This is a genomic window from Arenibacterium sp. CAU 1754 (assembly GCF_054482635.1).
Genome location: NZ_JBTLRG010000001.1, coordinates 506,968 through 563,199 on the forward strand (window position 1 = coordinate 506,968; position 56,232 = coordinate 563,199).

Consider the following 56,232-nt stretch of genomic DNA (forward strand, 5'->3'; position numbering starts at 1 on the left):
GTTTCCTTGTTGGCGAGGGCCAGGGTGGCCCCCTGCTCCAGCGCGGCCAGTCCGGGGGCCAGCCCTGCGGCGCCGACGATGGCCGACATGACCCAGTCGGCCGGACGCGTGGCCGCCTCGATCAGGGCCGCCTGCCCCGCCTGCACCTCGATCCCGGAACCGGTAAGCGCATCCCGCAAGGCAGGCAGCGCATCATCAAAGGCTGTCACGGCCACATCCGCGCGCAGCGCGATGGCATCCCTGGCCAGTTGTTCGATATTGCGCCCACCTGTCAGGGCAACGACGTCATAGTCGTCCGTCGCCCGCGCAATCAGATCAATCGTGTTCTGCCCCACCGACCCGGTGGCGCCGAAAATCGAAACCTTCCGCATCACACCGTCCCGAATGGCAGCGCTATGAACACACCGGCGACAAAAACGAAAACCGCAGCACCCAGCATGCCGTCGAACCGATCCAGCAGACCGCCGTGCCCTGGGATCAGGTTGCTGGAATCCTTGACACCAACCCGCCGCTTTACCGCGCTTTCGCCGATGTCACCCATCTGGGCGGCAAAGGCCACCAGGACCGAGGACAAAACAAGGCTGAGCGAGGCGTTTTGCGACAGCGCGAACACCAGCCCGATCACCCCGGCGCCGATCCAACCGGCGATTGTGCCGGACCAGGTTTTCTTGGGGCTGACCCGCGGCCAGAATTTCGGCCCGCCAATGACCCGGCCTGCGAAATACCCGGCCACGTCGGACATGATCACGATCAGAACCAGCCACAACAGCCAGATCAGGCCGAAACTGTCACGCAACACCATCATTTCAAAGCCGGCTATCGAAATCAGCACGATGAACAGGGCGCATATGATCCGGTGTTTCTCCAGTTGCCCTGCGCCCACCAATGCGGGTGCCAGAAGGATCGGCAGAACCGTCATGGGTGGCAGATAGGATGAGGCGAGCACCGCGAGACCGCCCAGCAGGGCGATCTGCCAGCCCAGTGCGCGACGCTCGGGCGCCAGCATGCCGAACAATTCCCAGATCATTCCCGCACACAAAACCGCAACGAGGACATGAAACACATGTCCCCCCAGAACCATGCCGCCCAGCCCGACGGCCACCATGACAACGGCCGATCCGACGCGCGCGCCCAAATCCGACCAACGCTCGGACCTGCTCATGTTGCGACAGCCCCGTAACGGCGCTCGCGGCTGCCATAGCTTTTGCACAGCCGATCCAGTTCCTCGGCGGTGAAGTCCGGCCACAGCGTGTCGATGAATTCATACTCCGCATAGGCGGACTGCCACAGAAGAAAGTTTGAAATCCGCGCTTCGCCGCTGGTGCGGATCACCAGATCCGGATCCGGCAGAACATAAGTGTCCAGATAGCGGGGCAAGGTATCTTCATCGACGTCTTCGGGTTTCAGCTGCCCGGCGGCGACATCCTCGGCCAGCCGTTTGGTGGCGCGCGCGACCTCGTCCCGGCCGCCGTAGTTCAGAGCGATGGTGAGGTGCACACGGTCGTTCTTTTGTGTCTGTGTCTCAAGCTGGTCCATCAATTCGATCAGCTTGGCATCCAGCCGCACCCGATCCCCGATGAAACGCACCCGCACACCGCGCGCATCCAATGCGCGGGTTTCCTTGGCGATGTAGCGGCGAAACAGGCTCATCAGCCCGGCGACTTCGACCTGGGTGCGTTTCCAGTTCTCGGTGGAAAAGGCAAAGATCGTCAGGTATTTGATGCCCAGATCCGGGCAGGCTTCGACCACTTCGCGGACCCGTCGGGCCCCGGCATGATGCCCGAACAGCCGCGGACGTCCCCGTGCCTGGGCCCAGCGTCCGTTGCCATCCATGATGATGGCTACGTGACGCGGACCGCCCGATTGCGGGGTATCAGGATCCTTGGGCATAAATCCGCGTCAGACCTGCATGATTTCGGCTTGTTTGTTTTCCAGCGCATCGTCAACCGCCGAAATCATCTTGTCGGTCAGGTCCTGAACTTCGGTTTCCCAGAATTTCTGATCGTCTTCGGACATGCCGTCGGCCTTGGCCTTCTTGATCTGGTCCATGCCATCGCGGCGCACGTTGCGAATGGCGACGCGGGCATGTTCGGCATATTGGCCGGCCACCTTGGTCAACTCGCGGCGGCGCTCTTCGTTCAGTTCGGGGATCGGCAACATGATGATGGTGCCGTTCAACTGCGGATTGATGCCGAGCCCGCTTTCGCGGATTGCCTTTTCGGCGGCGCCCACCATCGACTTGTCCCAGATGTTGACCGTGACCATTCGGGGTTCCGGCACGTTCACGGTGCCCAACTGGTTGATCGGTGTCTTCTGGCCATAGGCTTCGACCATGACAGGTTCCAGCATCGATGCACTGGCCCGTCCGGTTCGCAGTGATGCGAATTCGGTCCGCAATGCGGCCATCGCACCATCCATACGTCGCTGCAAATCGTCTGTATCCAGCATGAATTCGTCTGACACGGGCGCGCTCCCTCTGATTTGTTCGTTTTTCGCTCTATAGCCTTAGCCATGGACCTTTGTATAGGTGCCGCGACCTGCCAGAATTCCCCTGAAGCCGCCCGGCTCGTCCAGCGAAAACACGATGATGGGCAGATTGTTGTCCCGCGCAAGCGCGATTGCGCTGGCGTCCATCACCCCAAGACGTTTGGCCAGAACGTCGTCATAGCTGACATCGTCATAGCGTTTGGCATCGTCATGCTTGGCCGGGTCCTTATCATAGACGCCATCCACCTTGGTGCCCTTGAAAATCGCCTCACAGCTCATTTCGTTGGCGCGCAGGGTCGCGGCCGTATCCGTCGTGAAATAGGGGTTCCCGGTGCCGGCGGCAAAGATGCAGACCCGTTTCTTTTCCAGATGGCGCACCGCGCGACGGCGGATATAGGGTTCGGCAACCTCGTCCATGCGGATCGCGCTGATCACGCGGGTATGCACCTTCAGCGCCTCAAGCGCGGATTGCATGGCCAGCGCGTTCATGACCGTCGCCAGCATGCCCATGTAATCGGCTGTCGTGCGTTCCATCCCCTGTGCCGAGCCTTGCAGCCCGCGAAAAATGTTGCCGCCCCCGATGACCATGCAGATTTCAACGCCCAGATCGTGCACAGATTTGACCTCGTTCGCGATGCGCTGAACGGTGGGCGGGTGCAGGCCAAATCCCAGATCGCCCATCAGCGCCTCACCGGATATTTTCAGCATGACCCGCTTGTAAGTCGTGTCGGGTTCACCAGATTCTGTTGTCGAGGAAGAGGTCATGTTGCGCTCCGCTGTGCCACGGGGTTATTTTCCCGGCAAAATGACTGAAATCGCTGGCAGGTTCAATGCGCCTCGCGGCAGTTAAGTGCGATAGGCAAGCAGGGACCTGAAAATGCGGATGGATGGGTTTGAAAATCTCCCCGAGATTCCGGCGGATAAACCGGTCCTGATCGCGGGCCCCACCGCGTCGGGGAAATCGGCGCTGGCGCTGCGGATTGCCAATGAAACAGGCGGCGTCATCGTGAATGCGGATGCCAGCCAGGTCTATGGCTGCTGGCAAATCATCACGGCCCGCCCCAGCCCCGAGGAAACCGCCCAGGCGCCCCATGCGCTCTATGGTCACGTCCATTGGGAGGCCGACTATTCCGCCGGTCACTGGCTGCGCGAGGTGCGCGAGGTGCTGTCGCGCAACCAACGCCCGATTATCGTCGGGGGCACGGGGCTCTATTTTTCGGCGCTGACCACGGGGATGGCCGACATTCCCCCAACCCCTCCGCATATCCGCGCCGCGGCCGACGACATGGCCTTGGCGGAGCTTCTGGCAGACCTCGACACAGCGACGGCGGCCCGCATCGACGTTCTGAACCGCGCCCGGGTGCAACGGGCCTGGGAGGTGCAGAAAGCGACCGGGCGATCGCTCGCCTCATGGCAGTCGGATACGCCACCCCCTGCCCTTGCCATCGCGGATACCGTGCCGCTGGTGTTCGATGTCGACAAGAACTGGCTGCAAGCGCGGATAGAGCGGCGCTTTGACCAGATGCTGAAACTGGGCGCCCTGGACGAGGTGCGCGCGATGCTGGAGTCCTATGATCCGACCAAGCCTGCCTTTCGCGCCATCGGCGTGCCGGAACTGGTCGCCTATCTCAAAGGCGAAATGACGCTGGACCAGGCGCGCGCGCAGGCCACGATTTCCACCCGCCAGTTTGCCAAGCGACAGCGCACCTGGTTCCGGTCGAAAATGGGTCTCTGGCAGAAAATTCGCCCCTCCCGGTGACCGGGTCGCCGCAGGTTTTTACTTTCGCGCCGATTTTTTGTTTAATCGCGGTCAGTTACTTTACTGATGCGAACCTTTGGCCGTGAAAGATCATATGGACCCCCATGTCGAACTCATGTCCCTGGCCCAGTTGGGGCGTCTGGGCGGTTGGCAGCTTGAATTGCTGCATGACAATCCGTTCGACCTTTTAATCTGGATCACCAAGGGACAGGGTCTGGCCCTGCTGGACGGGTCCCGTCGGGGGGTCGGAACGCACAATGCCCTGTTCGTGCCCGCAGGAAACCTGATGTCGCTTGAGCTGGGGCGACAGGGGTTCGGTCAGGCGCTGATCCTGCCGCAAGGGTTGGACATCACCTTGCCGGAACGGGTGCTGCACCTGCGGATCCGGGATGTCGCCGCACAGAACGAACTCACGGCCATCTTCGAAGCCATCGGGCGGGAACAGAATGCCGCCCGCCCGCTGTTTCACAGTGCGGTCAAGGCGCATGCGGACCTGGCAAGCATCTGGCTGCGCCGTCACTGGCACGTGGAGCGCCACGACGAAACCGCGGCGCGGCGATTGACGCGGGCCTATTTCGACAGGGTGGCGCGTTATTTCGCCGACGGGTCAAGCATGGCCGATCACGCATCGGCACTGGGCGTCACGCCAACCCATCTGACCCGGGTGTGCCGATCGGAAACCGGCAAGACCGCCGCCGCGCTGCTGACGGAACGGATCCTGCATCGCGCCCGCGAATTGCTGGTCTCAACGGATGTCCCGGTGCAGGATATCGCAAGCAGTCTGGGATTTGGGAGTGCCGCCTATTTCACCCGGTTCATCAAGCATCACAGCGGACATTCCCCGATGGCCTTGCGCCGGATGGCGTCGCGGTGAGGCGCGCTTCGTTTGCGAAGGGACCAGCCGGGCATGTCGTTTTCCGTCAGCAACTATGTCGCTTTTTCAACATGAAGTGACGAAACCAAACATTGACGGATGGGGCAAACTTGTGCCGAATGGCGCTGTGGGGAAGCAGTGCAAATGAATTCACGGATATTCGATGAGGTGGAAGGTACAGGCCCGGGCCTGTGCGTGACCACGTTCGACCCGCGTTCATCTGGGCGCGCTCCATGACCAATCCTGCTGTCCCGGTGACGTCATACCGATCCGGGACAGGCGCAAACCCTGCGCATCACAAAACAAGGTCCGAAAAAACGGATCCGCCCGCAGCCTGACCAACAGGGGAAGAAATGGGACTGTTTATTTTACGAAGAACGGCTGTGATGATTTTGACGGCTTTGTGCCTGACGCTCATCGTGTTCTTTCTGACGAACCTCTATCCAAACCTGGAAAAGCTGGCCAAGACCCAAGGCAACATGCGCATGTCCGACGAGGCGGTTGCCAGCTGGCTGGATCGTCAAGGGTACGCGCAGCCCCTTCTGGTCAAATACGGTCAGTGGCTGGGTGTTCTGCCGGGGTGGCAAAAGGAAACCGACACCGGCATCACCGGTCGCTGCATCACGGGAACCGTAGCACCCGAGGAGGCCGCGAACGCCCCCCAACGGTGCGGGATCATTCAGGGCGACTGGGGGTATTCAACGGTTTTCAAGGACGAGGTGTCGAGTATCATCGCCACCCGTCTTGGGTTGACCGGGAAACTGATGTTCTGGGTGTTGCTGCTTATGGTGCCCTCGGCGCTGATCATCGGCGTGCTGGCGGGGATGCGCGAAGGATCGGCAACCGACCGCAGCCTGTCCACGGTGTCGATCATGACAACGGCCACGCCCGAATACGTGTCGGGCGTCATATTCATTGCGGTTTTCACGTCCTCCGCCGTTGGATTGAAGTGGTTCAAGGGCACGGCGACAAGCGCGATGGAAAACGCCAATTTCGACAACTTCTTTTTGCCGGTTCTGACCATTTCGCTTTATGGCATGGGCTATATCGCGCGAATGACGCGGGCCTCGATGACCGAGGTGATGACCGCGCAATACATCCGCACGGCCCGCCTGAAGGGTGTGAAGTTTTCCAACATCGTTCTGAAACACGCCCTGCGCAACGCGCTGATCGCACCGTTCACGGTGATCCTGTTGCAGATCCCGTGGTTGTTGAACGGCGTGGTCATCGTCGAGACCCTGTTCAACTACAAGGGGTTCGGATGGGTGCTGGTGCAGGCCGCCGGCAATAACGATATCGAACTGCTTCTGGCGGTCTCGGTGGTTTCGGTCATCGTGGTTCTGGTAACACAGCTGATTTCGGATATCGGCTATGTCTATCTGAACCCGCGCATTCGAATTACATAAGGGAGGAGACGGATTATGGAACCTCTCACGTGGACAGGTCAAGTCGGCGAGTACCTGAATCCAGCGCTTGCAACGACGGTTGGGTTTGTCGTTTTCTTTGTGATTTGCGGAGCAATAATTTCTCTGATTTATGAGACTCCTGCTCATGCTCAGAATGGAACCATTTCTTTAGGGAGTCGGTTCGCTGCATTTCTGCCAATGCTCGTGGGCAGCATTTTATATGCCGCGTACACTTGGGCACTTCTCGCAAGTTTCTGGACTGTTCTTGCAAGTTTCTTTCCCGATACATGGCAATACGTCGCCACTCTCTTCGCAGACAGTCCCGATGTCACCAAGAACATAGCTTTTTTGGGGATGCTTTTGCTTGTTGGGGCGGTCCTCTCCTTCGTTGCTCTGATGATACCCAGCAGTGTTCAGAAAACAGCCTTGATGTTCGGTTTGCTCGCTCTGTTGGTCGTCGTTGTGTGCTATATCATTTCAGGTATCTTCACGTCGCATCAGACAAGCGGGATTATTGGATCCATGGCATTTCAATTCCTGCCGGTCTGGATCGCGCTGATCGTTCTGTTCGCGGTGTCCATCCGGTACAAGCGCCGGCTTGGCCTGTATGGCAAGTTGTTTGACAGCGTCATCGGCATGATCGGCTTTGGGCTGGTGATGTTCTGGGTCTTCACCGGCATTCTCGGGAATCTGGACCTGATCGTCACCCATGACGCCTTGGCCCAGGCATCGGGAATGAAGAACAAGGTTCCCGGCACGCCTCTGCGCGGCGCCGAAGAGGCGGAATACGCCTGGTATCTTCTGGGCGGGGACAATCTGGCCCGGGATGTGTTCAGTCGTGTGATCAAAGGTGCCTGGGTGGTTGTCCAGATTGCCCCGCTGGCTACTCTGTTCGCTTTCATGGTGGGAATCACGCTTGGCCTGCCGGCGGGCTATTACGGCGGACGGCTGGATACGCTCCTGTCCTTCTTGGCCAACCTCATCCTGGCCTTTCCGGTCATCCTGCTTTTCTATCTGTTGGTCACGCCGGAAATCATCGACACGGGCGTGCCCAATTTCATGGCGGCCGTGCTGTTCGTGTTCCCGATCATCTTCCTCGCGGTGCTGTTGAATTCGCGCTATTACACCAAGCCGCGGTTCAGAACCTTTCTGCTGATCGGGGTTCTGGGCGTTGCGCTGTGGCTTTACCTGTCGCTGATTTCGACCGACGGGTATCTGGTCAACACGAAAACGATGTCCATTCCGCTGTTGCCCGGGTTCATTGACCTGTTCGATATTTCGAGCGGCATTCTGGTGGTGTTCGTTTCGGTCGTGTTCGTGAATTCGCCCACCGTGTTCCGTATCGTGCGCGGGTTGGCGATGGATATCAAAACCCGCGACTATGTGGCCGCCGCCCAGACCCGTGGAGAGGGTCCGTGGTACATCATGCTGTGGGAAATCCTGCCCAATGCGCGCGGCCCGCTGATCGTCGATTTCTGCCTGCGGATCGGGTACACCACGATCCTTTTGGGGACATTGGGGTTCTTTGGTCTGGGACTACCGCCGGAAAGCCCGGACTGGGGCAGCACGATCAACGAGGGGCGCAAACTGTTGTCGATCTATCTGCACCCCGCCCTGCCCCCGGCGATTGCGCTTCTGAGCCTTGTTCTGGGTCTGAACCTGTTGGCGGACGGTTTGCGCGAAGAAAGTCTGAAGGACTGAGTTGAGACTGCGGGACCGGGGGCCAGCCCCCGGACCCCCGGAGTTTATTTGGCAAGATGAAGACAGGGATTGCCCCTGCAACCGACAAGGACAAGAGAATGGAAAAATGGGATTATGACGGTCCGATCCTGGAAATCGACAAATTGTCGATCTCGTTCTTTACGCGGTTGCGGGAAATCCCGGCGGTGATGGATTTCTCGGTTGCCGTGCGACCGGGCGAAGCGGTTGGTCTGGTCGGTGAATCCGGATGCGGGAAATCAACCGTGGCGCTGGGCGTGATGCAGGATCTGGGCAAGAACGGTCGTGTGGTGGGTGGCTCGATCAAGTTCAAGGGCCGCGATCTGAGCGAGATGAGCGAAGAAGAACTGCGCGATATTCGCGGCAGCGAGATCGCGATGATCTATCAGGAGCCGATGGCCAGCCTGAACCCGGCGATGAAGATCGGCAAGCAACTGATGGAAGTGCCGATGATCCACCAGGGCATGTCGGAATCCGAGGCCTATGACCGGGCGTTGCAGGTGGTGACGGACGTCAAGCTGCCCGACCCGAAACGCATTTTGAACAGTTTTCCTCACCAGTTGTCCGGTGGGCAGCAACAGCGGATCGTCATTGCCATGGCGCTTATGAGCGAACCGGCCCTGCTGATCCTGGATGAGCCGACCACGGCGCTGGATGTGACGGTCGAGGCGGCGATTGTCGAGCTGGTCAAGGACCTGGGCCGCAAATACGGAACGTCGATGCTGTTCATCAGCCATAACCTGGGGCTAGTCCTGGAAACCTGTGACCGGATCTGTGTGATGTATTCCGGAGAAGCGGTCGAACGCGGCAGCATCACCGATGTGTTCGACGAGATGCAGCACCCCTATACACAGGCCCTGTTCCGCTCGATCCCCCTGCCCGGCGCGGACAAGAACGCGCGCCCGCTGGTTGCGATTCCGGGCAACTTTCCCTTGCCGCATGAACGTCCGCCCGGCTGCAACTTTGGCCCCCGCTGCGATTATTTTGAGGCGGGCCGGTGCGACGCCGGCGATATCGCCATGGAGCCGGTTCCCGGTAACGACCGACATCATACCCGCTGTTTGAGATACCAGGAAATCGACTGGTCCGCGCCAATGGAACTGGCCGAGGTAAAACAAAAGGGTGAGATCGGCGAGGTCGTTCTGAAAATGGACAACCTCAAGAAATACTACGAGGTGGCGGCCAATGCCCTGTTTGGCGGCGGCGAACGAAAGGTCGTCAAGGCCAACGAAACCCTGTCGTTCGAAGCCCGCGAATCTGAAACGCTGGCCATTGTTGGTGAATCCGGCTGCGGGAAATCGACCTTTGCCAAGGTTTTGATGGGGCTGGAAACGGCGACCGATGGCCAAATCCTGCTGGATGGTCGCAACATTGAGCAGATCCCGATCGAAGAGCGTGACACCAAGACCATCGCGGATGTGCAGATGGTGTTTCAGAACCCGTTCGACACCCTGAACCCGTCGATGACCGTGGGGCGCCAGATCATTCGGGCGCTTGAAATTTTTGGGATCGGGTCGTCCGATGCGGAGCGCAAGCAACGCATGCTGGAACTACTGGATCTGGTCAAGCTGCCTCGTGCCTTTGCCGATCGCATGCCGCGCCAGCTGTCTGGCGGGCAAAAGCAGCGCGTCGGCATTGCGCGGGCCTTTTCAGGTGGCGCCCGCATCGTCGTCGCCGACGAACCTGTTTCGGCGCTGGATGTGTCCGTTCAGGCGGCTGTCACGGATCTGTTGATGGAAATCCAGCGCGAAGAAAAAACCACGCTATTGTTCATCAGTCACGACCTGTCCATCGTGCGCTATCTCAGCGACCGCGTGATGGTGATGTACCTGGGCCATGTGGTGGAACTGGGCAGCACCGAACAGGTGTTCAGCCCGCCCTATCATCCCTATACCGAGGCGCTGTTGTCGGCCGTTCCGATTGCGGACACCAGTGTGGAAAAGCAACATATCGTGCTGGAAGGCGACATCCCGTCGGCCATGAACCCGCCGCCGGGGTGTCCGTTTCAAACCCGGTGCCGGTGGAAATCCCATGTGGCAGGCGGGTTGTGCGAAAAAGAAGTTCCGCCGGTCAAACTTCGCGATGGCGACCATCAGATCAAATGCCATATGAGCGAAGAACAGTTGGCGCAGATGGAACCCGTGATCAAAATCGCGGCGGAATGACGCCTTGGCCCGGTGCCTAGGACTGCAACGGGCCAATTTTTCAGGGCGCGCCCCGTGGGCTGGACCTTGGTATGATCAAAAGATTATTGCCGATTTTGCATTAATCGCAAAACCTCGCGTTTTCCGATAATTCCGGCAATTTTTTGCGTCAAACCGAAACCTGCTAGCGCAAAACCGCTCAAAGCAAGCGGACACACTCATTTTTGTTTCCGAATCTGAAACAGTAAGCCTAGCAGGCTGAAGTAAATGGTTTCCGGAGCAGGTCGCAGTGATGTCAGTATACGCTTTCTTACGCAAGATGATGATCAAATATATTGCCCCGGACCCCGTTTCCCCGACATGGCCGTCAACCTATCGGTTCCGGCAATTTCATAACGCGCCCCATCGATCCTGGACCTTTGAAAGCGGGGTCTGCAAAACACTGGATGGGTGGTCAAAATCCGCCAAAGTCACATTCGTTGACGACATGGATTGGGGCCCAGAGCCGCGGTGCGGACGCCGGAGACAGATTGCGCGCCACCTGACATATACAGGCGCTGACGTTTCAAGGATTGCTGTCACCGATACCGTTGCCAAAACAAAACCAGCGCCCACCCACAGGTCTGCCTCGGCGCAGCGCTATGAGCGGCGAAATCCTGTGGCCGGGCACCGGTATACCTCGCCCCCGCAGTCCACAGAAGACCAGACTACGCCGGGACCACAAAATGGAAACAAGCCCTATGTGCTTCGGTCTCCGAAACCGGGTGTTGAAACCACCCCCGGAAGGCAAACACCGGATGCGCGCCGGGCAGATTTCGAAGCGGATTTTTTCATTTTCTGACGATGTGGTCGCGGTGCTGCCGTCTGTCGGCCCGTGCCCGCACAGTGCCATGCTCCGGGAAAAAGGTCAGCTGCCCCAGATGATGCGCACGTAATTCTTGGTTTCGCGATAGGGCGGAACCCCGCGATGTTTCTTCACCGCATCCGGCCCCGCGTTATAGGCCGCCAAGGCCAGGCGCCAGGACCCGAATTCACGATACTGACGGGCCAGATAGCGCGCGCCCCCTTCGAGATTCTGATAGGGATCCGACGGATCAACCCCAAGCGCGCGCGCCGTGCCCGGCATCAACTGTGCCAGACCAAAGGCCCCCTTGTGGGATTTGGCCTTGGGGTTCCATCCCGATTCCTGCTGGATCAACCGTGCAAACAGGTCCTCGGGCACGTTGTGACGGCGGGCCGCGGCCCGGGCCATGTCAAGGTAACGGCCCTTGTATTTGCCCCTGTATTTCAAAGCGCCGTGTTTTGTAGGCGTGTGAATGGTCGGCGGCTGCAGGCGGATCGAGTTCGAATATTGCTGGGATGCGCGCGTGTCCAATACGCGGGTCTGCGATTTGAACAGCTTGCGCTGGTTCTTTGTCGAGAACATGTCGGCCTGCACAGGCAGTGCAAGTCCAAGCGCCAAAACCGTGGCGACCAAAACAATGATACCGCGCATTGAGCAACGTCCCCTGTCCCATTTTCCCGGACGCATGATAACGGATGCGATACAAATTGCCAGAGCACGCTGTCAGGGACTGCTTAACCGTGTTTAAACCTCTGCTTGGGACGTATAGGCTTGCCCAAACCGGATCGCAGATTCGGCAGTAACCATAGAAATCGAGAAGCGGAGAGCGCCATGGCCGGCTCAGTCAACAAAGTCATCATCATCGGAAACCTGGGCCGTGATCCCGAAGTGCGCACATTCCAGAATGGCGGCAAGGTCTGCAACCTGCGGATCGCAACCTCTGAAAACTGGAAAGACCGCAACACCGGTGAGCGTCGCGAACGGACCGAGTGGCACTCGGTCGCGATTTTCTCGGAGCCTCTGGTCCGCGTGGCCGAACAATACCTGCGCAAGGGATCGAAGGTCTATATCGAGGGCCAGCTTGAAACCCGCAAATGGCAGGATCAATCCGGTCAGGACCGCTATACGACCGAGATCGTTTTGCGTCCCTATCGCTCGGAACTGACCATGCTGGATGGGCGCGGTGAAGGCGGTGGCGGTGGTGGTGGCACCTACGGTGGTGGCCAGCAGCCCGGCGGGTATGACAATGGTCCGCAGGACGACCCCTATGGCGGTGGCGGCGGCAGCAGTGCCCCCTCGTCGCGCGACATGGACGACGAAATTCCGTTCTGATGGCACAAGGGCCCCGGGCGTTGTCCGGGGCCGCTTGATCCTTCCTCGGGTGAAAGGTGTATTCGGTGGGCTGGTCCTTTTCACTAGGTCGATTGTTCGGATCCGAAATTCGGGTTCACATCACCTTCTTCCTTTTGCTGGCATGGGTCGGCTATGCCGCCTATTCCCAACTGGGTCCCGAGGCGGCGCTTTGGAACGTTTTGTTCATCATGGCGCTGTTCGGCTGTGTCGTGGCGCATGAATTCGGCCATGCCCTGATGGCGCGCCGGTATGGGATCAAGACGCCTGACATCACGCTTTTGCCCATCGGCGGGCTGGCCCGGCTGGAAAGGATGCCGGAAAACCCGGTTCACGAAATTCTGGTCGCCCTGGCAGGACCGGCAGTAAATATCGTCATCTGGCTTATTCTGGCCGTGGGTTTCGGGATCAAAATTGATATCGAGGCGCTGGCCGATCCGCAAATGACCGCGCGAGAGTTTTTGAGCCAGCTTGCGCTGGTCAACCTGGTGCTGGCCGTGTTCAACATGATTCCGGCCTTTCCCATGGATGGCGGCCGTGTGTTCCGGGCGGTCCTGTCGCTGTGGATGGACCGGGTGAAAGCAACCCGAATCGCAGGACAGGCCGGTCAGATCGTTGCGATTCTGCTGGCCTTTGCCGGGCTGAGCGGCGGCAACCCGATGCTGGTTCTGGTGGCGTTGTTCGTGTTCATGGCGGCAGCGGCGGAATCGAAAGACGTGGCCATGCGCTCGGTCGCGCGGCAGCTGGTGGCGCGGGATGCGCTGATCACCAGTTTCGACAGCCTGACACCGGATGACAGTATCGACACCGCCGCAGCGGCCCTGATCCGCACGACGCAGCACGAATTCCCGATACTGGACATGGCCGGCACCCTGCTGGGGTTTGTGACCCGCGACGCCCTGTTTCAGGCCAAGATCACCGAAACACCGGGTATGCAGCCCGTGTCCACGATCATGACGACGGATATCCCCCAGATCAGGCTGGCAACGGGATTGGAGACCGTTCTGGACACGTTGCACAAGGGCCACCCTGCCGTTGCGGTGACATCGCCGGAGGGGCGAATGATCGGCTATATCACACGGGAAAACATCGGCGAACTGATGGTGATCAAGGGTCGGTAAACCACATGATTTCAGCGTGTTGCGAGGGCATCCTCAAGAACGCCCATGACCATGTCGCGCGGCACGTCCCCTGTCACGAAGGCATCGCCAATGTCGCGCGCCAGGATGAATCGCAACTGGCCATCCACGACCTTTTTGTCCTGCCCCATCAATTCCAGCAGCGCGGAGGCATCAGGCAGATCGCCCGGAATGTCCGCCAGATCGGTTTTCATGCCCATCGTTCGCAAGTGCGCGCGCACGCGGCTTGGGCTTTCCTGACTGCACAGCCCCAGACGGGCCGACAATTCAAAGGCCAGCGCACAGCCGATGGCGACCCCTTCGCCATGCAACAGACGGTCTGAATACCCAGTAGCCGCCTCAAGCGCATGACAGAACGTGTGCCCCAGATTCAACAGCGCCCGGTCGCCTTGTTCGGTTTCGTCCCGCGCGACGATGTCGGCCTTCATCTGCACCGACTGGGTCACTGCGCGAACGCGGGTTTCCATGTCCCCCCCGGACAGGGCCGGTCCATTCTGCTCAAGCCAGGCAAAGAACGCGCTATCCCCCAACAGCCCGTATTTCACGACTTCACCATAGCCAGCCAGAAAATCCCGCGCCGTCAGCGTACCCAGAACAGCCGTATCTGCCAGAACCAGCGAGGGTTGATGAAAGGCGCCGATCAGGTTCTTGCCCTGCGGTGCGTTGATCCCGGTCTTGCCCCCGACGGAACTGTCCACCTGGGCCAGCAAGGACGTCGGGATCTGAACAAACCGCACGCCACGGCGCAGGATCGCAGCCGCAAAACCGGCCAGATCACCGATCACACCGCCGCCAAAGGCGATGACGATGTCGCGTCTTTCCACCTTTTGATCCAGCAGCCATTCGACAGACCTGGTCAGGTGCGGCCAGCTTTTCGTGGATTCACCCGGCGGCAGGGCAAGCGCCTGCATGTCGATCCCGGCCTTGGCCAACCCGGCGCGTAACGTCTCAAGATGCAGACCGGCGACGGTTTCGTCGGTCAGGACGCATACCTGCGTGCGGTTGAGCAAGGGCGCGATATACTGCCCGGCCTGGCCCAACAGATCGGGGCCGACTTCCACATCATAGCTGCGCTCGCCCAGCGGGACATGAACGGTGTTCTTCATTCTACTTCTTCCAGAACGTCGGGGCGTGTTTTCAGGGACTGCAGAACCCGACCGACCATGTCGTCGATCGATGTCTGGCCATCGGATATCACAACCAGATCAGCCTTTTCATAGAGAGGAACCCGCGCCTCATATATTTCCTGCAGGGTGGCGCGCGGATTGCCGGTGCGCAACAGGGGGCGCGTGTCCTTGTGTTTGACGCGGTTCCACAGGACATCGGAATCCGCCTTGAGCCAGACGGACACCCCGCGCTCGGATATCATGTCGCGGTTTTCCTGGCTCATGAACGCGCCGCCTCCGGTGGACAGGACACAGCGTTCCTCGTCCAGCAGGCGGCTGATGACCTGGCTTTCCTTCTTGCGGAAAAACCGTTCGCCATCGCGCACGAAAATCTCGGGGACCGTCATATTCGCGGCGGCCTCGATTTCGGCATCGCTGTCCAGGAAAGGAACACCCAGACGCTGCGCTAGCGCACGCCCCACGGCTGTCTTGCCGGCGCCCATCATGCCAACCAGAACGATCGTCTTTTTCAACTGCCAGCACATCTGTTTGGTCTGAGGTTTTGTCTTTATTCGCTCAATTCCGCTCATTCTTATGTGAATGACGTGATCTTGCCAAAAAGGCCATATATAACTTGAGCAAAACAACATTCGAGGCAGTGATTACGCTATGGGAAAACTTATCAAATTTCTGGTATACGTCCTGGGTTTGGCGTTCCTGGCTGTTGTAGGGTATGCATATCTGGGGCCATGGTTCGGATCTGACTTTTCGGCGCCGCAAAGTGAAATACGCAAACCGGTAACGCTGAATGCTGATTAGGACCCTGGCTTTTGTCGCTTTGCTGCCCACCGTGGCAGCAGCACAAGAGCCTTTGTCTGTTATTGACTGGCTGGGGGACAGCGCCCCGCCGATACGGTCTGGCCCCGTTCTGATTGAACCGCCGGTGACCGAAACAGCCCTGCGCCCTGAGGTGGATGTTCGCCCGCTTGAACAGCAGGCCGCGCCGGTTGGCCTCGTCCCGGCCAATGTCACCGGTTTGCCGCAGGACCTGTGGTATCGCAGCGACGCTAAAGTTCTGGCGCGTCTGATCCGGGAGGTTTCCGTATCTCGCAGCCCGGCGATGCAGACCCTTTTGTACACTCTGCTGCTGTCTGAAACGACGCCGCCCCAGGGGTCCGAAGCGGGCGAAACCCTGTTGCTGGCACGTCTGGATCGCCTGATCGCGCTTGGTGCGGTTGATCCGGCCAAATCCCTGGTTGAATCGGCCGGGCCAACGCTCAGCACAGCGCGCTTTTTGCGGTGGTTCGATGCCGCCCTGCTGACCGGAGACGAAGACAGCAGCTGCGCCGCGCTGGCCGCGTCGCCGCATCTCTCGCCGGGTTATGACGAATTGATCTTCTGCCACGCCCGCCGCGGCGACTGGCAAACCGCCGCGCTGACGTTGGAGGCGGCCCATGCCCTGGAGGTCGTGCCCGAGTTCGAACTTGCCCTGCTGGATCGATTTCTGAGCCCCGACCTGTTCGAAGGCGAACCGCCCCTGACGGTTTCCGGCACGCCCTCCCCGCTGGCGTTCCGGCTGCTCGAAGCGATCGGGGAACGTATTCCAACGCCCTCTCTGCCGCGCGCCTATGCCAATGCGGATCTGCGCGACGTCGCCGGATGGAAAGCGCAGCTTGAGGCAGCTGAACGGCTGACCCGCATGGGCGCCCTCCCCCCGAACCGTTTGTTGGGACTCTATACCGAGCGTCAGCCCGCAGCTTCGGGCGGTATCTGGGATCGGGTGCGCGCCTTGCAAAGGTTCGAAACGGCGCTGGATCACAACAGCGTGGACGCGGTCGCAAAAACCCTGCTCCCAGTCTGGGCGGCGATGAAATCTGCCCGGTTGGAAGTTCCCTTTGCCGTGCTTTTCGCCGATAGTCTGGCCGAGCTCCCGCTGACGGACCCGGCTGCGCAACGGGTTGTATGGCTGCTCCTGCTCTTGTCGCCCGATTATGAACGCGCGGCGCAATCCCCTGTTTCAGAATCGACCCAAGACAGGTTTCTGGCGGAACTGGCAATGGGAACGCCACAATCGGCCCGCGCGCCGTCGCCAATGGCGCAGGCGATTGCCGAAGGTTTCGCCACCACGGACGGCCCCCCGGGCCAGTTGGGTGCGACACTGGCAGACGGCAAACTGGGCGAGGCTATCCTGCGGGCGATGCAGACATTCGATCGCGGCGCGCAGGGCAATCCGGATGATCTGACAACTGCGATTATCGCCCTGCGGCATGTCGGATTGGAAGATACCGCGCGCCGCGCGGCCCTGCAGCTAATGATCCTGGATCGCAACGGACAATGACGGCCCCCGCAACCCCATCGCAATGGATCTCTACCTTTCTCGAGGCGCAGGCGGCCGAACTTGGCGCGTCGACGAATACGCAGTTGGCCTATGGGCGCGATCTCAAGGATTATGCCGACTGGCTCAGCCGTAAAAACCTGGCCTTTGAGACGACCGATCAATCCGGGATCGAGGCCTATCTGATCGATTGCGACGCCCAGGGCCTGGCCAAGACGACGCGCGCGCGGCGTCTTTCGGCGATTAAGCAGATTTACCGCTTTGCCTTTGAAGAAGGCTGGCGCGACACGAATCCGGCCCTTCAGATCAAGGGACCGGGGCGCGACAAACGCCTTCCCAAAACCCTGGACGTGGCCGAGGTTGACCGGCTGCTTGAGGCCGCCCGAGTGACCGGGCGTGCAGATCAGGATCGGGTGCGAAACACCTGCCTGATGGAGCTTCTCTATGCGACCGGTATGCGGGTCACCGAACTTGTGTCACTGCCGGTGTCGGCGGCGCGAGGCGATCCGCGCATGCTGCTGGTTCTGGGCAAGGGCGGAAAGGAACGGATGGTGCCGCTGTCCCCCCCGGCCCGCGCGGCATTGGCCGAGTGGCTCATCATCTGGGACGACATTCAGAAGGATCGCGCCGGCAAGGGACTGACCGTCTCGAAATTTCTGTTCCCCTCACGCGGCAAGGCGGGGCATCTGACCCGTCACCGGTTCTATCTGCTGATCAAGGAACTGGCCGTCGCGGGCGGTGTGTCGCCCACCAAGGTGACACCTCACACGCTGCGCCATGCCTTTGCCACGCATCTTCTGGCAAACGGGGCCGATCTGCGGTCGATCCAGACCCTGTTGGGCCATGCCGATGTCGCCACGACAGAAATCTATACCCATGTTTTGGACGAACGACTCGCCGAACTGGTCAACGATCACCACCCGCTTGCGCGCAACACCAAGCGGGACTAGGCGGCCCCAAAGCAACAGCACCACTTGATTGCGCCGCACCCGCAGCCCATAACCTTTGCAAAATCAAGGATTGACCGGTTCACCATGGAAACAAGCTTGTCCGCGCTGGACAGCGCATTCTGGATCACTTGCGGCGCGATTGTGCTGTTGCTTTTGCTGTCCGCCTTCTTTTCAGGCTCGGAAACCGCGCTGACGGCGGCGTCACGCGGCAAGTTGCGCGCACAGGCCGACAAGGGGTCCAAGGGGGCGCAGGCCGCGCTGCGCATCACCGAAGACAATGAACGGCTGATCGGATCGGTCCTGTTGGGCAACAACCTGGTCAACATTCTGGCCGCGTCGCTGGCGACGGCCCTGTTCACCCGCGCCTTTGGCGAAAGCGGCGTCGCGCTGGCCACGCTGGTGATGACCTTTCTGGTGCTGATCTTTGCCGAAGTGCTGCCCAAGACCTATGCCATCATCTATTCGGAATCCGCGGCGGCGGCCGTTGCGCCGGTGATTGGCGTCATCGTCACGGTTTTTGCGCCGATCGTGTCGGCGGTTCGGTTGCTGGTGCGGGGCGTTCTGCGCCTGTTCGGCGTGACGGTCGACCCCGATAGCCACATCCTGGCCGTGCGCGAGGAAATCGCCGGGGCACTACAGTTGGGCCATTCCGAAGGCGTGGTCGAAAAGGAAGACCGCGACCGCATCCTTGGCGCGCTCGACCTTGGCGACCGCGCTGTGGAAGAGATCATGTTGCACCGTTCCGGGATCGAGATGATCGATGCCGACAGCGCGCCCGAGTCGATCCTGCAACAATGCCTGGACAGTCCGCACACGCGCCTTCCGGTGTTCCGAAACGAACAGGAAAACATCATCGGCGTCGTTCACGCCAAGGATTTGCTGCGTGCGATGTATAAACAGGTCAGCGGCCCGGATGGCGACCCCACCGCGTTGAACAGGTTTCGCATCACCGATGTGGCGATGCCGCCCTATTTCGTGCCCGAAACAACGACGCTGGACGACCAGATGCGCCAGTTTCTCAAGATGCGCACCCACTTTGCGCTGGTCGTGGATGAATACGGCAGCCTTCAGGGTTTGATCACCCTCGAAGACATTCTGGAAGAGATCGTTGGTGAAATCACCGATGAATTCGACCCGGATGCCGAGCATCCCGTGAAACGCACGGACGATGGGCAATATGTCGTCGATGGCGCCATGACCATCCGCGACCTGAACCGCGCCACCGACTGGTCCCTGCCCGATGACGAGGCCAATACCGTCGCCGGGCTGGTCATTCACGAGGCGCAGATGATTCCGAACATGGGGCAGGTGTTTTCGTTCCACGGATTCCGGTTCGAAGTGGTGGCGCGCGAAGGAAACCGCGTGACGCAGCTAAAGATTCGCCCTCTGTAACCGGCCGATCGCAGATCAGGCACGCAGCCTTTGACCGTCAGGGTCAAAAGGCGGCGCGTCCAGAATGGTGGCGCGATGCGGCTGACCCAAGACCATGACCTCGACCTGATCGCCGGGCTGGGCGTTTTTCACAAACCCCAGGGCTAGGGACTGTCCGACCGAATAGCCATAGGCGCCCGATGTCACGCGCCCAATGCCCTGGCCGTCCTTGAAAATCGGCTCGCCCCCCGTGGCATCGGCGTCTGATGCGTCAGTGTCGGCCGCGTCCAGGGCCAGAATGACCATCCGTTCGCGGGCGGGCTGTGCCATGACCCGCGCCGCCGCGTCTTTGTTCAGAAAGGGTTTGTCCATTTTGCACAGCCGATCCAGACCAACCTCTTGTGGCCAGTATTCCGGCGAATATTCCCGCGACCAGCTGCCGTATCCCTTTTCGATGCGCAAACTCATCAGGGCGCGTGCGCCGGCCGGCCCGGCCCCGCAACCCGCACCCGCCGCGATCAACGCGGTGTAAAGTGTGACCTGATCGCTCTGGGCACAATGCAGCTCCCATCCCAGATCACCGGTGAACGACACCCGGAGCGCGACACATTCCACCCCGGCCAGTTCGATGCGTCGGCTGGTCATGAACGGGAAATCCGCGGTGGCTAGCGAGGTGTTGGTCATGCGTTGCAGCATCTCACGCGATTTGGGTCCGGCCACGTTGAACCCGCAAACCGCCTCGGTCCGGCTTTCAAAGCTCGTGCCGTCGGGCAAAGGCACCTGCTTGAAGAACCGCTGATGATAGCGTTCGGCCATGCCGGACCCGATGATCCAGAATTCCTCGTCCCCGAGCCGGGTCACTGTGAAATCGCCGGCGATGCCGCCGCGCGTGCCGATCAGGGGGGTCAGACAGGACCGCCCGACCGATTTGGGCATCCGGTTGGCGAACACCGCATTCAGCCAGTCCTCGGCGCCCGGCCCCGAACAGACATATTTTGCAAAGTTCGAGATATCGATGATGCCCGCAGAGTCGCGCAGCATCCGGCATTCGTTGCCGACCGCCCCCCACCAGTTCTGCCGCGTGAACCCGTTGGTATCGACCGCGCCGGGCTGATCGGCAAACCACTGTGGATGTTCCCATCCGTAATTCAGGCCAAAGACGGCCCCCATCGTTTCTTGCCGCTCATACACCGGGCGCGTGCGCACGGGGCGTCCGGCCGGGCGTTCCTCGTTCGGGAAATGGATGGCAAAGCGGTGGGTATAGACCTCTTCCACCTTGGCCTTGGTAAAGGCCTTGTCCGCCCAGTCGCCAAACCGGGCCATGTCCCAGGCGAACATGTCGTACTGGCTTTCGCCGTCTACGATCCACTGGGCTGCCATCAGGCCCATCCCCCCCGATTGGGAAAAGCCGGGGATGATCCCGTTGCAGCAAAAGTAATTCGACAGCTCCGGCACGGGGCCGAACAAGACGTTGGAATCGGGCGACCAGATCATCGGCCCGTTGATGACCCGTTTGATCCCCGCCTCGCCCACGACCGGCACGCGATCGATTGCGCGCATGATGTTGGGTTCGATCCGCTCCAGATCATCGGCGAACAGTTCGTGGCCAAAGCCCTGTGGCGTGCCATCCTCGGCCCAAAACCGCATGTCCCGCTCATAGGCGCCGACCAACAGGCCCTGCCCCTCCTGGCGCAGGTAATATTCCCCGTCCCTGTCCGCCACTGACGGCAATCGACGATCCATCCCGGCAACCTCGGGGATGGTTTCAGTTACGAAATACTGATGCTCGGTCGGTTGCAGCGGCAGGGTGATCCCGGCCATGGCGGCCACCTCGCGGCCCCACAAACCGGCGGCATTGATGACCCACCCGGTGGCAATATCGCCCTTGGGGGTGCGCACGATCCATGTGCCGTCCGGTTGCTGTTCCGTCGCGGTGACCGGGGTGAACCGATTGATTTCCGCCCCCCGTTGCCGCGCCCCGATCGCATAGGCATTGGTCACACCCGAGGGGTCGACATTGCCGCCATCGGGCTCCCACATGATGCAGCGGATCCCGTCGAAATTGACCAGCGGGTGCAGGCGCTCGGCCTCATCGCGGGACACCTCGTGAAAATTCATGCCATAAAGGCGGGCCTTTGCGGCCTGCAGGCGCAACTGGTGTTCCCGGTTTTCCGTTTGCGCAAGGTACAGCGAGCCCGGCTGAAACACACCACAACTTTGGCCGGTTTCCTGTTCCAGTTCCTTGTAGAGGCCCATGGTGTAATGCTGGATGCGCGAAATGTTCGTGCTGTCGTGTAACCCGTGGATATTCGCCGCCGCATGCCAGGTAGAGCCCGAGGTCAGTTCGTCCCGTTCCAGCAGGACAACATCGGTCCAACCCAGCTTGGTCAGGTGATAGAGGATCGAGCATCCGATAACGCCGCCCCCGATGACAACGGCTTGTGCCTCGCTTCGCATGGGCTCACTCCTTCTGGCATGTTTGATCGCACCATGTCGCCAAACATGCCGTCAGGATCGCTCTTTCACGACACATCCCGTCGCGAAGTTACAACTGCCGACGCGTTGTCTGCGCCGGGTTTCGCCACGGTGATGCGCCTGTCCCCTGGACACATGCGTCACCGATCAAGCAGCCGCCTACGGCGTTCCTCCTCTTCCTCCTGGCGCTTGCGGCGGATCCGCTCCTCGTTCTGTTTTTGTTTGGACGGTTGCGCTGCTGTGCTTGGGGATGGTCGACGCTCGGGCGGACGGGTTCCGGGCGTTTGCCGTTGCGGCGTGCTTGTCGTCCGCGGCGGTGTACTTGTCGTCCTCGGCGGTGTGCTAGGACTGCGCGGTGGCGTGCTGGTACTGCGCGGTGGCGTGCTGGTACTGCGCGGTGGCGTGCTGCGGGGGGCGGGATCGACGGATCGTTCGATCCGCGCAGGGCCTGTATCACTCCCCACATCGGATCTGGCATAGCGCTGCCGATGCCGGAGATTGTTCCTATAGGGCATCCCGTCGCGATTGATGATCCGAACGCGGAATGCCGGGTTGGGCACGAAATAGGGCGGCGGCCTTTTGGTGCGAACCCAGCGGCCGTTGATGATGTAGATATAAATTTGAGAATACGGGTGATAATAAATGTTTCGGTCCCAATAGTAGTAGTAAAGATACACACCATAGACGGTCCTTGTCGGGTATTCCTCGCACCCTGCGAGCCCCAGACCGGCTACCCCCAGCATACCGCTGCTTGCAAGCCTGACGAAATCACGTCTTTTCATCGATTTACTCCCCGATACCCCCATCACTCCGGCGTTCGAAATCCGGAAAACTGACGTAAATGGTACCCCGGGGGCCTGCCCGCCTCATTGATTTGGAACAAGTTGACTGGCTTTCCTGCAGATCGCCGGGGGCGGGACTCGGGACCGACATATCGTGTCGTTTCCGGACTTGCCCGTTCATGGCCCTGCCCGCACAAATTGGCATGGACAAACCAGGAGGCCCCCATGAAAACCACCACGCGTGTTGCCGTGATCGGCGGCGGTGTTGTCGGCTGTTCGGTTCTTTATCATCTGACCAAACTGGGCTGGTCCGATGTCACTTTGCTGGAACGCTCGGAACTGACCAGCGGGTCGACATGGCATGCCGCCGGTGGGTTTCACACGCTGAATGGCGACACCAACATGGCAGCACTTCAGGGCTATACGATCCGCCTTTACAAAGAGTTGGAAGAGATCACCGGCATGTCCTGCGGTCTGCACCATGTGGGCGGCGTGACACTGGCCGACAATCAGGACCGGTTCGACATGCTTCTGGCCGAAAGGGCCAAGCATCGGTTCATGGGGCTGGAAACCGAAATCGTCGGCCCGGACGAGATCCGCAAGATCGCGCCGATCACCAATACCGATGGCATCCTTGGCGCGCTTTATGATCCCTTGGATGGACACCTTGACCCTTCCGGCACCACGCACGCCTATGCCAAGGCCGCGCGCATGGGCGGAGCAACCATCGAAACCCACCGCATGGTGCGCGAAACCAACCAGCGCCCGGATGGCACATGGGACGTGGTGACCGACAAGGGGGTGATCCACGCCGAACATCTGGTCAATGCCGGTGGACTTTGGGCCCGCGAAGTTGCGGCCATGGCGGGCGTCTACCTGCCACTGCACCCGATGGAACACCAATATATCGTGACCGATGACATTCCCGAAATTTATGAACGGGGCACGGAACACCCGCATGTGATGGACCCGGCCGGAGAAAGCTATCTCCGGCAGGAAGGGCGCGGGCTGTGCATCGGGTTTTATGAACAACCCTGCAAGCCCTGGGCCGTCGATGGCACGCCTTGGGATTTTGGCCATGAATTGCTGCCTGACAACTTTGATAAGATCACCGAAAGCATTGAATTCGCGTATAAACGCTTTCCCGTGCTGGAAACGGCTGGCGTCAAATCCGTGATCCACGGCCCCTTCACTTTTGCCCCGGACGGCAACCCCCTTGTGGGGCCGGTGCCGGGCTTGTGCAATTACTGGTCGGCCTGTGGCGTCATGGCCGGGTTCAGCCAGGGCGGCGGCGTCGGGCTGATGCTGGCCCAATGGATGATCGAGGGCGAACCCGAGCGCGATGTCACGGCCATGGACGTGGCCCGGTTCGGCGATTGGATCAGCCCCGGTTACACCCGTCTCAAGGTTACCGAAAACTATCAGAAACGGTTTTCGGTCTCCTACCCGAACGAGGAACTGCCCGCCGCGCGCCCCAATCGGACAACCCCGATGTATGACATCTTTTCGGGAATGGGGGCTGTCTGGGGCCAGCAATTCGGTCTTGAGGTGGTCAACTACTTTGCCAAAGGAAGCGAGCCGACCTTTGAAACCCCATCCTTCCGTCGCTCGGACGCCTTTGATGCAACCGGGCGCGAGGTGCGCGCCGTGCGCGGCGCTGTGGGGATCAACGAAGTTCACAATTTCGGAAAATATCGTGTGACGGGCGCCAAAGCGCGGGCCTGGCTGGACCGGATCATGGCCGGGCGCGTGCCTGCACCGGGCCGGGTCAGCCTGTCGCCGATGCTGTCGCCAAAAGGCCGGCTTCTCGGGGATTTCACCATATCCTGCCTAAGCGACGATACGTTTCAACTGACGGCCTCCTACGGCAGCCAATCCATCCACGAACGCTGGCTGCGAAAACATCAGGAAAGTGGCGTAAATATAGAAAATATAAGCGATAAACTGAACGGATTTCAGATCGCAGGGCCGAAGTCGCGCGATGTTCTCGCCGTCTGCGCGCGCGACGATGTTGCGGCCATGCGCTTTCTCGACGTTCGCCGGATGACCGTCGGAATGACCGACTGTATCGTTCAGCGCGTCAGCTATACCGGCGATCTTGGGTTTGAAATCTATTGCGATCCGATGGCGCAACGACAGCTGTGGGCCACCCTTTGGGATGCTGGCCAACCACTTGGCATGGTCCCGTTTGGCATGCGGGCCATGATGTCCCTGCGGTTGGACAAGTTCTTTGGCAGCTGGCTGTCAGAATTCTCGCCTGATTACACGGCTGCCGAAACTGGCCTTGATCGGTTCATTTCTTTCCGGAAAGACACTGATTTCATTGGATGTTCCGCAGCCGCGGCCGAGCGGGAAACTGGCCCGACACGACGCTTGGTCGCATTTCTTGTCGAAGCGGAGGACGCGGATGTTCAGGGATATGAACCAATCTGGCTGGATGGAAAGGTTCAGGGTTTTTGCACATCGGGCGGGTATTCGCATTTTGCCGATGTCTCGGTCGCCATGGGGTTCCTGCCCAGCGACCGGATCGAAGACGGATTGCATGTCGAGATCGAAATCCTGGGTCAGATGCGCCCGGCCCGCGTGGACAATACGCCGTTGTTCGATCCAGACGGGGCCCGCATGCGAGGGTGATTGCCTCTGCGCGCCGCTCGCCTAAAGTGGCGCAATGACAGACGCAATTTCAGACCTGCCGATCATTCTGCTGGCCGCTGGTCAGTCCAGCCGCATGCGCGGGGCCGACAAACTGTTGGAACCGGTGGACAGGCAGCCCCTGATCCGGCGGCAGGCCAAACTTGCGCGCGCGGCCACGACCGGCCCGGTGATCGTGGCCTTGCCCGCGCCGCCGCACGCGCGATACGAAGCGCTCGACGGGATCGATGTGCAAATCGTGCCTGTGCCGGACGCCTCCGAAGGGATGAACGCGTCGTTGCGCCGGGCCTTTGCCGCGCTGCCACAGGATACACCGGCGGCCATGCTTTTGTTGGGCGACCTGCCCGAACTGGATTTAAATGACCTAAAGATCATCCTGCAAGCTGTTGATTTACAATCATCTACTCTGATCTGGCGCGGCACCACCGAAACCGGCGCCCCCGGACATCCCATCGTATTCGCGGCGCCCTTGTTCGATGAATTTGCAAAGCTATCCGGCGACACCGGCGGACGCGACGTGATCAAGGCGGCCCAGGGGCACATCGAACTGATTCCGCTGCAGGGAAACCATGCGCGCATGGATCTGGACACGCCGGAAGACTGGACCGCATGGCGTAAAAAGAACGTATAGATCGGCAAGGAATAAAGGCCGATACCCGCCTTATTGCAGCAACATCAGGGCTTCGTATCTGTCCAGCGTCCGGCGGGCCGGCGGATAGGATGTCAGACCCGCTTGGGTCTTGAGCATGGGAAACAATTCGAAAATCTCGTTGCGCTGTGCGTTCCCGATCCCTTTGAGCGATTGGTTGCACGGCTGGAAACTTTCGGTCCAGGCGCCGTCCGACAAAACCATTTCGTGCTGGTCGAACATAAAGTGGACATAGGTCACAGAACTGACATCCACCATGTCCACCCCGTCCAGCCCGGTCAGGTGTTTGGCCGCAACCAGCACTTCGCGCTCCTCGAAATAAAGGGCCGTCTTGTCGCTGGAGACAAGAATGCGGTGGTTCGGGCTGACCATCATGTCGCGTTCGGGCAGGTTCACGCCCAGGGCGCCTGCCCGGATCAGGATCGGGCGCAGGTGATCTTCCCGCGCGAGTTGCGCGCCTGTCAGCAGCTTTCGTCCGACCCAACGGATCTCGCGGATGCCATTGTCACGGGTAATCACGCGGTCCCCGATCTCAAGCTCTTCGACCTTGCGTTCGCCTTTGGGCGTGGCGATCAGCGTGCCGGGCGTAAAACAAGGCGTCATCGTTTCATATTGGGGGACCGATGTCGCATCGAGGTCGATCCAGACTGCGTCGAAATCAGCATCATCGCCAGAATCGCCAGCCGCCATTTCATAGGTATCGGCCAACGGCGCATCTTTAACATTTTCGACGGTCACGGCCCCGTCCATCAGAACCGGTTTGTCCAGAATGGCAACATAATCGATCCGGCGATCGGGATGCAATCCGTGCATCCCTTCGTCGTTTTTCTGTGCTGCGCGGACAAAGGTTTCGCTGTTGGAAATCTCAAAGGTCATCCCGATTAAATCACTGGAAATCTTACACTTTTGTCCGTCCGTCATGTTGTCGACACGCATCTCCGCTCCGCAGGTGGAAGACCAGGAGTAGGTTACTTTGATGACATCATAGCAGTCGGCAAACCCGCCCTGCGTCGACAGGATCATCCGCTGACCACTGTCGCGATGAACGATCTGAACCGCGCCATCCCTGAGGATACGAAGCTCAAACATCCCATCCCGCTCGAAGCCCGCCGCCTGACCACGGCTGAAAATGGTCAAATGATCGCCGCCCTGCGCAGGATTCTCCATCAATTCGAACTGAACGAGAAGCGTTCCCTGGTCCAGCTGAACCGGCGCGCCATCCGCACGAAGGTTTGTGCCGGTTGCATTGAACCAACCGCCACCAAAACCGCCATGTCCGAATTTCAATCCGTTCGGGGAAGCACCGCCGCCGCGGCTCTCAACCTGGGGGTCCCGAACATAAAGAAAATCCCACAGGCCGATCACGTCGGCATCATAGGGATTATCAAAACTGCAACTCGTCATTGGCGTCTCCTGCGTGGCGCTGGCAGCACCTCCCGCGCCTGCACGGGCGTAAAAACAATGTTCGTGCCAGATCGTGAAGGCACGACAGGACCCAAACGCGACAGGAATGGAAGAAAAGTCCGCTCAACACACAAGAACAGACCGACCTATCCTGTCGGTAGTAATTTCAATTTTCGAACCATCGGTGACTTTGATCGCCGTGCGATCGCGCATGTCTACGACATCAGTGTGATGCAGCGTCCTGCGCCCGCCCCCGTTGGTCCTTTCGGACATCGCCCCCCAGTGGGCATCTTCATTTCTATCCCAGAGGACGTTCTGCGGAAAGATAAAAGTCGCGGTTTAGCCATGCGGACCGTAACGGTGCTCATTCTCATTGCAGTGTGCCGTTTGGACGGCATTCCCTGTCAGGTTGTGCCGTGGCCCAGGTTGCGCCGATGAACCGCAGAAAATGCGGAGATTGGCGATGGAACTCCCCTGCGTACGACAGCATTGGCGCGGCACCGATATTGATGTGAACACGCATACGTTGCGCAGCTGACCTTGCGGGACATCCATGCCATGCCGGGCCGGATGACCGATTTCCCCCACAAACGGAAACAGTGGTCTGGAAAATCCGCCGTTCCACAGGCTTTGAAAACAAAGCCCGAGAGCTTGATCCGAATCACAAAGCGGTTGAATCAGGAGCGCCGTCATAACCGGTGCAATTTGGATGAGGCTGGTACCCAAGGCCGGACTCGAACCGGCACGCCCGCAAAGGCGGGGGATTTTGAATCCCCTGCGTCTACCATTCCGCCACTTGGGCCTCACGCGAGGATGTAACGTCGGCGCGGCTCAAGGTCCAGAGCGAAAAAGCACCTTACCCCCCTGGTGACGGTTGACCTGACCCACGGCGCATGGTTTTCCGTTTCGGAAATTCGCCCGTTTCCGGGGATAGGAAAAAGCCGCCATGCTGCGACGCACCTATGACAAGACAATGCAACTGGCCGATCATCCCCATGCTCTCTGGTGGCTGGCGCTGGTTTCCTTTGTCGAAAGTTCGGTCTTTCCCATCCCGCCCGATGTGTTGATGATCCCGATGATCCTGGCGCGCCCGTCACGGGCCTGGCTGATCGCCTTTGTCGCGCTGGTTGCGTCGGTTCTGGGGGGCATGTTGGGATACGCCATCGGGGCGCTTGCCTATGAAGGGATCGGCCAACCGATCCTGTCGGCGATGGGCAAGGCCGATGCGATGGCCGAATTCAACACGCGGTTCAACGATTTCGGGTTTTGGGCGGTTCTGGTCGCGGGCATCACGCCATTTCCCTACAAGGTGATCACCATCATGTCCGGCTGGACGGGCATGCCCATTGCCACCTTCGTCGCGACATCCATTCTGGCCCGCGCGCTTCGTTTTTTTATCGTGGCTGGCCTGTTGTGGGGCTTTGGGGCGCCGATGCGCGACTTTATCGAAAAGCGGCTTGGTCTGGTTTTCACGGCGTTTGTGGCGTTGTTGATCGGCGGGTTTGTTCTGGTGAAATACATATGACGCGCAACACCTTGATCTTTGCGGCGATGGGCGGCTCGGCCGCATTGCTTCTGGGGGCCTTTGCCTTTCAGCATCTGGGCGGCCTGCCCCCGTGCAAATTGTGCCTCTGGCAGCGCTGGCCCCATGCCGCCGCGATTCTGATCGGGCTGATCGCCATGGGCGTCCCTGGGCGGCTTCTGCCGACGCTGGGGGCGCTGGCCGCGCTGAGCACGGCGGCGATCGGTCTCTATCATACCGGCGTCGAGCGGGATTGGTGGGAGGGTCCGACAACCTGCACATCGGGTTCCGTGGGCGGCATCAGCGCGCAGGATCTCCTGGATCAGATCATGGCAGCGCCGCTTGTGCGCTGTGACGAGGTCCCTTGGGAGATGCTGGGCCTGTCGATGGCCAGCTGGAATGCCGTTTTGTCGCTGGGTTTTACCCTGCTCTGGGTCAAGGCCTTTACCGCGTCGCGTTAAACACCGCTGAAACCGACCTGGTCGCTTAACGCTGCACGGATTTCCGGGTCGACAGCAAAAGGCTGGTTTCACTGGTTGTCACACCGTCCAGTTTTCTGATCTTGCTCAGCGCCGCGTCAAGTTCCTCAAGGGTTTCGGTGCCCAATTCGGCGATCACATCCCATCGTCCGTTGGTCGAGTGAATGGCGCGCACCTCACTCAGGCCCTGTAGCTGGCGCAAGATACGGTCGGTTCCGCGCCCCTCGATGCCGATCATCATCAGCCCCCGAACCGGATCGCGCAGCACATCCTCTTTCAGAACGACGGTGAAACCGAGAATATCACCCCGACGCTGCAACCGTTCCAGCCGTGACCGAACCGTTGTCCGCGACAGGCTCAGCCCCGCGGCAAGATCCGACAGGGAGGCCCGCGCATCCTGACGCAAAGCGGCGATCAGCCGTTCGTCCGTTTTGTCCATAAATATATTCCGTTCTGTTAATATTGGTGAATTATTGACCCAAAATATACCTGTTTTGCACCGCATTTTGGAACATACTCAATCTATCAGTTTTTTTGCCGAGGCGTAAATGACCCCTATAACCTGTATTCTGATCGGAGCCCCTGTCGACAGCGGCAAGCGGCGGACCGGCTGCCTAATGGGGCCTGACGCCTACCGGACTGCCGGTCTGGATCGCGCCTTGCGCGACCTTGGACACGAGGTGCGCGACCTTGGCAATGTTGCACCCGACAGCCATGTGCCCGACACGAACGACGGGCGCGTGCATGCCCCAAACCAGACCGTCGGTTGGACCACGTCGTTGATCCAGTCCGCCGAAGACGCAATGCGCGATGGCGTCCCGATCTTTCTTGGCGGCGATCACAGCCTGTCCCTGGGCAGCGTGGCGGGCGTGGCCAACCATGCGGCCGCGCAGGGGCGCCCTCAGTTCGTATTGTGGCTGGACGCGCACAGCGATTTCCACACGCCCAAGACCACATCTTCGGGCAACATGCATGGCACGCCGCTGGCCTATGTCACCGGGCGCGACGGGTTTGACGGGTTTCCCGAGGTCAAGAGCCCGGTCCCGCAAGAAAACATCTGTATTCTCGGGCTGCGATCGGTCGATCCCGAAGAACGCGCCGCGCTTGAGCAAACCGATATCCACCTGCACGACATGCGCGAAATCGATGAGACCGGTATCGGCCGGCCGCTGGCGGCCTTTCTGGCGCGCGTTGCCGATGCCAACGGGATGCTGCACGTGTCCCTTGATGTGGATTTCCTCGATCCCATGGTCGCCCCGGCCGTCGGAACCTGCGTTCCCGGCGGCGCGACCATCCGCGAGGCCCACCTGGTCATGGAGATGCTGCATGACTCAGGGCTGATGACCTCGCTCGACCTGGTTGAACTGAACCCGTTTCTGGATGAACGCGGGCGCACGGCACAGGTGATGGTCGACCTTGCGGCCTCGGCCCTGGGCCGCCGCGTGTTCGACCGCCCGACCCGCGCCCACAGCTGAGGGACCTCGAAAATGACCCCATCCGACAAGGCCCTTGTGCCCTTTGTGTCCGTCGATCACATGATGCAACTGGTCCATCACATCGGGATCGAACCGATGCTGAAAGGGTTGGCGCGTTATATCGAAGAGGATTTCAAACGGTGGGAGCTGTTTGACAAGACCCCGCGCATCGCCTCGCATTCCGCCGAGGGGGTGATCGAGCTGATGCCCACGTCGGACGGCGAAGTCTACGGGTTCAAATACGTCAACGGACACCCGAAGAACACCCAAGACGGGCTTCAGACCGTGACCGCCTTTGGTCTGCTGGCCGATGTGGCAACCGGCTATCCGGTTCTGCTGTCCGAAATGACGCTGCTGACGGCGTTGCGCACGGCGGCGACCTCGGCCATGGTTGCGCGCCATCTTACGCCCAAGGGGGCCACGACGATGGCCATGATCGGCAACGGGGCCCAGTCCGAATTTCAGTCGCTGGCGATGAAAGCGATCTGCGGTGTGACCACGGTCCGCCTGTATGACACTGACCCGGCCGCAACCGAAAAATGCGCGGCCAACCTGCGCGGTCACGGGCTGTCCGTTGTGGCCTGTACCAGCCCCGAACAGGCGATCGAGGGCGCGCAGATTCTGACCACCTGTACGGCGGACAAGCAATACGCAACGATCCTGACCGACAACATGGTCGGCAGCGGCGTGCACATCAACGCCATCGGCGGGGATTGTCCGGGCAAGACCGAATTGGCCCCGGCCATTCTGCACCGGTCCGACATCTTCGTGGAATATCCGCCCCAGACCCGGATCGAGGGCGAGATCCAGCAATTGGATCCGGACCATCCGGTCACCGAATTATGGAAGGTCGTGACGGGCGCGGCACCGGGGCGGACCTCGGACCGGCAGATCACCCTGTTCGACAGTGTGGGCTTCGCGATCGAGGATTTCAGCGCCCTGCGTTTTGTCCGCGATCAGGTTGAGCAGACCGGGCTTTATCACTCGCTGGACATGCTGGCCGACCCGGATGATCCGCGCGACCTGTTCGGTATGCTGATGCGGGCCAAGGACTAGCCCCGGAAATGTGGGCGTCCTTTACGTCCGGTTTGCGGGACCAAAGCCGTTGTTCCTGTTTGCTTTTGCCAATTTCAACTCGCCTCTCCGGCGAGAACACATCCTAGACCTGCATCACCGCCTATCGGACAAGCCCAAGTTCGACGAAAGATTGGGAAATTGCGCGCCTCAAGGCGGATTGACAGTATGCCAGAACCGTCGATCTTTCAGACGGTGTAAGTTGTTGCCAAGAGTGCCCCGAAAGCCTGCCGGGCAACTTTTCAACGCCCATCAACGATCTTCCTTGCTTTAGCAATTCGCCTGTTTTCGCGTTCGACAACGCAGGCGTTATACCAACTGCGCAGTGGTTGGGTCCGCTCCCGTCACTCTTTCTTATCTCAAGGATTGATCGCGGTCGGTAGCGTCGCTCATCATCGATTATGATATAGGCTATGCCGCCTGCTGACGCGGCAGCTGCGATACTGATCACATTGAGCATCAAGTCCTGTTCCGGGTTGTACCTCTGGGCGAACTGATCCAAAGGCGTTTGCCGCAGAATGACCACTGCATCGGCAGCTTTGGCCGAACCGCTGTGTTGATCGCGCGTGACCGTTACCGACGCGCCAGCGCGGCCCAAAATTTCTTTGGCAATCTGACCTGCGCCCGAGTTTGCGTCCCACCCCATTCTCGCTTCAGTGACCCAGGGCTGCGAAAACTCATTCTTACGGTACACTGAAAGAAGATTGTCATTCACGTGCGGGACCACTGCGATTGCTTGATATCTTGATTTTGCCCCGCTTTGGACGCCGACTTGTGTTTCCGCGCAGGCCGCCAGTATCAGCGCCATGCTAAGAATGAGTGATTTGGAACGGCGTGTAATCGAGTTTGAGCGTTTTTTATCACAAGGCATTGGCGATACTCCTGTCAGAACCGAAACGCTTGGCAATTCGGCTTACGCACGCACTGGCAAGGGACGCGATCATCGTGTCAGACGGCCAAACATATGTCCGAGAAACGCAGAGGTCCGAGTATCTGCGTGTCGTCTTGCCTACAGACACTTTGAGAGCTGCATCTATTCTGACATCCCAATAAATGGCAGTTGCGGGCGTGCTGATTTCGAACCGTTCGACAACTCCAGATACGTTTGTTTGCCCGCCTGCGACGCTATGGCCAGCAGCAGACAGCTCGGACTTGATCGCTTCCGCAAAAAGGGCCTCAGGCGGGGGATTCAGCGTGACATAGCCCATGGTGACGTTACCGACCGTTGTCCGCTCACCTATTCTGCCCGGCAATACGCCTACGCCTCTCAGCATTGTAAATGGCTCGACGGTCAATGCACGGGGCGCGACAGACGATAGCGCCCCACCTTCACTCGACGCTGGTTGCAATGTCGCATCGGCAGTCGTGTCTTGAACGCCAGAGCATGCGACCAAAAGAAAAAATGCAGCGAATACTTTTAAATTTCGCAAAGGTCTTAAAGATGCTCTCATCTCTCGCCCTCCCCAAAATAGAGTTCAGAGAGATAGTAAGACTTGGATTTTTGACTGTGCCTTTGACTCAAGTCAAAAACGGAGATGCGCAAAACATTGAGAAAAGGGTTGCTTTGGGCTCGACCCCGACCGTCCGCACGCCGCCACCGATCCTAGGCGTCCAGTTCCGCATCCCAATAGAGGAAATCCATCCAGCTTTCGTGCAAGTGGTTGGGCGGGAATTTCCGGCCCATGTTGCGTAGCTCTTCGGCCCCCGGCTGACGGGGCGGTTTGCGCAGGGACATGCCGGTGCGATGCAGGGATTTCGCCCCCTTCTTCAGGTTGCACGGGCTGCAGGCGGCAACGACGTTCTGCCAGCTGGTCACCCCGCCAGAGGCCCGCGGCACCACGTGGTCAAAGGTCAAATCACCCTTGGCGCCGCAATACTGACAGCGGAATTCGTCCCTCAGAAATAAATTAAAGCGCGTGAAGGCCACGCGCTTTTGAGGTTTGACATAATCTTTCAGGACTACCACCGACGGTATCCTGATGGTGGTACTTGGACTGCGCACCACCTCGTCATACTCGGCGACAATATCGACGCGGTCGAGCCAGGCCGCCTTGATCGCGTCCTGCCAGGGCCACAGGGACAAAGGGTAATAGGACAAGGGGCGGTAATCCGCATTCAGCACCAGTGCCGGATGCTGTTTCAGCGCGCCCGGTTCGCGTACGAACTCTGACCTGAAATCGCCGTCCATCGTTGTCTTTCCCCTTCCCTCTCGTCACCGCCATCCGGGCATTCCCCCGCCTGTACCACAGACGATCAGCCCCAGAGTCATCATGACTATATATCGTGTTTAATCCCTGACAAGCCTTGAATGACCACAATATGTCGGCCAAGCGATACGGAGATTACGTGACAGGCAAATGACAGTTATCCACAGACTGAAAGTGGTGCGCGACGGACCGCCTTTCAATACACATTTGTGTTTCAACACACCGATGTCCCGCCGGGGTTTCAATTTGCAGCGGCTTTGGCTAGCAACCGGGCATGGCCCGGCTGATCCGATTTAACAAACCCTTCGATGTCCTGTCGCAATTCACCGATGGCGAGGGGCGGCGCACGCTGGCCGATTTCATCGACCTTCCCGGTGTGTATCCGGCCGGACGGCTGGATCGCGACAGCGAAGGATTGCTGCTGTTGACCGATGACGGCCGCCTGCAGGCCCGCCTTGCCGACCCCAAACACAAGGTGGCCAAGACCTATTGGGTTCAGGTCGAAGGTATCCCCGACGACAGCGCGCTGGACGGGTTGCGCACCGGGGTCGATCTCAAGGACGGCCCGACCCTGCCCGCCCAGGTCGAGCGGATACAAGAGCCGGATATCCTCTGGCCCCGCACCCCGCCGATCCGCGTCCGGAAGTCGGTGCCTGACAGCTGGATTTCCCTGACCATCCGCGAAGGCCGCAACCGCCAGGTGCGCCGGATGACGGCAGCGGTCGGTCACCCGACATTGCGCCTGATCCGGTATCGCATTGGCGATTATACGCTGGACGGGCTGGACAGCGGCGCATGGGACAAGGTCGCCCCGCCCCCTGACAGGCCGCGCCGGGGCTGATACGCTCGGGTCATGCCCATTCCTGACCCTCTCCCCAAGGCACCGACGCCCAAGGCCGTGCTTGAGGCTGCCGTCTATGCCAGCGATCTGGAGGCCGCGGCCCAGTTTTACGGCCATCTCCTCGGGTTCGAAGAAATTCTGCGCGTTGCCGGGCGGCACGTCTTTTTCCGCGTGGGCGCGACCGTCCTGCTGGTGTTCAACCCCGATCAGACCGAACGCCCGACGGAAAACACGCGCCTGCCCGTGCCACCCCACGGGGCACGCGGGCCCGGGCATGTCTGCTTTGCCATGAGCCGCGCCGATATCGCGGCCTTGCGCAATCGGCTTGTCGCCGCAGAGGTGCCGATAGATGTCGAATTCGATTGGCCCAACGGGGCGCATTCACTTTATGTGCGCGACCCGGCGGGAAATTCGGTCGAGTTCGCCGAACCTCGTCTGTGGTCTCTGTGAGGATCCGAAAACCGGTTCAGATCTTGGTCATGGGTCCGGGTTCAAACAGATTGATGTCGCGCCCCAGAATACCGATATTCTTCAGTTTTTCCCGATACGCGGCCATGTGGGCGGATTTGGCATGCGCCTTCAGACAGTCCATATCCTCCCATTCCTCGTAGACGCGGAATTCGGTGGGGGTTTCGATGTTCTGCCAGAAAGCATAGACGATACAGCCGGTTTCGGCGCGCGTTTCCACGGCCATGATCGCGGCGGCGTCTTTCATTGCGTCCACGCCTTCGGGTTCTACTTCCATGGTTCCGCTGACTATGATCATTTGCAAATGTCTCCCCCTGTCATGCGCAGGCACCCTGTCGCGCGGGGGCGGATCGGTCAAGCGTTCAGAACGAAACGTTTGGAAACCCGATCCACCAGCACGCCGTCGGCCAAAGGTATATCGCGGGCGACCGAATGATCACGAAACCCGATTTTTGAATAATAGGCCAGCCCGGGAACATTGTCGGCACGGATGGTGGCATTGATCTGGGAAAGCCCCTTATCCCCTGCGGCCTTGCATGTGGCAGCAAACAGGCTGCGCCCGACGCCGCGCACCGGCGGGTCGCGGCGCGCGAATGTCGCGATATCGCCGCAGTCCGGAGGAAGTTGAGGGTTCAGGCCGACCCACTGAAAGCCGACCACATCACCCTGTTCATCCAGCGCGACGTGGCAAAACAGGGTTTTTTCACCGCTCAGGAATTTTTCCTTGAATGCCACGTCTTCAAACCGGTTCAGATAGGCCGTCGTTCCGCCCGCATCGATGATATGATTGAGAATGCGGCAGGCCGCCGGGACATCCGCAGCCACCATCGCCCGTGTTGACACGCTCATTTCACAGGCTCAGCTTATCCCGCATAAAGGCCAGCGCAACGCTCAGCCCGTCGGGTGCGATGCCATGGGCAGTGCCCTTCATGATATGGGCATAAACATCTTCGAACCCGGCCGTCTGCAGCGCCTCTGCAGCTTCGGGCAGGGATTGTGGCGGAACGACATCGTCCGCATCCCCATGCACAAGCAGGACGGGCGGGCGCACGACAACCTCGTCCACCAGCACTTCGGGCGACAAAAGGCGACCGGAAAAGGCAACGATACCGGCAACCGAATCCTCGCGCCGGGGGGCCACATGCAGCGCCATCATCGTGCCTTGCGAAAACCCGAACAGAACCACCTGTTCCGGCAAGACATCCTCGTCCACCATCAGCGCATCAAGAAAGGCGTTCAGATCGTCGATCGCCGCACGCATGCCGCGTTCGGCCTCTTCCTCGCTTGACCCGTCGATCCACGGGATCGGGAACCACTGGAAACCCATCGGCATGCCGGGGATGGTTTCGGGCGCATCGGGGGCCACGAACAAGGTGTCGGGCAGATGTTCACCCAGCGGATCGGCCAACCCCAAAAGGTCGGCACCGTTGGCACCATAGCCATGCAGGAATACGACAACTGACCGGGTGTCCCCGGACAAAGGCCCCTTGCGGCCCGCTTTCAAAACCCTGGTCATCTGATCCCTTCCTTCTCTTTTGCAATGCGGTAATAGGCCCAGAGCAGCCGCGCCGCAACCGACCGCCACGGCGACCAGTCTTCGGCCATCTTTCTGAACTCGCGTTCGCGCGGCCGGTCCCCCAGATCGAACAACAGGCGCGCGGCCTCCTGCAGGGCCAGATCGCCCGGCGCAAAGACATCCGCCCGCCCCAGCGAGAACATGGCATAGACCTCGGCGGTCCAAATGCCGATGCCCGGCACTTCGGTCAGCGTGGCAATAACCTGATCCGTCGGCTTTTCCCGCAGCACTGCGTAGTTGATCCTGGCCTCGGACAGCGCACGGGCATACCTGATCTTCTGACGGCTGAGTCCCACTGCGCGCAGATCATCGTCACTGGCCCATGCAATCTTGCGCGGGCCGGTCAAGCCTGCTTGTTTCATCCGCCCCCAGATCGCGTTGGCCGAGGCGACGCTGACCTGTTGACTGATTATCGCGCTCAGCAATTGCGCGAACCCGTCCGGGCGCAGGCGCAACGGCAGCGGCCCGGTCTGGGTCAGGGCCAAACGGAACCGATCGTCCCGTGCGGCCAGCCAATCCGCGCCCTCGGCCACGCACTCGGGCGAGTGTATGATCCGTCCGAGGGTCATCGGGACCACGCGGTACGTTGCATGAAGCGGGCCTGTGCAATGAAGGGGTGAGTCATCATCCTGCGGACATTAAACGCGCCCGGACACAGCGCAAGGCGCTTGTACCTTCTCCGGTTCGACGCTAGCAAATCCTCATGACAATTTCACACGACGCCACCACCGCCGAACAGGCCGCCGCCGATCACAGCCGCGCCAAACGCAACGTTTTCGTCCTTGTGATCGCACAGGCCTTTCTGGGGTCCCAGATGCCGATGATCTTCATCATCGGCGGGCTGGCGGGACAATCGCTGGCAACCAATGCGTGCCTTGCGACCCTGCCGATCTCGCTGATCGTTCTCGGTTCGATGATCGCGGCCACGCCGCTGTCCAGCATCATGCACAAATGGGGCCGGCGCGCCGGGTTCTTTGTCGGGGCCGCCGGGGGATTGGCCGGGGGCATCGTCGGGGCGATCGGTCTCTATCTGGGGTCGTTCCCGATCTTCCTGCTGGGCAGCCTGTTGACCGGCATCTACATGAGCGCGCATGGTTTTTACCGGTTTGCCGCCGCCGATACCGCATCGGACGAATTCCGCCCCAAGGCGATTTCCTATGTCATGGCGGGCGGGTTGCTGTCGGCCATCATCGGCCCGCAAATCGTGAAACTGACCAGCGACGCCTTCGTGATCCCGTTCCTTGGAACCTATGCTGCCGTCGTGGCGGTCAATGTGCTGGGTGCCTTTCTGTTCCTGGCGCTGGACATTCCCAAACCGCCTGCCCCGGTCGAAGGGGTCGGACATGGGCGCACCCGCTGGCAGTTGCTGACCACGCCGCGCATCTTCGTCGCGATCATCTGTGCCATGGTGTCCTATGCGCTGATGAACCTGGTGATGACGTCGACGCCGCTGGCCGTTGTCGGATGTGGCTACACCCAGAACAACGCTGCGGATGTGGTGACGGGTCACGTTCTGGCGATGTTCGCGCCGTCCTTCTTTACCGGGCATCTGATCGCCCGGTTCGGCGTGGAAAAGATTGTCGGTCTTGGCCTTTTGATCCTTGCGGGCGCAGGCGCCGTGGCGCTGCAGGGTGTCGAACTTGAAAACTTCTTTATCGCGCTGATCCTGCTGGGTGTTGGCTGGAACTTTGGGTTCATTGGCGCGACCACCATGCTGGCCGGTGCACACGAACCGCATGAACGGGGCCGGATGCAGGGGCTGAACGATCTGCTGGTCTTTGGCGGTGTCACCATGGCCTCGCTGGCGTCGGGTGGATTGATGAACTGTTCCGGTGGCTCGGCCGTCGAAGGATGGACCGCCGTCAACATGGCCATGGCCCCCTTCCTTGTTCTGGCCGGCGGGGCGCTGATCTGGCTGGTGCTTCAGCCCAAACAAATGGCCTGACCCGTTACCAGCGCCCGGAGACGGCGCGCGCCATCAGGCCCAAACTTTTGCGGGCCTCGCTGACACCCAGCCGCCCCTCTGCAATGCGGCGCGGATCGGCCTGCGCCTGACGCAGGATCGCCCCGGTCTGCCAGCCGGCCAACAGCGCGGGGGTGGCCGCCCGCGACACGCTGGCCCTTTGTTTGCGCGCCCGCGCCAGACGTGTCAGAGCATCCTGTGCCAACCTGGACACAGCCTCGGGCGTCCCGTCGATCAGCGGAATACGGCCCCGCGCCTCAAGCTCGGGGATCGCGCGCAGCCAGTTGGCCACACCGTGGGCAAAAGCAAAATCGCGCAGGACGAGGTCGTTGGCCTGTCCCAGACTGGCCGCCGCCGCCCACATCAACGTGCCTGCGGTTTCATCGATATATTCTTCGAAATGCGCCTGATCCTTGAACGGATCGCGATAAATGTCCCACCGGCGCACGGCAATCATCCGGTCCATGCGCTCGGCCACCTTGGGGGGGATCGCTTCTGCCAATGGCGTTACGACCTCGTGCCGGCGGACGTTTGTTCCGTTGGCAATCTCAGCCAAGGCATCGCGCCACCATTGCAGCCGCATTTCCGCGATCATGCTTTCCTGCGTCACCCACGGCGCACGGGCCACTTCGACGTTGAGCGCATAGAGCGGGAACAGCACGCGCCGCGCGGCGACAGGCGCGGCCATCGCCGCCATGAACCGGTCGGGATCGGCCCGTTCCACCAGTGCGGCACAGGATGTCAGATCAGCGTTGAACGTCACGGATCAGTTTCCAGCGGATGGCATCCAGAAGCGCCTCGAAACTGGCGTCCACGATGTTCGGGCTGACCCCCACCGTGGACCAGCGCCGCCCGTCGTCATCCTCGAAATCGACGATGACACGGGTGACGGCCTCGGTCCCGCCATTGGTGATGCGCACCTTGAAGTCCGTCAGGCGGATATCCTCGGTCTGGGCCTGATACGGCCCGAGGTCGGATTTGAGAGCCTGCCACAGCGCATTGACCGGGCCGTCATCCTGCATGTCCTGGGGATGTTCGTTCTTGAAATAGCCCGTCCGCTTTGACCCGTCGCGCAATTGCACGGTGACCACCGCTTCGGACTCCACGACGACCTGCCCCTTTGCGTTGCGGCGCCGTTCCGAAATCACGCGATAGCGTTCGACATCGAAGAAATCTGGCATGCAATCCAGCTCTTCGCGCGCTAGCAGTTCGAAACTGGCCTGCGCGCTGTCATAGGCATAGCCTTGATCCTCGCGCTCCTTGACCCGCTCGAGAATATGGCCAAGTGCCGGATCGCCCTTTTCCACTTCGATCCCTGCCTCGGCCAGACGGCGGCGCAGGTTGGATTGCCCGGCCTGGTTCGACATGGGGATGATGCGTTCGTTGCCGACCAGAGACGGTTCGATATGTTCATAAGTGTCCGGGTTTTTGAGGATCGCGCTCGCGTGCAGCCCGGCCTTATGGGCAAAGGCGGACGAGCCGACATAGGGCGCCTGCCGCATCGGCACCCGGTTCAGGATTTCGTCCAGTTTCCGGCTGATCCGGGTCAGCCCGGTCAGCGCCTCTGGCGTGATGCCGGTATCGAACCGGCTGGCAAAGGGGTCCTTCAGCAACAGTGTCGGGATGATCGAGGTCAGATTGGCATTGCCGCATCGTTCGCCCAGCCCGTTCAGCGTGCCCTGAACCTGACGCGCGCCCGCAAGGATCGCGGCCAGCGATCCGGCCACGGCGTTTTCTGTGTCGTTATGGGTATGAATGGCCAGATGATCGCCCGGAATACCCGCGGCGATCACCTCGGTCACGATGCGCCCGATCTCTTCGGGCAGGGCCCCGCCGTTCGTGTCACACAGGACGATCCAGCGAGCGCCGGCATCCAGCGCGGCCTTGCAGGTTTCCAGCGCGTAATCCGGGTTGTCCATATAACCATCAAAGAAATGTTCGGCGTCAAACAGCGCCTCGCGCCCCTGGGCAACGATATGGGCGACCGAGGCGCGGATGTTTTCCGTGTTCTCCGCCAGCGTGATCCCCAGCGCCTCTTGCACGTGATAATCGTGGCTTTTGCCGACCAGACAGACCGTGCCGGTGCCCGCGTTCATCACCGCCGCCAGAACATCGTCGTTTTCCGCCGACCGCCCTGCCCGTTTGGTCATGCCAAAGGCTGTCATTTTGGCCCGCGTCTTTGGGGCCTCGTCGAAAAAGGCACTGTCTGTCGGGTTCGCCCCGGGCCAGCCGCCTTCGATGTAATCGACGCCCAGCTCATCCAGCGCGTTTGCGATTTCGATCTTGTCGCTGGTGGAAAATTGCACCCCTTGTGTCTGTTGGCCGTCCCGCAGGGTGGTGTCATAGATATAAAGCCGCTCTTTGGTCATGAGGCATCCCCGTTGCGGAATTCAGGTTCGGGCCAGAGGCCCGGACAGCGCCCGACCCTCCCCACGGGAGGGCGCTTCACGCCCCCCCATGGCCGGACGCCGTCCTTGTGATTGTGCGAAAAGGTCTGGGGCAGGATCATTTCAGGGCCTCCAGCTCGGCAAGGCTGACGTCAGGACCGGTTTCCAATGTCACGCCGTCCTTTGACATTTTGACAATGACGCCTGCGGCAGTCAGCGCCGCTTTCAGTCGGTCAACTTCTGAAAAATCCTTGGTTTCCATTGCCGTTTTACGCGCCGCGCTGAGCAAAGATTCGTATTGGGAAAGATCGACTTTCCCGCCCTTGGTCCAAGACGGAGCAGTCTCTTCCATAAAACCCAGAAACTTTAATGCAGCTTTCAGCCCGGCATCGTCGCCCTCATTGGCGAGACGATGCATTTCGGCCAATGCACCGGGCAAGTTGAGATCATCCGCCAGACTGTTCACAACGGCGTCCGGAGCCGGAGCAGCGTCTGCGGCGGCCGCTTTGGCATACCACTTGCGCAGCGTCTTCTCCGCTTCTTTTGCCTTTTTCTCAGTCCAATCCATCGGCTTGCGATAATGCGTGCTCAGGAACACAAAACGGATCACCTCACCGGGGATGCCCTGATCCAGCAGATCGCGCACGGTAAAGAAATTGCCCAGGGATTTGGACATCTTCTTGCCCTCGACCTGCAGCATCTCATTGTGCAGCCAATAGTGCGCAAAATCCCCTTCGGGGTGGGCGCAGCAGCTTTGGGCAATCTCGTTTTCATGGTGCGGGAACATCAGGTCGTTGCCGCCCCCGTGGATGTCGAAACTTTCGCCCAGCAGTTCATAGGCCATGGCCGAACATTCGATGTGCCATCCGGGACGCCCCCGGCCCCAGGGGCTTTCCCATCCCGGCAGATCGTCCGAGGACGGTTTCCACAGGACAAAATCCATCGGGTTCTTCTTGTAGGGCGCAACCTCGACCCGGGCGCCGGCGATCATGTCATCGACGCTGCGCCCCGACAGTTTGCCATAGTGCTCGCGCCAGCTGTCCACGGCGAACAGAACGTGGCCTTCAGCGGCATAGGCATGTCCCTTGGCGATCAACTGTTCGATCATTTCGATCATCTGGTCGATATATTGCGTGGCGCGGGGCATATGGGTCGGCTCAAGCGCGCCAAGGGCCGCCATGTCCTCCAGAAACCACTGGCTGGTTTCGGCGGTGATCTCACTGATCGAGCGGCCGCTTTGCGCGGCGCGGGCGTTGATCTTGTCATCCACGTCCGTGAAGTTGCGGACATAGGTCACGTGATCGGGGCCGTAGACATGGCGCAACAGCCGATAGAGCACGTCAAACACCACCACCGGGCGCGCATTTCCCAGATGGGCGCGGTCATAAACCGTCGGGCCGCAGACATACATGCGCACGTTTTCCGGATCGATCGGGATGAAATCCTCTTTCTTCCTGGTCCGGGTGTTATGCAGCTTTATCGTCGTCATGGTTCAAGTCCTCGCACGGGCGCTGGCGCGGGCTTAGCAACTTGTTCCAGAGATGAAAACGAAAGAAACCGGCCCGCTGAAAGATCAGCAGGGAATGCAGCAGATAATGATGCAGATACGGTTCATGCAGTTGCTTTAGCACAGCGCCCCTGCCACGCCAAGTCCCCGTGTACCGAGCGGCATCATCGGCCCCCTGGTTCGCCGCATTGTTGGCGCGGACTGATTGACAATTCGCACGGTCTCTGACCCTCTCCGGGCCGGAACACGGCAAGGGATGTCATCATGAAACTTTCACATCGGATTACCCATCTCACCGGCGGCGGATCGGATGGCTGGGAGGTATTCTATCGCGCCCGCGCCATGATCGCCGCCGGCACGCCGGTAACCGAACTGACAATAGGTGAACATGACATCGGCACCGACCCGTCGATCCTTGCGGCCATGGACGCATCCGCCCGGGGCGGACATACCGGATATGCCATGGTTCCGGGCACGGACGCGCTGCGCGACACGGTTGCGGCCAGGGTTCAGGCGCGCACCGGTGTCGCGACATCGCGGGATAACGTCCTGATCACACCGGGCGGACAGGCCGCCCTGTTCGCCGCCCATCACGCCGCCTGCGATGAGGGCGACACCGCCCTGTTCATCGACCCCTATTACGCCACCTACCCCGGCACCATCCGGGGCGTCGGGGCGCGGCCGGTCGCGATCGGAACACATGCCAGCGACGGGTTTCAGCCGCGCGCCGGCGACATTGCCGCCCATGCGCCCGGTGCCTCATCCCTGCTAATCAACACTCCGAACAATCCGACCGGCGCGATCTATGGGCGCGACACGCTGAACGCGATATCCGCAGTCTGTCAGGAGCATGATCTGTGGCTGATTTCGGACGAGGTTTATGACACCCAGGTCTGGGAGGGCGAGCATGTGTCGCCCCGCGCCCTGCCCGACATGGTCGAGCGAACGCTTGTGGTGGGATCAATGTCGAAATCCCATGCGATGACCGGATCGCGCTGTGGATGGATCATTGGCCCGGCCGAAGCGGTCGAGCACCTGATCAATCTGGCCACGCACACGACCTATGGTGTGCCGGGCTTTGTTCAGGACGCGGCGACGTTTGCGCTTGGCACCGGTCCCGCGCTTGAACAAACGGTGGGCGCACCGTTCCGGCGCCGCAGGGATCTGGCCAATGACATACTTGCCTGCCAGAACACGGTCGGCGCGGTCCCGTCACAGGGGGCGATGTATGTCATGCTGGATGTCAGGAAAACGGGGCTGGATGGCGAGGCTTTCGCGAACGCTTTGCTCGATGCCCATCATATCGCCGTTATGCCCGGCGAAAGTTTTGGAACGTCTGCGGCAGGGCATGTGCGCGTTGCAATGACGATTCCAGATGAGGAGTTCGCCTCGGCCCTGCAAACGCTGTGCGATTTTGCCCAACGGTGCGCGGCCGGCGCCGCCCGCTGACGGCACCGGTCAATTCATTCGGTCGGTATCAGAACCGCATCGAGACGCGGACATTGATCGTATCGGCGTCAACATCAAGGCCGGTGCCGTTGAAATTGTTGAAATCATGCCGCAGCACTTCGCCGCTTACCGTCCATTGCGGATTGACCTGATAGGCAAGGCCAAGGCCGTAGATCGCACCGGTATCGTTGCCCAGCGTGGTGCTGGCGCGTGCCGCACCCAGAACCAGGTAACCCAGTGTCGAGCCGAAATCATACCCGGCCTTGAATTTCAGCCGCCCGACGTTGTCCACGTTCTGCGCGCCGCCCGCGATCGCGATATCGGCGCGATCATATTCCAGTTCGGCACCGACGACCCAATCGCCAAAGTCGTAATCGTAACCGCCATGGATACCATATGTAACATCGTTGCCGCCTTGGACACCGCCAGAAACGCTGACGTCGCCATATCCGACGCCCAGACCCAGATATCCCCCGGTCCAGTCAGCGGCCAGAGTTGGACCAGCCATAAGGGCCATGATACCGGCTGAAATCAATGTCTTCATCGTACCTTCTCCTTGCTCTGTTCAGATCGAACGGGCCCTGACGGCACGTCCAATTTCAATTTATTTCTTATTATCTGCGATATGGCTCGGTCTCGCACTGATACAAGTTAAGCGGAGACGCTTGAAAATTCATCGGCCAAAACCTGCCGAGATATGCGGCTTGCCTACGCAGAAAATGGCCGGTCCGGCCGGACTATGTCCCCGAAAAGGTCGTTTTTGCGGGTCGCAATCAGAACAGACGAAAGCCGCGGACTGCAGCCATTCTGACCTTGTAAGAGGAGACGCGATGCAGGGTCAGTTCAGCAAGATCACCCTTGTCAGCCGCACAATCGGGGCGGCGCGTGGCCTTGCCGCCCGTGGCAGGCCGATGCGGGTTTGATTTTCTGCATCACCCCTCATTCTCCCCTGCAAGGCACCCCATATGAACGAACAACCACCCACCTCCGCCCCGTCGCGCAGTGGTGGCCGAGCCGCGCGGCGTGCCGCGCGCGCCGCCCCCTTGGCCGATCACCTGCGCCCGATCCGTCCCGGACTGACAGGGGGGCGATACAAACCCCTCAGCAACGATGGCATGGAGCGAATCCATCAGGCCGCGCTCGATGCCCTTGAGCAGATCGGTCTGGCCGATGCGCCCGACAGCGGGATCGCCTATCTGACCTCTGCCGGGGCGACCCTGGGCACCGATGGGCGGATCCGGTTTCCCCGTGCCTTGATCGAGGACACCATCGCGCGTGCAAACCGGTCCATCACCCTGTTCGGGCGTGATGCGGCGCATGACATGACCCTGGCCGGGCAGAACGTGCATTACGGTACCGCCGGTGCAGCCGTCCATCTGGTGGATGTCCAAACCCGGGAATACCGCGAATGCACCGTGCAGGATCTGCACGATGCGGCGCGCATTACCGACCGGCTGGATAATATCCATTTCTTGCAACGCCCCATGGTCTGTCGCGATATTCCCGATAACCACGATATGGATCTGAACACGCTCTATGCCTGTTGCGCGGGCACGACCAAACATGTCGGCACATCCTTTACCGAACCCAGCTTTGTTCCGGATGCCTTTCGGCTTTTGCATATGATCGCGGGCGATGAGACGACATGGCGCGAGCGCCCGTTCGTCTCCAACTCGAACTGCTTTGTCGTTCCGCCGATGAAATTCGCCACCGAATCCTGCCAGGTGATGGAGGCCTGCATTGCGGGCGGCATGCCCATCGTGCTGCTGAGCGCGGGACAGGCAGGCGCCACCGCCCCTGCCCCGATTGCCGGGGCCATCGTTCAGGCCATGGCCGAATGTCTGGCCGGGCTTGTTTATGTCAACGCGGTGCGTCCGGGCCATCCGGCGATTTTCGGAACCTGGCCCTTTGTGTCGGATCTGCGGACCGGTGCGATGTCGGGCGGCAGCGGTGAACAGGCCCTTTTGACCGCAGGGTGCGCCCAGATGCATCACTTCTATGACCTGCCCGGCGGGGCCGCGGCCGGGATTGCCGATGCCAAACTGCCGGATATGCAGGCGGGCTGGGAACAGGCGACCTCGAACGTGATGGCGGGCCTGTCCGGGCTGAACATGGTGTACGAGGCCGCGGGCATGCACGCCTCGCTGCTTGGGTTCTGTCACGAATCCCTGATTTTGGGCGACGATCTGATCGGTCAGGCGCTGCGTTGCGTGCGCGGCATCGAGGTCGACGAAGACTCTGTCTCGCTTGAAACCATTCGGGCCACCTGTCTGGGCGGACCGGGCCATTACCTCGGCTCGGATCAAACCCTGAGCCGGATGCAGACCGATTACGTTTACCCGTGCCTGGCCGACCGGACCTCGCCCAAGGAATGGGACGAACGGGGTAAACCGGACCTGATCGCCCGCGCGATTGCCCGCAAGGAAGAGATCCTGGCGGACCGGGCCGCGGCCCGGTTTGATCCGGCCACGGATGCGGCCATTCGGGAGGCATTCAACATCTACCTACCGAAATAGGAAAACGCCCGACCTTTGGGGAAGGTCGGGCGCAGATTGCCGGCCCGGTGTGAAACGCCCGACCTCGTTACCGTATGCACAGGCGCGGATCGGCAAACCCTGGCGATCAGCCTTCGGTTTTGGGCATCATGCCTGCTTCTTGCGCGGCGACGACTTCGTCATCGTCCAGCGCGCCATCTGCATTCACGTCCATTGACGAAAAAGTTTCCGGCGTCACATCGGGATAAACCGCCTGAACCTCGTCCAGCGTCAGCATGCCGTCGCCGTTTGTGTCCAGTTCGGTTGCCGCCCAGGACGCGGTGCTCAGACCCAGGGCAATTGCTGTCGTCAGGAAGATCGTTTTCATAATTCAGTCTCCATTCAGGTTTAACCGAAGACGCGGTTTTGCGCCCTCGAACAGTCAGACGTGGAAAATCGGGTTTGCGTCCCACGATCAGCCGACCACCAGAGGAACGCGCCAAAGCCCGCTGATTGCGCCCTGCGCCCTGCGCGGCGCGCCGCCGAAAAAGGCCACACTCCCCCGCTCGGCGGAAAAGCCCCATCTTTTCAACGCCTCATCCGGCGGTGCAGGACTGTGCCACCGCTTTTCTTATCGGAGGTTGATGCCATGACGACTGAGAAGACGCAGACCCTGTCCACCGATTTACTGCGCGCCATGACGCGGCGCGCATATCGTCTGACCACCTGCCCGCATGAGGCCGCAGACCTTGTTCAGGATGCCGCTCTCAAGATCTGGATGCAACGCCAGGCCGGGGCCGACATTCTGGATGAGCAGGCCTATGCGATGACCGTCCTGCACAATCTGGCGCGATCCCATTGGCGCGCGCGCCGCCCATTTGACGAATTGCAGGAGGATACGGCCAGCACCCTGCCCGACGCCCCCGCACGCATTGCCTGCGCCGAGATGCGGGCGGCGCTGTTGCGCCTGCCCGCAGAGCAGGCCCGGCTGATGGCGTTGGTGGCAGAGGGTGAAACCAGCCCGATCCAACTGGCCCGGCTGACGGGTCAGCCGGTCGGCACCGTCATGTCACGGCTGGCCCGCGCGCGCGCACACCTGCGCTGTGATCTGGGCCTGCCGGACGATCACCCCGCCAGCGCGCTGATCGGGTGAACGCGGACTGGAAAGACGTCGGGAAATGCGGGGGCATTTCAGCGGCCAGCGCCCCTTCGGCCCGCCCCACGTCATCCTGATTGAAAAGGTGAAAAAAATAGGGGGGCAGTTGCCCCCCTTGAAAGTTTCGCCGTTCAAGCTCGATTAGTTTACCGCCCGGTGTTTTTTGCCTGCGGCCTGAACGTCGTCGGGGGCGAGCGCACCCGCCCCGTGTGAAGGTGGGCAAGGACTGATAGTCCGCCCCCACCCTATCTGGTCAAAGCGCCCCGTTTGACTTTGGGACACCTGTCTTTGTGTTTCGTCGGGGTCCGGTCAACCGTGGCAGCCCGGGACCCCTACGCGCCTTTTGGGGCGCGGTTCCTTAGCTGCAGCCCGAGGTGCCGCCGCAGGTGTTGCACTTCATGCAGGTGCCGTTGCGCACCAATGTGTAGTTACCGCATTCACCGCAGGGATCGCCTTCGTAGCCTTGCATCTTGGCCTTGGTGCGCAGGTCCATCGAAACGGTCCCCGAGGACACGGCGGTTGTCGAGGCGGCGTTGACGGCCATTGCGGCACCGGCTTCGGGGACCAGTGTCTGCAAGGCGCTGACCGGGTCACCCGCCGTGGTAATCGACGCGCCCCGCATCACGGCCTGGCCACCATTCAGCACCACCAGCTCTTGCGGCAGACGCTTGCGCAGATACCCGGTCGAACTGATTTGTTTCAGCACTTCCAAGGACTTGCTTGCCGCGCTTTCGGACATTTCCGAAATGTTGGACACGCCTTCCTCTTCGCCGCGCCCCAGGTCGTCAAAGGACGCGCCTTCGGGTTTGACATGTGCCAGATCGGTCCGGTCGAGGTAGGACACCGCCAGTTCGCGGAACACATAATCAAGGATTGAGGTCGCGTTCTTGATGCTGTCGTTGCCCTGAACCATGCCGGCCGGTTCGAACTTGGTGAAGGTAAAGGCGTCAACGAACTCTTCCAGCGGCACGCCATATTGCAGGCCCACGGACACGGCTATGGCAAAGTTGTTCATCATCGCGCGGAACCCGGCGCCCTCTTTATGCATGTCGATAAAGATTTCGCCCAGGTTGCCGTCTTCGTATTCGCCCGTGCGCAAGTACACCTTGTGCCCGCCAACGATGGCCTTTTGGGTATATCCCTTGCGGCGCTGAGGCATCTTTTCGCGGTGCGATTTGACGATTTCCTTGACGATGACCTTTTCGACGATCTTTTCGGCCAGAACCGCCGCTTTTTCCTGCGGCGATCCGCTTTCCAGAACCTCGGCGGCGTCGTCATCGTCTTCGACCAGCGATGCGGCCAGAGGCTGGCTCAGTTTCGAACCATCGCGGTAGAGTGCGTTTGCCTTGACGCCGAGGCTCCAGCTCAGCTCATACGCCTTCTGGCAATCCTCTATGGTTGCGTCGTTGGGCATGTTGATCGTTTTCGAAATCGCACCCGAGATGAAGCTTTGCGCTGCGGCCATCATGTGGATGTGGCTGTTCACGCTCAGGTAACGCTTGCCTTTCTTGCCGCAAGCGTTGGCGCAGTCGAAGATGTGATAGTGCTCTTCCTTCAGGTGCGGCGCCCCTTCCAGGGTCATGGTTCCGCAAACGTGGTCATTGGCGGCGTCCACGTCGGCCTTGGAAAAGCCCAGCGATTTCAACAGGTCAAAGGTCGGATCGTTCAGCTTTTCGGCCGGGATGCCCAGAACCTGTGTGCAGAACTCCTCACCCAGGGTCCACTGGTTGAACACGAACCGGATGTCGAACGCGCTTTCCAGCGCGGCCTCGACCTTGGCCAGTTCGTTGGGACCGAACCCGTGGCCCGCCAGCGTGGTGTGGTTGATGGCCGGCGCGTTACCGATGCTGCCATGACCCACAGCGTAAGACACGATTTCCTCGATCTCGGCCGAGCCATAGCCCAGCTTTTCCAATGCGGCGGGAACCGAATGGTTGATGATCTTGAAATAGCCGCCACCGGCCAGTTTCTTGAACTTCACCAGGGCAAAATCAGGCTCGATCCCGGTGGTGTCGCAATCCATGACCAGACCAATGGTGCCGGTGGGCGCGATGACCGAGGTTTGCGCATTGCGATAGCCGTGCTTTTCACCCAGTTTCAGCGCCTCGTCCCAGGCCGACATGGCCAGATCGACCAAGCGGGCGTCGGGGCAGTTCTTGTGATCGAGCGGTACCGGTTTCACGGCCAGCTTTTCATACCCGTCCGTCGCGCCATAGGCGGCGTTGCGGTGGTTGCGGATAACGCGCAGCATGTGATCTTCGTTGCGTTTGTACCCGGCAAACGGGCCCAGTTCCGACGCCATTTCGGCGCTGGTGGCATAGGCCACACCGGTCATGATCGCGGTCAGCGCACCGCAGAGGGCGCGGCCCTCGTCGCTGTCATAGCCGTAGCCCATATTCATCAGCAGGCCGCCGATATTGGCATAGCCCAGACCGAGGGTGCGGAAGTCATAGGACAGTTGCGCGATTTCCTTGGATGGGAATTGCGCCATCATCACGCTGACTTCCAGCGTCACGGTCCAAAGACGCGAGGCATGCATGTAGTCGGCTGCCTGGAACTCACCGTCCTTGAAGAAGGTCAGCAGGTTCATCGACGCCAGGTTACAGGCCGTGTCATCCAGGAACATGTATTCGGAACAAGGGTTTGACCCGCGAATTTCACCATCTTCGGGGCATGTGTGCCATTCGTTCACGGTGTCGTGGTACTGAATTCCGGGATCGGCACAGGCCCATGCGGCGTGGCCGACCTGCGACCACAGGTCACGCGCTTTGATCACCTTGGACACGGATCCGTCGGTGCGGTTGATCAATTCCCAATCGGCGTCCTTTTCGATCGCGGTCAGGAAAGCATTGGTCACGCGGATCGAGTTGTTCGAGTTCTGGCCCGAAACCGAATTATACGCCTCGGAATCCCAATCGGTGTCATAGGTCGGGAATTCGATGCTGGTGTGGCCCTGCTTGGCGTAATCCAGAACCCGTTTCACATAGGTTTCCGGGATCGCGACCTTCTTGGCTTCGCGGATCGCCTCTTTGAGCGAGGGGTTCACGCTGGGATCATAGGCGTCCTCGGCCGTACCATCCCAGGATTTGATCGCTGCGAACAGGCCGTTCAGTTTGGCCTCGTGCATCTTGGAGCCGGCTACGATGCTGGCAACCTTCTGCTCTTCCAGAACCTTCCAGTTGATGAAGTCCTGGATATCGGGGTGATCTGCATCGACGATGACCATCTTGGCCGCGCGGCGCGTGGTGCCGCCCGATTTGATCGCGCCCGCTGCGCGGTCGCCGATCTTGAGGAAGCCCATCAGACCCGACGACTTGCCACCGCCCGACAGGGCCTCGCCCTCGCCGCGCAGGTGAGAGAAATTGGTGCCGGTGCCGGACCCGTATTTGAACAGGCGTGCCTCACGGACCCACAGGTCCATGATCCCGCCTTCGTTCACCAGATCGTCCTGCACACCTTGGATAAAGCAGGCGTGCGGCTGGGGATGTTCATAGCTTGACGTGGATTTGGTCAGCTTGCCCGTCGCGTGGTCAACGTAATGGTGACCCTGTGCCGGACCGTCAATGCCATAGGCCCAGTGCAGACCGGTGTTGAACCACTGCGGGCTGTTGGGCGCCGCTTTCTGCGCCGCGAGCATGAACCGCATTTCATCGTAATAGGCGCGTGCGTCTTCTTCGGTGGTAAAGTAGCCTCCTTTCCAGCCCCAATAAGCCCAGGCGCCGGCAAGCCGGTCAAACACCTGCTTGGAGGAGGTTTCGCCGCCCATTTCCACGTCTTTGCCGTCAGGAACGGACCGCCACAGGAACTCGGGCACATCCTTTTCCACGACTTTTTTCAAGCGGGAGGGAACACCGGCCTTGCGGAAATACTTCTGCGCGATCACGTCGCTTGCGACCTGGCTCCAGCTGCTGGGGACTTCGATATTTTCAAGGCGGAACACAACCGTTCCATCGGGATTACGGATTTCAGACGTGGCTGAAACAAAGTCCAACTCGGCATAGGCGTCTTTACCGGATTTCGTAAATTTTCTCTCAATCTTCATTTGCGCTGCCTCTGTGTTTCCAGCATTTCCCGACGATCAGGCAAAATGTCCCGACCAAACCCGTCTACGCGGGTCGCATTTTCGCCTATGGATAGAACAGAATTTTCCACCTGCCTGACGCATCTCTGCGTGACATTCTGACGTGCGCGTCAACAGTCTCAGTTAGGTTTTGTCCGTCCCACCCGGGTCGCTCCCTTCTGGCTTGAACTACCAGATATAGTGGTCAGCGCCCCGGCCCGCACAATCTGGCGTATCCGACCATAGTGGGTCAACGAATTTTTTGCACTTAATCGGGATTCTTTGGTCTTGACCGACAATTAACCGAATAGCGACCCGCCCCCTTTGGTGATTCATCCACAGGAGCGCTCGACAACTGGCCCCGGCGCCCCGTGTCACAGCCGGGTCGGTTTTCCCGTTGTTTCCGGATAAGTTGCGGCATTTTGTTCAGGCGTTGGTTTGAAACACGTTAGCGTCAAAGTTGAATTTGCCACACGACAGCACCGCGACTCGCAGGTAAAAAGATATGTGCCCGTATCGGCACAGTTTTAAATCGGAGATTCCGTCAATGCGCCTCACCGCCCTCCTCAGTCTTGTGGTTCTGGGGGCCTGCGCCACACAAGATGTAGCGCAAACCAAAAGCGTGGCCCGATTTGACGGCTATCCCGACATGCTGTTTGCCGCACTCGAATCTGCCTGTTCCGCCCCGGCCGATACGTTCCGGCGCCTGTCGCGCAACAGTGTTGAATGCCGTTCGTACATGCCGCCGCAGGCAACGGCCAACGCCATCCTGAATTACGACGGAACCCCCGAAGATTTGCCACAGCTGGTATTCAAGGTGGATGCGACGCCGGAGACCCCCGGCTATTCCGTCACGTTTCAGGCTTTCCTGAACGTTCCGCAAAAATCCGGGCCGGCTGTGAAGGTCATTCACAGCAGCCCAGCCATCACGAGAAAGATGAATGCCATTCTCAGCTCTGCCGGGGGCGTGCCCGAACCGGCAGTTTGACTTGGTCGGGACGGTAAGATTCGAACTTACGACCCCCTGTACCCAAAACAGGTGCGCTACCAGACTGCGCCACGCCCCGGACCGAGGGCCTGTCTAGTCGGCGCAAATGGATTTGAAAAGCCCTAACAGGGCCAAATCGCAGGTCCGCCAGAAAAAACCGGATGGCGCAGTTGGCTGCCCACCCCGATTCCATAGCTGCGGGCCAGCCCGGCGTTGATTTCCAGCACTGCGTAAACGTTCTGGCCACCCTCGATCGTCGTTAAATCGCCGGGCACGGCGTCGTGATGCACCCGTGTGACAACGCCGCTGCGATCAACAAACACCATATCCAGCGGAATCAGGGTATTCTTCATCCAGAAATTCGCCCGTTGCGGTGCGTCATATACAAACAGCATGCCGGCATTGCGGGGCATGTCCCGGCGAAACATCAGCCCCCGGGACCGCTCTTCGACGTCATCGGCGATTTCGACGCTGAAGCGGACCTGCCCCCAGTCGCCGCGCAACTGCACCGAGTCGAGCGCGCATTGCGCCTGCACCTGCGCAGCCCAGAAAACCCCCAGACCTAGCGCCAGCCAGAATCGCAAGGTCAGCCCTCGTCTTTGGTGTTCGCGAATTCCCAGGCCTGAACTTCGGCCGCCATGCGCCCGCGTTTTCCGTCGATGACCCGCATCGCCAGTGCTTCGCCCGGTTGGAGATCGGCCAGACCCGACTGGCGCAGAACCTCGATATGAAGGAACACGTCTTCGGGACGTCCGAACACATTGGCGAACCCGAACCCCTTGCCCTTGTCGAACCATTTGACGCGGGCAGGTTCCAGCGGCTGGTCCCGCAGCGTCGCGGTGTCGATGTCAACAAAATCCGTCAACACCGGTGTATCTTCGCGATCCGGCGGCGTGATGGAGATCACTTCGACGGCCTGTACGCCCCGGTCCGTGCGATGAATCACAACTTCGATCCGGGCACCGTCGGCGACCGAACTCTGTCCAAAATTGCGAAGGACATTTACGTGCAGCAAAATGTCGGGGCCGCCCTCATCCGAGACGACGAAACCGAACCCCTTGCCGGGGTCAAACCATTTCACCTGCCCTTGCACGTGATGCATGCTGTTCAAATCGTCTGCCACCAATCACCCGATGTTCTTGAGCTCACGTTTTAGTTAACTCTGATCTGCTCGAATTTACGAGTGGATTTCAAGTAGAAAAAAACTTTCACTTTCAATAGATTGCGTTTCACGTCACGTGAATGTCAAGGGCTGAGTCGTTGAATTTGCCAGTCTGACGCGGGGTGGCGTCGGCGCCAGACGAACCTGTCATGCAGCCGAAATGCCCCATCTGCCCAGAACTCGATTTCGCTCGGAACGAGACGATATCCGCCCCAGAATGGCGGCCGTGACGGGTGGGGTCCGTGGCGCGCGGTGACCTTGGCCACTTCGGCCATCAGGGCCGCGCGGCTGCTCAGCGGCTGGGACTGGCGGGACGCCCAGGCGCCCAGCCTGCTTTTCAGGGACCGTGACGCGTAATACTCATCCGCCAGCGGCCCGTCTTCGCGGCTGATGTCGCCGCGAACACGCACCTGCCGGCGCAAGGATTTCCAATGCAGGACAAAGGCCGCCTTGCCCGCGCCTTCCAGTTCCTGCGCCTTGTGGCTTTCGTAATTGGTATAGAAAACAAAGGCCGCCGGTTCGATTTCCTTCAGCAGCACCATGCGCACATTTGGCAAGCCATCGGCATCCACCGTCGACAGGGCGATGGCGTTGGGATCGTTGACTTCGCTTTCCCCCGCCTCGTCCAGCCATCGCTGCGCGATTTCAAACGGATCGTTGCCCGCAAAAATGCCGTCACGGTCGCTCATCTTCGTCCCTTTCGTTTGCGGTTTTACGCTAGGTTGGCATTCCGTTGGCCGCAAGACCGCGCGCACTTGATGCGTCGTAATCAATCGCCTAAACGTCACGGAACTTCGCATTCAAAGGGTGGCGACTTCATGTCAAATCAACTGATGGCCGGCAAACGCGGTCTGATCATGGGCCTGGCCAATGACAAATCCATCGCATGGGGAATCGCCAAGGCCTGTGCCGATGCCGGTGCCGAGCTTGCGTTTTCCTATCAGGGTGAGGCGCTCAAGAAACGCGTAGACCCGCTGGCCGCGCAACTGGGGAGCGAGATCGTCCTGCCCTGCGATGTCGGGGACGAGGGTTCCATCGACGCCCTTTTTGACGACTTGCAAAAACGCTGGGGCAAGCTGGACTTTGTCGTTCACGCCATCGGCTTTTCCGACAAGAATGAACTGCGCGGGCGTTATGTCGACACCTCGCGCGCCAATTTCCAGTTGAGCATGGACATTTCGGTCTATTCCTTCACGGCCGTGGTTCAGCGCGCCGAGAAGATGATGACCGATGGCGGCTCCTGTCTGACGCTGACCTACTATGGCGCCGAACGCGTCATGCCGCATTACAATGTCATGGGGGTCGCCAAAGCCGCGCTTGAGGCGTCGGTCCGTTATCTGGCCGAGGATCTGGGCAAGGACGGCATTCGCGTCAATGCGATCAGCGCCGGACCGATCAAGACGCTGGCCGCCAGCGGCATCGGTGATTTCCGGTATATCATGAAGTGGAACGAATATAATTCGCCCCTGCGGCGCAACGTGACCATCGACGATGTCGGCGGCTCGGCCCTCTATCTGCTTTCCGAACTGGGCGGCGGTGTCACGGGCGAAGTATTGCACGTTGATGCCGGGTATCACGTCGTCGGGATGAAGGCGGTGGACGCCCCCGACATGTCGAAAGGCTGAACCGATGACCGACCGCCTGCCCCACGAAAAAGGGTTTCACGTCAGCTGGGATCAATTGCACCGCGATGCGCGCGCGCTGGCTTGGCGTCTGGATGGCAAGGGACCCCATAACGGCGCCTGGAAGGCCGTTGTTGCCATCACCCGCGGCGGCATGGCCCCGGCGATGATCGTCGCGCGCGAACTCGACATTCGCACGGTCGATACGATCAGCGTCAAAAGCTATGACCGGCAGGACCGGGCCGAGGCCGTGGTGCTGAAACACCCGGACGAAGAAATGATGGGCGACGGGACCGGCATTCTGGTCGTGGACGATCTGGTCGACAGCGGCAAAACGCTGGAGCTGGTGCGCAAGCTGTATCCCAAGGCGCATTTC

General features: G+C 60.2%; 53 protein-coding genes and 2 tRNA genes (2 of these 55 cut by a window edge). 26 read left to right on the top strand and 29 right to left on the bottom strand.

What is annotated here, in order from left to right:
- The 5 genes in view from dxr to pyrH are tightly spaced (at most 42 nt apart) and all read right to left on the bottom strand, a layout consistent with a single transcriptional unit that may run on beyond the window.
- Positions 1-371: the start of a 1-deoxy-D-xylulose-5-phosphate reductoisomerase gene (dxr, locus tag ACXYMO_RS02500; RefSeq protein WP_458877068.1), read on the bottom strand. It extends 802 nt beyond the left edge of the window; 371 of the gene's 1,173 nt are visible here — the first part of the coding sequence; it begins with the start codon at positions 369-371; its stop codon lies off the left edge, out of view.
- Positions 371-1,162, bottom strand: a complete 792-nt coding sequence (locus ACXYMO_RS02505; RefSeq protein ID WP_458877069.1) for a phosphatidate cytidylyltransferase — start codon at positions 1,160-1,162, stop codon at positions 371-373. Before ACXYMO_RS02505 ends, dxr begins: the two co-directional genes overlap by 1 nt.
- Positions 1,159-1,890 (bottom strand): isoprenyl transferase, encoded by a 732-nt coding sequence (locus tag ACXYMO_RS02510; RefSeq protein WP_458877070.1) that lies wholly within the window; start codon positions 1,888-1,890, stop codon positions 1,159-1,161. The genes ACXYMO_RS02505 and ACXYMO_RS02510 overlap by 4 nt, the downstream gene beginning before the upstream one ends.
- A gap of 9 nt (positions 1,891-1,899) precedes the next feature.
- The gene (gene frr, locus ACXYMO_RS02515) at positions 1,900-2,463 is read right to left on the bottom strand and encodes a ribosome recycling factor (protein WP_458877071.1); all 564 of its coding nucleotides are present in this window, start codon (positions 2,461-2,463) and stop codon (positions 1,900-1,902) included.
- Positions 2,464-2,505: 42 nt separating this feature from the next.
- Positions 2,506-3,252, bottom strand: a complete 747-nt coding sequence (gene pyrH, locus ACXYMO_RS02520; protein ID WP_458877072.1) for a UMP kinase — start codon at positions 3,250-3,252, stop codon at positions 2,506-2,508.
- 118 nt (positions 3,253-3,370) lie between these two features.
- Here pyrH and miaA point away from each other — a divergent pair, with 118 nt between their 5' ends.
- The 5 genes from miaA to ACXYMO_RS02545 all read left to right on the top strand — a co-directional run bounded on the left by miaA (position 3,371) and on the right by ACXYMO_RS02545 (position 10,410).
- A complete protein-coding gene (gene miaA / locus ACXYMO_RS02525) occupies positions 3,371-4,246 on the top strand; it encodes a tRNA (adenosine(37)-N6)-dimethylallyltransferase MiaA (RefSeq protein WP_458877074.1) in 876 nt (291 codons plus the stop codon).
- Positions 4,247-4,340: 94 nt separating this feature from the next.
- A complete protein-coding gene (locus tag ACXYMO_RS02530) occupies positions 4,341-5,120 on the top strand; it encodes an AraC family transcriptional regulator (RefSeq protein WP_458877075.1) in 780 nt (259 codons plus the stop codon).
- A gap of 353 nt (positions 5,121-5,473) precedes the next feature.
- On the top strand, positions 5,474-6,526 hold the full coding sequence (locus ACXYMO_RS02535; protein WP_458877076.1) for an ABC transporter permease: 1,053 nt from the start codon (positions 5,474-5,476) through the stop codon (positions 6,524-6,526).
- Positions 6,527-7,048: 522 nt separating this feature from the next.
- On the top strand, positions 7,049-8,227 hold the full coding sequence (locus tag ACXYMO_RS02540; RefSeq protein ID WP_458877077.1) for an ABC transporter permease: 1,179 nt from the start codon (positions 7,049-7,051) through the stop codon (positions 8,225-8,227).
- A 98-nt stretch (positions 8,228-8,325) separates the two neighbouring features.
- Positions 8,326-10,410, top strand: a complete 2,085-nt coding sequence (locus ACXYMO_RS02545; RefSeq protein ID WP_458877078.1) for a dipeptide ABC transporter ATP-binding protein — start codon at positions 8,326-8,328, stop codon at positions 10,408-10,410.
- 886 nt (positions 10,411-11,296) lie between these two features.
- On the opposite strand, the gene ACXYMO_RS02550 is transcribed toward ACXYMO_RS02545, so the two are convergent.
- Entirely contained in the window at positions 11,297-11,884 is a 588-nt protein-coding gene (locus ACXYMO_RS02550; protein ID WP_458877079.1) for a lytic transglycosylase domain-containing protein, read from the bottom strand.
- 180 nt (positions 11,885-12,064) lie between these two features.
- Here ACXYMO_RS02550 and ssb point away from each other — a divergent pair, with 180 nt between their 5' ends.
- Positions 12,065-12,565 (top strand): single-stranded DNA-binding protein, encoded by a 501-nt coding sequence (gene ssb / locus ACXYMO_RS02555; RefSeq protein ID WP_458877080.1) that lies wholly within the window; start codon positions 12,065-12,067, stop codon positions 12,563-12,565.
- Positions 12,566-12,630: 65 nt separating this feature from the next.
- The gene (locus tag ACXYMO_RS02560) at positions 12,631-13,704 is read left to right on the top strand and encodes a site-2 protease family protein (protein WP_458877081.1); all 1,074 of its coding nucleotides are present in this window, start codon (positions 12,631-12,633) and stop codon (positions 13,702-13,704) included.
- A gap of 11 nt (positions 13,705-13,715) precedes the next feature.
- Here the strand turns inward: ACXYMO_RS02560 and aroB are convergent, their stop codons facing one another.
- On the bottom strand, positions 13,716-14,828 hold the full coding sequence (aroB, locus tag ACXYMO_RS02565; RefSeq protein ID WP_458877082.1) for a 3-dehydroquinate synthase: 1,113 nt from the start codon (positions 14,826-14,828) through the stop codon (positions 13,716-13,718).
- Positions 14,825-15,418, bottom strand: coding sequence for a shikimate kinase (locus ACXYMO_RS02570; RefSeq protein WP_458877083.1), 594 nt, complete (start codon positions 15,416-15,418; stop codon positions 14,825-14,827). The genes aroB and ACXYMO_RS02570 overlap by 4 nt, the downstream gene beginning before the upstream one ends.
- Positions 15,419-15,636: 218 nt before the next feature.
- Between ACXYMO_RS02570 and ACXYMO_RS02575 the strand changes: the two genes are divergently transcribed.
- The 3 genes from ACXYMO_RS02575 to ACXYMO_RS02585 all read left to right on the top strand — a co-directional run bounded on the left by ACXYMO_RS02575 (position 15,637) and on the right by ACXYMO_RS02585 (position 19,505).
- Positions 15,637-17,166, top strand: a complete 1,530-nt coding sequence (locus ACXYMO_RS02575) for a hypothetical protein (RefSeq protein WP_458877084.1) — start codon at positions 15,637-15,639, stop codon at positions 17,164-17,166.
- Entirely contained in the window at positions 17,163-18,113 is a 951-nt protein-coding gene (locus ACXYMO_RS02580) for a tyrosine recombinase (RefSeq protein WP_458877085.1), read from the top strand. The genes ACXYMO_RS02575 and ACXYMO_RS02580 overlap by 4 nt, the downstream gene beginning before the upstream one ends.
- Positions 18,114-18,197: 84 nt before the next feature.
- Positions 18,198-19,505, top strand: a complete 1,308-nt coding sequence (locus ACXYMO_RS02585) for an HlyC/CorC family transporter (RefSeq protein ID WP_458877086.1) — start codon at positions 18,198-18,200, stop codon at positions 19,503-19,505.
- 15 nt (positions 19,506-19,520) lie between these two features.
- Here ACXYMO_RS02585 and ACXYMO_RS02590 read toward each other — a convergent pair whose 3' ends face one another.
- Both ACXYMO_RS02590 and ACXYMO_RS02595 read right to left on the bottom strand, forming a co-directional pair.
- A complete protein-coding gene (locus ACXYMO_RS02590; protein WP_458877087.1) occupies positions 19,521-21,941 on the bottom strand; it encodes a GcvT family protein in 2,421 nt (806 codons plus the stop codon).
- 158 nt (positions 21,942-22,099) lie between these two features.
- Complete coding sequence (locus ACXYMO_RS02595) at positions 22,100-22,741, bottom strand: hypothetical protein (RefSeq protein WP_458877088.1); 642 nt, start codon at positions 22,739-22,741, stop codon at positions 22,100-22,102.
- A 225-nt stretch (positions 22,742-22,966) separates the two neighbouring features.
- Here ACXYMO_RS02595 and ACXYMO_RS02600 point away from each other — a divergent pair, with 225 nt between their 5' ends.
- Together ACXYMO_RS02600 and ACXYMO_RS02605 are read left to right on the top strand one after the other, a co-directional pair.
- The gene (locus ACXYMO_RS02600) at positions 22,967-25,375 is read left to right on the top strand and encodes a GcvT family protein (protein WP_458877089.1); all 2,409 of its coding nucleotides are present in this window, start codon (positions 22,967-22,969) and stop codon (positions 25,373-25,375) included.
- A gap of 34 nt (positions 25,376-25,409) precedes the next feature.
- Positions 25,410-26,024 (top strand): nucleotidyltransferase family protein, encoded by a 615-nt coding sequence (locus tag ACXYMO_RS02605; protein WP_458877091.1) that lies wholly within the window; start codon positions 25,410-25,412, stop codon positions 26,022-26,024.
- Positions 26,025-26,054: 30 nt separating this feature from the next.
- Here ACXYMO_RS02605 and ACXYMO_RS02610 read toward each other — a convergent pair whose 3' ends face one another.
- Positions 26,055-27,131, bottom strand: a complete 1,077-nt coding sequence (locus tag ACXYMO_RS02610) for a Hint domain-containing protein (protein ID WP_458877092.1) — start codon at positions 27,129-27,131, stop codon at positions 26,055-26,057.
- On the opposite strand from ACXYMO_RS02610, the gene ACXYMO_RS02615 reads away from it, so the two are divergent.
- Entirely contained in the window at positions 27,084-27,884 is an 801-nt protein-coding gene (locus tag ACXYMO_RS02615; RefSeq protein ID WP_458877093.1) for a hypothetical protein, read from the top strand. The genes ACXYMO_RS02610 and ACXYMO_RS02615 overlap by 48 nt on opposite strands.
- 278 nt (positions 27,885-28,162) lie before the next feature.
- Here the strand turns inward: ACXYMO_RS02615 and ACXYMO_RS02620 are convergent.
- A tRNA-Leu gene (locus ACXYMO_RS02620) sits at positions 28,163-28,248 on the bottom strand.
- A 144-nt stretch (positions 28,249-28,392) separates the two neighbouring features.
- Between ACXYMO_RS02620 and ACXYMO_RS02625 the strand changes: the two genes are divergently transcribed.
- On the top strand, positions 28,393-28,971 hold the full coding sequence (locus ACXYMO_RS02625) for a YqaA family protein (protein WP_458877094.1): 579 nt from the start codon (positions 28,393-28,395) through the stop codon (positions 28,969-28,971).
- On the top strand, positions 28,968-29,429 hold the full coding sequence (locus tag ACXYMO_RS02630) for a disulfide bond formation protein B (protein ID WP_458877095.1): 462 nt from the start codon (positions 28,968-28,970) through the stop codon (positions 29,427-29,429). The genes ACXYMO_RS02625 and ACXYMO_RS02630 overlap by 4 nt, the downstream gene beginning before the upstream one ends.
- Before the next feature lie 25 nt (positions 29,430-29,454).
- Here ACXYMO_RS02630 and ACXYMO_RS02635 read toward each other — a convergent pair whose 3' ends face one another.
- Positions 29,455-29,886, bottom strand: a complete 432-nt coding sequence (locus ACXYMO_RS02635) for an Lrp/AsnC family transcriptional regulator (RefSeq protein ID WP_458877096.1) — start codon at positions 29,884-29,886, stop codon at positions 29,455-29,457.
- Between the two features lie 109 nt (positions 29,887-29,995).
- On the opposite strand from ACXYMO_RS02635, the gene rocF reads away from it, so the two are divergent.
- The gene (rocF, locus tag ACXYMO_RS02640; protein WP_458877097.1) at positions 29,996-30,922 is read left to right on the top strand and encodes an arginase; all 927 of its coding nucleotides are present in this window, start codon (positions 29,996-29,998) and stop codon (positions 30,920-30,922) included.
- A gap of 12 nt (positions 30,923-30,934) precedes the next feature.
- On the top strand, positions 30,935-31,978 hold the full coding sequence (locus tag ACXYMO_RS02645) for an ornithine cyclodeaminase (RefSeq protein ID WP_458877098.1): 1,044 nt from the start codon (positions 30,935-30,937) through the stop codon (positions 31,976-31,978).
- Between the two features lie 121 nt (positions 31,979-32,099).
- Here the strand turns inward: ACXYMO_RS02645 and ACXYMO_RS02650 are convergent, their stop codons facing one another.
- Complete coding sequence (locus ACXYMO_RS02650) at positions 32,100-32,867, bottom strand: hypothetical protein (RefSeq protein ID WP_458877099.1); 768 nt, start codon at positions 32,865-32,867, stop codon at positions 32,100-32,102.
- A 732-nt stretch (positions 32,868-33,599) separates the two neighbouring features.
- Positions 33,600-34,184, bottom strand: a complete 585-nt coding sequence (locus ACXYMO_RS02655; RefSeq protein ID WP_458877100.1) for an HNH endonuclease — start codon at positions 34,182-34,184, stop codon at positions 33,600-33,602.
- 293 nt (positions 34,185-34,477) lie between these two features.
- Between ACXYMO_RS02655 and ACXYMO_RS02660 the strand changes: the two genes are divergently transcribed.
- Positions 34,478-35,044, top strand: a complete 567-nt coding sequence (locus ACXYMO_RS02660) for an rRNA large subunit pseudouridine synthase E (protein ID WP_458877101.1) — start codon at positions 34,478-34,480, stop codon at positions 35,042-35,044.
- A gap of 12 nt (positions 35,045-35,056) precedes the next feature.
- Positions 35,057-35,494 (top strand): VOC family protein, encoded by a 438-nt coding sequence (locus ACXYMO_RS02665; RefSeq protein WP_458877102.1) that lies wholly within the window; start codon positions 35,057-35,059, stop codon positions 35,492-35,494.
- Positions 35,495-35,510: 16 nt separating this feature from the next.
- On the opposite strand, the gene ACXYMO_RS02670 is transcribed toward ACXYMO_RS02665, so the two are convergent.
- From ACXYMO_RS02670 to ACXYMO_RS02685, 4 genes are read right to left on the bottom strand one after another with little or no spacing between them, the layout of a single operon-like run.
- Complete coding sequence (locus ACXYMO_RS02670) at positions 35,511-35,810, bottom strand: putative quinol monooxygenase (RefSeq protein ID WP_458877103.1); 300 nt, start codon at positions 35,808-35,810, stop codon at positions 35,511-35,513.
- Positions 35,811-35,866: 56 nt separating this feature from the next.
- Entirely contained in the window at positions 35,867-36,361 is a 495-nt protein-coding gene (locus ACXYMO_RS02675) for a GNAT family N-acetyltransferase (RefSeq protein WP_458877104.1), read from the bottom strand.
- Between the two features lies 1 nt (position 36,362).
- Positions 36,363-37,028, bottom strand: coding sequence for an alpha/beta hydrolase (locus ACXYMO_RS02680; protein ID WP_458877105.1), 666 nt, complete (start codon positions 37,026-37,028; stop codon positions 36,363-36,365).
- Positions 37,025-37,657, bottom strand: a complete 633-nt coding sequence (locus ACXYMO_RS02685) for a DNA-3-methyladenine glycosylase family protein (protein WP_458877106.1) — start codon at positions 37,655-37,657, stop codon at positions 37,025-37,027. Before ACXYMO_RS02685 ends, ACXYMO_RS02680 begins: the two co-directional genes overlap by 4 nt.
- Positions 37,658-37,791: 134 nt before the next feature.
- On the opposite strand from ACXYMO_RS02685, the gene ACXYMO_RS02690 reads away from it, so the two are divergent.
- Positions 37,792-39,033, top strand: coding sequence for an MFS transporter (locus ACXYMO_RS02690; RefSeq protein WP_458877107.1), 1,242 nt, complete (start codon positions 37,792-37,794; stop codon positions 39,031-39,033).
- A gap of 4 nt (positions 39,034-39,037) precedes the next feature.
- Here ACXYMO_RS02690 and ACXYMO_RS02695 read toward each other — a convergent pair whose 3' ends face one another.
- The 3 genes from ACXYMO_RS02695 to cysS all read right to left on the bottom strand — a co-directional run bounded on the left by ACXYMO_RS02695 (position 39,038) and on the right by cysS (position 42,927).
- On the bottom strand, positions 39,038-39,814 hold the full coding sequence (locus tag ACXYMO_RS02695; protein WP_458877108.1) for a squalene/phytoene synthase family protein: 777 nt from the start codon (positions 39,812-39,814) through the stop codon (positions 39,038-39,040).
- Entirely contained in the window at positions 39,798-41,420 is a 1,623-nt protein-coding gene (gene cimA, locus ACXYMO_RS02700; protein ID WP_458877109.1) for a citramalate synthase, read from the bottom strand. The genes ACXYMO_RS02695 and cimA overlap by 17 nt, the downstream gene beginning before the upstream one ends.
- Positions 41,421-41,556: 136 nt before the next feature.
- The gene (gene cysS, locus ACXYMO_RS02705) at positions 41,557-42,927 is read right to left on the bottom strand and encodes a cysteine--tRNA ligase (RefSeq protein ID WP_458877110.1); all 1,371 of its coding nucleotides are present in this window, start codon (positions 42,925-42,927) and stop codon (positions 41,557-41,559) included.
- 282 nt (positions 42,928-43,209) lie between these two features.
- Here cysS and ACXYMO_RS02710 point away from each other — a divergent pair, with 282 nt between their 5' ends.
- A complete protein-coding gene (locus ACXYMO_RS02710; protein WP_458877111.1) occupies positions 43,210-44,394 on the top strand; it encodes a pyridoxal phosphate-dependent aminotransferase in 1,185 nt (394 codons plus the stop codon).
- Between the two features lie 28 nt (positions 44,395-44,422).
- Here the strand turns inward: ACXYMO_RS02710 and ACXYMO_RS02715 are convergent, their stop codons facing one another.
- Complete coding sequence (locus ACXYMO_RS02715) at positions 44,423-44,938, bottom strand: outer membrane protein (protein WP_458877112.1); 516 nt, start codon at positions 44,936-44,938, stop codon at positions 44,423-44,425.
- A gap of 421 nt (positions 44,939-45,359) precedes the next feature.
- Here ACXYMO_RS02715 and ACXYMO_RS02720 point away from each other — a divergent pair, with 421 nt between their 5' ends.
- The gene (locus ACXYMO_RS02720) at positions 45,360-46,910 is read left to right on the top strand and encodes a trimethylamine methyltransferase family protein (protein WP_458877113.1); all 1,551 of its coding nucleotides are present in this window, start codon (positions 45,360-45,362) and stop codon (positions 46,908-46,910) included.
- Positions 46,911-47,016: 106 nt separating this feature from the next.
- On the opposite strand, the gene ACXYMO_RS02725 is transcribed toward ACXYMO_RS02720, so the two are convergent.
- Entirely contained in the window at positions 47,017-47,256 is a 240-nt protein-coding gene (locus ACXYMO_RS02725) for an EF-hand domain-containing protein (protein WP_458877114.1), read from the bottom strand.
- Between the two features lie 261 nt (positions 47,257-47,517).
- Between ACXYMO_RS02725 and ACXYMO_RS02730 the strand changes: the two genes are divergently transcribed.
- A complete protein-coding gene (locus tag ACXYMO_RS02730) occupies positions 47,518-48,021 on the top strand; it encodes an RNA polymerase sigma factor (RefSeq protein ID WP_458877115.1) in 504 nt (167 codons plus the stop codon).
- 361 nt (positions 48,022-48,382) lie between these two features.
- On the opposite strand, the gene ACXYMO_RS02735 is transcribed toward ACXYMO_RS02730, so the two are convergent.
- A complete protein-coding gene (locus tag ACXYMO_RS02735; protein ID WP_458877116.1) occupies positions 48,383-52,066 on the bottom strand; it encodes a vitamin B12-dependent ribonucleotide reductase in 3,684 nt (1,227 codons plus the stop codon).
- Between the two features lie 565 nt (positions 52,067-52,631).
- Here ACXYMO_RS02735 and ACXYMO_RS02740 point away from each other — a divergent pair.
- Positions 52,632-53,072 carry a hypothetical protein gene (locus ACXYMO_RS02740; protein WP_458877117.1) on the top strand — a complete coding sequence of 147 codons (441 nt, stop codon included), beginning with the start codon at positions 52,632-52,634 and terminating at the stop codon, positions 53,070-53,072.
- A 2-nt stretch (positions 53,073-53,074) separates the two neighbouring features.
- On the opposite strand, the gene ACXYMO_RS02745 is transcribed toward ACXYMO_RS02740, so the two are convergent.
- The 4 genes from ACXYMO_RS02745 to pdxH all read right to left on the bottom strand — a co-directional run bounded on the left by ACXYMO_RS02745 (position 53,075) and on the right by pdxH (position 54,923).
- A tRNA-Pro gene (locus ACXYMO_RS02745) sits at positions 53,075-53,151 on the bottom strand.
- Positions 53,152-53,194: 43 nt separating this feature from the next.
- Positions 53,195-53,656, bottom strand: coding sequence for a DUF192 domain-containing protein (locus tag ACXYMO_RS02750; protein ID WP_458877119.1), 462 nt, complete (start codon positions 53,654-53,656; stop codon positions 53,195-53,197).
- 2 nt (positions 53,657-53,658) lie between these two features.
- Positions 53,659-54,195 carry a cold-shock protein gene (locus ACXYMO_RS02755; protein WP_458877120.1) on the bottom strand — a complete coding sequence of 179 codons (537 nt, stop codon included), beginning with the start codon at positions 54,193-54,195 and terminating at the stop codon, positions 53,659-53,661.
- Positions 54,196-54,317: 122 nt separating this feature from the next.
- A complete protein-coding gene (pdxH, locus tag ACXYMO_RS02760; protein WP_458877122.1) occupies positions 54,318-54,923 on the bottom strand; it encodes a pyridoxamine 5'-phosphate oxidase in 606 nt (201 codons plus the stop codon).
- Positions 54,924-55,052: 129 nt separating this feature from the next.
- On the opposite strand from pdxH, the gene fabI reads away from it, so the two are divergent.
- Both fabI and gpt read left to right on the top strand, forming a co-directional pair.
- Positions 55,053-55,859 (top strand): enoyl-ACP reductase FabI, encoded by an 807-nt coding sequence (gene fabI, locus ACXYMO_RS02765; protein ID WP_458877123.1) that lies wholly within the window; start codon positions 55,053-55,055, stop codon positions 55,857-55,859.
- Positions 55,860-55,863: 4 nt separating this feature from the next.
- Positions 55,864-56,232, top strand: partial view of a xanthine phosphoribosyltransferase gene (gene gpt, locus ACXYMO_RS02770; protein ID WP_458877124.1) — the 5' portion only. The gene runs 135 nt beyond the window's last position; the window shows 369 of its 504 coding nt (coding positions 1-369); it begins with the start codon at positions 55,864-55,866; its stop codon lies beyond the right edge, outside the window.

What these genes read in the sequence shown, in the direction of transcription:
- ACXYMO_RS02505 (WP_458877069.1), bottom strand. Translation starts at nt 1,162, where the DNA reads ATGAGCAGGTCCGAGCGTTGGTCGGATTTGGGCGCGCGCGTCGGATCG.
- ACXYMO_RS02510 (WP_458877070.1), bottom strand. Translation starts at nt 1,890, where the DNA reads ATGCCCAAGGATCCTGATACCCCGCAATCGGGCGGTCCGCGTCACGTA.
- pyrH (WP_458877072.1), bottom strand. Translation starts at nt 3,252, where the DNA reads ATGACCTCTTCCTCGACAACAGAATCTGGTGAACCCGACACGACTTAC.
- miaA (WP_458877074.1), top strand. Translation starts at nt 3,371, where the DNA reads ATGGATGGGTTTGAAAATCTCCCCGAGATTCCGGCGGATAAACCGGTC.
- ACXYMO_RS02530 (WP_458877075.1), top strand. Translation starts at nt 4,341, where the DNA reads ATGGACCCCCATGTCGAACTCATGTCCCTGGCCCAGTTGGGGCGTCTG.
- ACXYMO_RS02535 (WP_458877076.1), top strand. Translation starts at nt 5,474, where the DNA reads ATGGGACTGTTTATTTTACGAAGAACGGCTGTGATGATTTTGACGGCT.
- ACXYMO_RS02540 (WP_458877077.1), top strand. Translation starts at nt 7,049, where the DNA reads ATGGCATTTCAATTCCTGCCGGTCTGGATCGCGCTGATCGTTCTGTTC.
- ACXYMO_RS02545 (WP_458877078.1), top strand. Translation starts at nt 8,326, where the DNA reads ATGGAAAAATGGGATTATGACGGTCCGATCCTGGAAATCGACAAATTG.
- ACXYMO_RS02550 (WP_458877079.1), bottom strand. Translation starts at nt 11,884, where the DNA reads ATGCGCGGTATCATTGTTTTGGTCGCCACGGTTTTGGCGCTTGGACTT.
- ssb (WP_458877080.1), top strand. Translation starts at nt 12,065, where the DNA reads ATGGCCGGCTCAGTCAACAAAGTCATCATCATCGGAAACCTGGGCCGT.
- aroB (WP_458877082.1), bottom strand. Translation starts at nt 14,828, where the DNA reads ATGAAGAACACCGTTCATGTCCCGCTGGGCGAGCGCAGCTATGATGTG.
- ACXYMO_RS02570 (WP_458877083.1), bottom strand. Translation starts at nt 15,418, where the DNA reads ATGAGCGGAATTGAGCGAATAAAGACAAAACCTCAGACCAAACAGATG.
- ACXYMO_RS02575 (WP_458877084.1), top strand. Translation starts at nt 15,637, where the DNA reads ATGCTGATTAGGACCCTGGCTTTTGTCGCTTTGCTGCCCACCGTGGCA.
- ACXYMO_RS02580 (WP_458877085.1), top strand. Translation starts at nt 17,163, where the DNA reads ATGACGGCCCCCGCAACCCCATCGCAATGGATCTCTACCTTTCTCGAG.
- ACXYMO_RS02585 (WP_458877086.1), top strand. Translation starts at nt 18,198, where the DNA reads ATGGAAACAAGCTTGTCCGCGCTGGACAGCGCATTCTGGATCACTTGC.
- ACXYMO_RS02590 (WP_458877087.1), bottom strand. Translation starts at nt 21,941, where the DNA reads ATGCGAAGCGAGGCACAAGCCGTTGTCATCGGGGGCGGCGTTATCGGA.
- ACXYMO_RS02595 (WP_458877088.1), bottom strand. Translation starts at nt 22,741, where the DNA reads ATGAAAAGACGTGATTTCGTCAGGCTTGCAAGCAGCGGTATGCTGGGG.
- ACXYMO_RS02600 (WP_458877089.1), top strand. Translation starts at nt 22,967, where the DNA reads ATGAAAACCACCACGCGTGTTGCCGTGATCGGCGGCGGTGTTGTCGGC.
- ACXYMO_RS02605 (WP_458877091.1), top strand. Translation starts at nt 25,410, where the DNA reads ATGACAGACGCAATTTCAGACCTGCCGATCATTCTGCTGGCCGCTGGT.
- ACXYMO_RS02615 (WP_458877093.1), top strand. Translation starts at nt 27,084, where the DNA reads ATGAACGATCTGAACCGCGCCATCCCTGAGGATACGAAGCTCAAACAT.
- ACXYMO_RS02610 (WP_458877092.1), bottom strand. Translation starts at nt 27,131, where the DNA reads ATGTTTGAGCTTCGTATCCTCAGGGATGGCGCGGTTCAGATCGTTCAT.
- ACXYMO_RS02625 (WP_458877094.1), top strand. Translation starts at nt 28,393, where the DNA reads ATGCTGCGACGCACCTATGACAAGACAATGCAACTGGCCGATCATCCC.
- ACXYMO_RS02630 (WP_458877095.1), top strand. Translation starts at nt 28,968, where the DNA reads ATGACGCGCAACACCTTGATCTTTGCGGCGATGGGCGGCTCGGCCGCA.
- ACXYMO_RS02635 (WP_458877096.1), bottom strand. Translation starts at nt 29,886, where the DNA reads ATGGACAAAACGGACGAACGGCTGATCGCCGCTTTGCGTCAGGATGCG.
- rocF (WP_458877097.1), top strand. Translation starts at nt 29,996, where the DNA reads ATGACCCCTATAACCTGTATTCTGATCGGAGCCCCTGTCGACAGCGGC.
- ACXYMO_RS02645 (WP_458877098.1), top strand. Translation starts at nt 30,935, where the DNA reads ATGACCCCATCCGACAAGGCCCTTGTGCCCTTTGTGTCCGTCGATCAC.
- ACXYMO_RS02650 (WP_458877099.1), bottom strand. Translation starts at nt 32,867, where the DNA reads ATGCCTTGTGATAAAAAACGCTCAAACTCGATTACACGCCGTTCCAAA.
- ACXYMO_RS02655 (WP_458877100.1), bottom strand. Translation starts at nt 34,184, where the DNA reads ATGGACGGCGATTTCAGGTCAGAGTTCGTACGCGAACCGGGCGCGCTG.
- ACXYMO_RS02660 (WP_458877101.1), top strand. Translation starts at nt 34,478, where the DNA reads ATGGCCCGGCTGATCCGATTTAACAAACCCTTCGATGTCCTGTCGCAA.
- ACXYMO_RS02665 (WP_458877102.1), top strand. Translation starts at nt 35,057, where the DNA reads ATGCCCATTCCTGACCCTCTCCCCAAGGCACCGACGCCCAAGGCCGTG.
- ACXYMO_RS02670 (WP_458877103.1), bottom strand. Translation starts at nt 35,810, where the DNA reads ATGATCATAGTCAGCGGAACCATGGAAGTAGAACCCGAAGGCGTGGAC.
- ACXYMO_RS02675 (WP_458877104.1), bottom strand. Translation starts at nt 36,361, where the DNA reads ATGAGCGTGTCAACACGGGCGATGGTGGCTGCGGATGTCCCGGCGGCC.
- ACXYMO_RS02680 (WP_458877105.1), bottom strand. Translation starts at nt 37,028, where the DNA reads ATGACCAGGGTTTTGAAAGCGGGCCGCAAGGGGCCTTTGTCCGGGGAC.
- ACXYMO_RS02685 (WP_458877106.1), bottom strand. Translation starts at nt 37,657, where the DNA reads ATGACCCTCGGACGGATCATACACTCGCCCGAGTGCGTGGCCGAGGGC.
- ACXYMO_RS02690 (WP_458877107.1), top strand. Translation starts at nt 37,792, where the DNA reads ATGACAATTTCACACGACGCCACCACCGCCGAACAGGCCGCCGCCGAT.
- cimA (WP_458877109.1), bottom strand. Translation starts at nt 41,420, where the DNA reads ATGACCAAAGAGCGGCTTTATATCTATGACACCACCCTGCGGGACGGC.
- cysS (WP_458877110.1), bottom strand. Translation starts at nt 42,927, where the DNA reads ATGACGACGATAAAGCTGCATAACACCCGGACCAGGAAGAAAGAGGAT.
- ACXYMO_RS02710 (WP_458877111.1), top strand. Translation starts at nt 43,210, where the DNA reads ATGAAACTTTCACATCGGATTACCCATCTCACCGGCGGCGGATCGGAT.
- ACXYMO_RS02715 (WP_458877112.1), bottom strand. Translation starts at nt 44,938, where the DNA reads ATGAAGACATTGATTTCAGCCGGTATCATGGCCCTTATGGCTGGTCCA.
- ACXYMO_RS02720 (WP_458877113.1), top strand. Translation starts at nt 45,360, where the DNA reads ATGAACGAACAACCACCCACCTCCGCCCCGTCGCGCAGTGGTGGCCGA.
- ACXYMO_RS02725 (WP_458877114.1), bottom strand. Translation starts at nt 47,256, where the DNA reads ATGAAAACGATCTTCCTGACGACAGCAATTGCCCTGGGTCTGAGCACC.
- ACXYMO_RS02730 (WP_458877115.1), top strand. Translation starts at nt 47,518, where the DNA reads ATGACGACTGAGAAGACGCAGACCCTGTCCACCGATTTACTGCGCGCC.
- ACXYMO_RS02735 (WP_458877116.1), bottom strand. Translation starts at nt 52,066, where the DNA reads ATGAAGATTGAGAGAAAATTTACGAAATCCGGTAAAGACGCCTATGCC.
- ACXYMO_RS02740 (WP_458877117.1), top strand. Translation starts at nt 52,632, where the DNA reads ATGCGCCTCACCGCCCTCCTCAGTCTTGTGGTTCTGGGGGCCTGCGCC.
- pdxH (WP_458877122.1), bottom strand. Translation starts at nt 54,923, where the DNA reads ATGAGCGACCGTGACGGCATTTTTGCGGGCAACGATCCGTTTGAAATC.
- fabI (WP_458877123.1), top strand. Translation starts at nt 55,053, where the DNA reads ATGTCAAATCAACTGATGGCCGGCAAACGCGGTCTGATCATGGGCCTG.